Raw genomic sequence first — 57,099 nt, 5'->3', positions numbered from 1 at the left:
GTCGAGCCAGCCGATTACCGCGCTTTCGATGCTCGCCGCGCTCTGGCCCGCGAGTGTCGCGAAGCCGGCATCGACACCTTCGCGGCGCTCGGTGTGATTGCGCATCACGACGACCGGCACGCCGAAGGTCGGCGCTTCCTCCTGGATGCCGCCCGAATCGCTGACCACGACGGCGCTGCCGCTGATCAGGTAAAGGCTCGTCGGATAGTCGACCGGCTCGATCAGCGCGAGATTCGGAATGCCATCGAGCTCGCGATGCACGGGCTCGCGCACGGCCGGGTTCAGATGCACGGGGAAAACCCAGCGGTATTCGCTATAGCGCTGACACAAATCGCGCAGCACGCGGCAGATGTCCTGCAGCACATCGCCGAAATTCTCGCGCCGATGGCATGTCACGAGCACGTGCTGCTGCTGCGCGCCATGCCATGCGGGCAGCGGACTCGTCGGCGGCGTGACGCTCCAGCTCGCGCGCACTTCGCCGATCGCATCGACGACCGTGTTGCCGGTCACGACGATCTTCGCGGCCGCGACACCTTCGGCAAGCAGGCTGTCGCGCGCGCGCGAGGTCGGCGCGAAGTGCAGCGTCGCGATGCGGCCGAGCAGGCTGCGATTCGCTTCCTCTGGAAACGGACTCGTGAGATCGCCGGTGCGCAGCCCCGCCTCGACGTGGCCGACGCGGATGCCACGGTGGAACGCCGCGAAGCCCGCGCAAAACGCGGTCGTCGTGTCGCCCTGCACGATCACCCAGTCGGGACGCACTTCGTCGAGCGCGCGATCGAGCGCGGCGATCAGGCGCGACGCGAGCGCGTTCAGCGATTGCCCCGGGTGCATCGTTTCGAGCGAGATGTCGGGTTCGATGCCGAAGAATTCGAGCGCCTGCGCGGCCATGTCCCTGTGCTGCCCGCTCGCGCAGACGATCGTGTCGAACTCGCTGCGCAGCGCTCTCACGAGCGGTGCAAGCTTGATGACCTCGGGGCGCGTGCCCATCACCACCATGACTTTCATCGCAGTGCTTTCCCCGCCTCGACCTTGGTATGAGCGCCCCGGAACTCGACGCCGAGCGCGAGCGGCGTCGTGTCGGCGCATGGCGTGACGACGCTGAATACGCCGTCTTGTTCGACGATCTGCGCGAGCGAGCGAAAGCGCAGGAAATCGAGCGCGGCTTCCTCGTGCAGGAACAGAGGCCGTCGCGCCTTGCCGCGCATGTAGGCGATGAACTGCTCGTGCGCGTCGATGCGCGCCGCCTCGTCGGACCAGCCGTACGCGTAACGCTCGGAGAACGGATGGTCGAGATAGCCGAACAGCGTGTTGGTCGCGTATGCGGTGTCGAAAGCCTGCTTGAAGATCGCAAGCGGATCGCCCTGTTTCAGCATGCAATCGCCGTGCAGCATGCACTGCTGGCTATGACCGACGAAGCCCGCGGGCAAGCCGGCCAGGGCGCCGCCGCGCGCGGTCAGGAACTCGGGATCGTTGCGGATGATGCCGCCGATGCAGCCCGCGTAGCCCGCGTCGATCAGGCCGCGCATCGCGTACGGCGGCGACTGGTGAAACGGCGACACCGCGTAGCGCACCGGCACACCGGTCGCGCGTTCGAGCAGTTCGGCCGATTGCGCACCTTCCGCGATCGCGGTGTCGTAGCTACCGCCCCAGTTCGGCGAATGCGTCGCCGTGTGCGACAGCACCGCGCCCTGTTGCCGATCGGCGAGCAGTTCGCGCAGGATGTCGTGCTGGCCGCCGCGTTGCAGGTTCTGCGTATGCACGGCGAGCGTGAACGGCACGCCGAGACGCCGATACGCCTGCCACAACGGGCGCGCCGATTCGACGTCCTCGTCGCAATCGAGCCGCGACGTGATCGCCGCGTCATAGCCCCACGGCAGTTCGCTCAGCACCGGCTGACACGGCAGCGAATCGGAGCGGTAGCCGGACAGAAACTGCTCGACGAGGCGCCATTCGAACGAATCGCACGGGCCGACCGGCCGGTTGAACCACAGCACGCCCGATGCGCCCGCATCCCACAGCGCCGCATACGCGAACTGCCGCTCGCCGTTCACGACAACCGCGGCCAGCTCTGCCTCGGCCGGGACTTCAGGCGCTTCCGCGAGCGCCCAGATCGAACCGTCGGCGCGAATCGCGCCGTAGCCGAGGTTGTTCCATTCGTCGGTGAAATCGAAGCGCTCGAACGGGCGATGCCAGGCCGCGCCGCCGAGTGTCCGCGCGAGCGCGCCGTAGCGCACCGCCGCCGCGCTTTCGCGCGACTCGCCCGAAGGCGCCGATGCACTGCGGCTCGCTTGTGCCAGTTCGGTTGACAAGGCCGCGGGCCGATAGCGCAGATAGCCCGCGAGCGCGATCGGCATATGGCCGAATACGATCAGCTTGCGCGGCCGCGCATTCACGTAGGCGATCAGGTCGGCGCTCCACGCGTCGGGCGCGTCGACCGCGACCACGACGTCGGGCGCGATCTCGTGCAGCATGTTGCGCGTGATCGCCTGCGCCTGGGTCCCACTGACCGAGCGCCGCAGCGCCGCGAGCACATATTGGCCAGCGTCGGCGCGCGCATCGGGAAATGCGACGCCGATCATGCGCTCACCACGTGGCGGAATTTGGCGCGGCTGCCCACCCGCACGAAATCGTCGTGACCGACGTAAGCGATCGTGAATGCATCCTGCCAGAAGTGGCGCAGCTTCGCGGTCGTCTCTTCCGCGTTGGCGTGCGGTTCGAGCACGATGCGCAAGGTGGGCGGCGTCGTGCGCAGATCGATCTGGAATTCCTGGATGCCGCCGACGCGGTGATCGAGCATGTCCTGGATGTGGTGCGTGGGATGCGCGACGCCGTTGATCGGCACGACGTCGTGAATCCGTCCGACCACGTCGGTCAGGAAGAAACCTTTCCCGGTCTCCTGCACGCGGGCGAGGTCGCCGGTCGTGTAGCGGATCAGCGGCATCAGCCGGTTGCGGAAACCGGTGAACACGAGTTCGTGCGCGCCATCGGGGTTGTCGGGCGCGACGCGGCTTTCCGGCCAGCCTTCCGATTCGAGGATCTGGAAGCCGCCCTCATGACCGTCGAGCTCGTAGGCCATCACACCGAGCTCGGCGAGGCCGTAACGGTCGATCACGCGGCAGCGCAACGCCTTCGCGATCATCTCGCGCGCATGCGGCTCGAGCAGCTCGCCGCTCGACTCGAACACCTGGAACGCCTTGCCGCCGCCGTACTTGCGTTGCACGTAGCAGGCGAGCGCGTACATCGTCGATGGATGCGAGTGCGCAAGATACGGGCGGCGGCGCTTCAGCGTGCGCCACATTTCCTCGAGGCCTTGATCGTCGATGCGGTCGAAGAAGATGTTGCTGCGATTCATCGCGAAGCATTTGAAGTCTTCGCGCGATGGCCACTCGGGCACCGCCTGATCGGGGAAGCGGCACGCGAAGTGCAGCTCCGAACGATGGCGCAGCTTACCGATCCGCTCGCGGCAATAGTTGGTGACCGCCGACGAATAATCGGCGCCTTCCAGGTCGTAGTAGATCGTCGTGGACAGGCCGGTCGAGCCGCCGGTCTTGCACGCGTGGTGCTTGCCCGCCTCGAGCGGCCCCGACAACAGACGCGTCCCCTGCTCGCGGATTATGTCCTTGGTCAGATACGGCAGTTCTTCCAGGTAGCGCGGGTCGTCCTTGACCTTGGCGGGATCGAACTGCTTCGCATGGAACAGGTCGCGATAGTAAGGCACCTTCGCGCCGGCGAATTCGAGCGTGGCGACGAGCCGTTCGAGCGCGATGCGGCGGCGATGCGGCATCGGCAGCGAATAGTGCTCGCGCAGCTCGCGGATTTTCGGGCGCACGTTGCGCTTTTCGGCGTTCTCCGCAATCGGATACGCGATATAGCCGCCCGCGAAACCCTTCAGTGTGCGAAACGGCTGACGCACCAGCAGGGATTCGGAGTAGCGCAGAAATGGGTGATTAGCTCGCATCAAATTCGAACCTTGTTACGCCTCGGGCGACTGCCACGAGGGTGTTGCTGAACTGCGGGACTGGTCGGCGCCGAAGAGCCGGCAAGCCGCCAAGCCGTCGGATTCGCCTGCCGCCGGCGCATTCGCAGGGCGCACGTCGCGCTATGGGGCGCATAGCGCCGGCGCGCAACGCGCCGCGCCTGCCGCGCGCTCGTGTGCTCAGTGCGGCAGCTGCGCGGTGTGGCTGATGAGCGGCTCGTCGATCGGTTCCGGCGGCGGCAGCACGGGTTCGTCTGCGACCATCTTGCCGTGCTCCATCGAGATCTTGCGGTTGCACACGCGCGCGACCAGCGAGGGATCGTGCGACGCCACCACCAGCAGCGCCGCTTTTCCAACGAGGCCTTCCAGGCGCTCGGCCGCCTTCACGCTGAACTCGGCGTCGCCGACGCTGAGCCATTCGTCCATGATCAGGATGTCGGCTTCGACGCTCGTCGAGATCGCAAACGCGAGGCGCAGCATCATCCCGCTCGAATAGGTGCGCACCGGCAGATTCAGGTAGTCGCCGAGTTCGCTGAACTCGGCGATCTCGTCGATCTTGCTGCGGATGCGCGCGGGCTTCAGCCCGTCGAGAATGCCGCGCAGATAGATGTTTTCGAAGCCGGTCGCGTCGGGGTCGAGGCCCATCGACACGTCGAGCAGCGACGCGATCTTGCCCTGCACCTTCAACTCGCCGCGCACCGGCGCATAGACGCCCGACAGCGTGCGCAACAGCGTCGTCTTGCCCGAGCCGTTGTGGCCGATCAGGCCGATGCGCTCGCCTTCGCTGAACGTGAAGCTCAGGTCGTCGATCGCGCGCACGACCGCATGGCGACCCGCGTCCTGGCCGATCCGGCCGCCCGTCGTCAGATTGAGCACCGCCTTTTTCAGCGAGCGATGCGAGTTCTCGTAAATCGGAAATTCGACGGAGATGTTACGAGCGACAATCGATGAGGAACTCACAATATCAAAGCCAGTAAGGAACGCGATTACGGAAACGCTTCATCAGGATCTGCGCGAACGCGAATCCGACGATCAACAGACCAATCGACCACGCCCACGACTCCCAGTGGGTCGGGCGGCCGGTGAGCGGCGCGCGCACCGTTTCGATCAGGTGATACAGCGGGTTGTATTCGGCGACCCACGCGCGGTCCTTCAGGATTTCCGGCGACCACATGACCGGCGTGAAGAAGAACACGACCTGGATCAGGTTCGTGACGATCGGCGGAATATCGCGAAAGCGCGCGCACAGCACGCCGAGCGTGACGCCGAGCCACACGCCGTGCAGCAGCAGGATCACGAGCGAGAACGGCACCAGCAAGATTTCCCAGCCCTGCCAGTGGCCGAACACGAACAGCAGCACGACGACGACCGGCAGGCTATGCAGCAGGATCACGAAGTTGCGCCAGGCGATGCGGCATACGTGGACCGTCAGCGGCAGCCTGATCTGCTTGATCAGATAGGCCGAGCCGATGAAGGCCATGCAGCCTTCGTTGGCAACCGAGGCCAGATACGCCCACACGACGAGACCCACCGCCAGATACGGCAGGTAGTCCGAGATTTCCTGGTTCAGCAGCGTCGAATACAACGCGCCGAGCACGACCACCATGATGATCGTGCTGAGCGTGAACCAGAACGGCCCGAGCACCGAGCGGCGATAGCGCTGCCGGATGTCGTGCCAGCCGAGCGTGCCCCAGACCCGCACCGCTTTCATGCCGACCAGCAGGTCGTCGCGCTCGTTGTGACGTGTCAGGTCTTCGGAGTCGTTGGTAAAACTGATATCCATCTCAAGTACGTCCGTAAATGTCTTCGAAGCGAACGATATCGTCTTCGCCCAGGTATTCGCCGCTTTGCACTTCGATCATCACGAGCTCGACGACGCCCGGATTTTCGAGGCGATGTTTGTGACCCGCCGGGATATAGGTCGACTCGTTGGTCGACACGAAGAACTCCTTCTCGCCGTTGACGACCTTCGCCATACCGCTTACCACGACCCAATGCTCGTTGCGGTGATGATGCATCTGCAGGCTCAGGCTGGCGCCCGGCTTCACCTCGATGCGCTTGATCTTGAAACGCGGCCCCTCTTCGAGCACCGAGTACGTGCCCCACGGCCGATGCACGGTGCGATGCACCTTGTACGTCTCGTGGCCGCGCGACTTCAGCTCCGCGAAAATCTGCTTCACGTCCTGCGCGCGATCCCGGTGCGCGACGAGCAATGCATCCGGCGTGTCGATTACGATCAGGCTGTCGACGCCGACCGCGCCGATCAAACGTCCGGCACTGCGCAGATACGAGTTCTTCACGTCGACGAGCAGCGCCTCGCCTTCGACGCGGTTGCCGCTCGCATCGGCCGGCGACAGGTCGGACAGCGCGGTCCATGAACCGACGTCGGTCCAGCCGAGGTCGCAGCACACGACCGCCGCGTGCTCGCACTTCTCCATCACCGCGTAGTCGAACGACAACTCCGGCACCGCGCCGAAGCAGCCCGGCTCAAGACGCACCTGCGCGCCGCTCTTGCCTTCGGCGGACGGCGACTTGTCCATGCATTCGGCCGCGGCATCGAGAATGTCCGGACAATGCACGCGCATTTCCTTCAGGATCGTGCCCGCCGTGAAGCAGAACATGCCCGAGTTCCACACGAACCTGCCCGACGCCAGATACTCGCGGGCCTTTTCCAGCGATGGCTTCTCGACGAAGCGCACGACCCGCTCGCCATCGGCTTCGATATAGCCGTAGCCGGTTTCGGGCGCATCCGGATGCATGCCGAAGGTCACCACGTTGCCGGCCTGCGCAAGCGTCTGCGCACGCGCGACCGCCGCGGCGAAGGCGGTTTGATCCGCGATCAGGTGATCGGCCGCGAGCACCAGCATCACCGTGTCTTCGCCATGCGCCTTCGCCGTGTGCAAGGCCGCCGTGGCAACCGCGGCGGCCGTGTTGCGGCCGAACGGTTCGAGAATGAACGAGGTCGCGATGTTCTTGCGGTTCACCTCGCGGAAATCGTCCTCGGTCTTGAAGAACAGTTCACGGTTGGTTACCGTGAGCACTTCCTTCACGCCGGGCAACGCGACCGCCCGCAGGAAGGCTTTCTGCAGCAGGCTTTCGCCGTCCGCGAGACGGATGAACGGCTTCGGGTGCGATTCGCGCGAGACCGGCCAAAGCCGCGATCCCGCTCCGCCGCACAGAATGATCGGTAACAAACTCACAGATCCCTCTCAATACCGTATTTTTTACGCGGCCACACTGGTTTTGCGTACGGTTGAAACACGTTGGCAATCTACTGCGCATAGAACGCGAAATCCGCGCCTGGACCGCGCTCACGTCGAGCCACATTCTACCGCCGCCCCCTTTCACTATTGTCAGGGAACCATCGCTTCGATCGGTACAGGACCACGACGGCGTCATGGCGAGCGGCATGCGCGGCAGCTTCGCCGCATCGGCGCTTGGGAGCCCCCGCGTCGAAACCGCGACTCAGGTCCGCGCCGCCGGCGACTTCGGAAAACCGTCCGTCAAACACAGCTTCAGCGCGTCGCGCCAATGCGGCGCGGCCAGCCCGAACACGCGCGCCAGCTTGTCGTTCGACATTCTGGAATTGGCTGGGCGCTTGGCCGGCGTCGGGTAATCCGAGGCGGGAATCGGCAGCGTGTTCGGCTTGTTCGGCAAATCCGCGAGTTCGAAGATCGCCGACGCGAAGCCGTGCCACGACGTCGCGTCGCCCGCGCACAGGTGATAGATGCCCGAACGCTCGCTCCACCACTTCGCGCTGTCTTCTGCGGCGAAGGCTTGCGCGCACAGATGCGCGCTCAGCGTCGCGATCGTGTTGCACCAGGTGGGCGCGCCGATCTGGTCGGCGACCACCTTCAGCTCGGGGCGATCGGCGCCGAGCCGCAGCATCGTCAGCAGAAAGTTCTTGCCGCGCGTGCCGTATACCCAGCTCGTGCGCAATACCAGGTGATTCACGCCGCTCGCCGCGATCGCCTGCTCTCCCGCGAGCTTGCTGCGGCCGTAGACGTTCTGCGGATCGGTCGGATCGTCTTCGACGTATGCGCCTTCTTTCGTGCCGTTGAACACATAGTCGGTCGAATAGTGGATCAGCGCGGAGCCGAGCTTTTTCGCTTCCTCGGCGAGTACGCCCGGTGCTTCGCCGTTGATGCGCATCGCCAGATCGCGCTCTTCTTCGGCTTTGTCCACCGCGGTATAAGCGGCCGGATTGACGATCAGCGCGGGACGCACGTCGCGCACCACCGCGCGAATCTGATCGAGGTTCGACAGATCGAGCCTCGAGCGGTCGACCGCGACCACGTTGCCGAGCCCTTGCAGCGTGCGCGCGAGCTCATAGCCGACCTGGCCATTTACGCCGGTGACGAGAATCGTCCGTGTCGCGTCGTGTGCGCTCATCCGTTTCCCCTATGCGTAGACTTCGGCGTCGGCGAGACGCTTGCCCGCCGCATCCTTGGCCGCGAGCAGCGGCTCGAAGTCGATCGGCCATTCGATGCCGATCGACGGATCGTTCCATACGATGCTGCGCTCGTGCTCGGGAAACCAGTAATCCGTGGTCTTGTAGAGGAACTGCGCGGACTCCGACAGCACGACGAAGCCGTGCGCGAAACCGGGCGGCACCCACAGCTGCCGGTGGTTTTCGACCGACAGCGTCACGCCGACCCACTTGCCGAAGTTCGGCGAACTCTTGCGGATGTCGACGGCCACGTCGAATACCTCGCCCTCGACCACGCGCACGAGCTTGCCCTGCGCATGCTGGATCTGATAGTGCAGACCGCGCAGCACGCCGCGCGCCGAGCGCGAGTGATTGTCCTGCACGAACTCGACGCCCGGCTCGACCTTCTCGGCGAATTCGAGCGCATTGAAGCTTTCGAAGAAGAAGCCACGCGCATCGCCGAACACCTTCGGCTCGATGATCTTGACTTCGGGCAGTGAGGTTGCGCTTACCTGGATGGCCATGCGACGTGATCCGTGAGAATGTTTTGCAGGTATTGCCCGTAGGCATTCTTCGCGAGCGGTTTGGCGAGCGCGAGCAGCTGCTCGCCGTCAATCCACTGACGCCGGTAGGCAATCTCTTCCGGACACGCGACCACCAGACCCTGGCGCTTCTGCAGCGTCGCGATGAAGGTCGCGGCTTCGATCAGCGAATCGTGCGTGCCGGTGTCGAGCCACGCATAACCGCGGCCCATGATCTCGACGTTGAGCGCCGCGTTCGCGAGGTAGCGCGAGTTCACGTCGGTGATTTCGAGCTCGCCGCGCGCGGACGGCTTGATGTCCGCGGCGATGTCGCAGACCTGCTTGTCGTAGAAGTACAGACCCGTGACCGCGTAGTTCGAACGCGGCTTGGCGGGCTTTTCTTCGATCGACAGCGCGCGGAACTGCTTGTCGAATTCGACCACGCCGTAGCGCTCCGGGTCCTGCACGTGATATGCGAACACGGTGGCGCCTTCGGTCTGATCGTCGGCGCGTTCGAGCTGCTTCGCGAGATCGTGGCCGTAGAAGATGTTGTCGCCGAGAATCAGCGCCGACGGATCGTTGTTCACGAACTCGCGGCCGATGATGAACGCCTGCGCGAGCCCATCCGGCGACGGCTGCACCGCGTACTGGATATTCATGCCCCACTGGCTGCCGTCGCCGAGCATCGCCTCGAAGCGCGGCGTGTCCTGCGGCGTGGAGATGATCAGCACGTCGCGAATACCCGCCACCATCAGCGTGGACAGCGGGTAGTAGATCATCGGCTTGTCGTACACCGGCAGCAGTTGCTTGGAGACGACATGCGTGATCGGATACAGGCGGGTGCCCGAACCACCCGCGAGAATAATGCCTTTGCGCGCCATTGCCGTGCCTTTACGCGCGCTGCGCGTAGTTGGTCTCCACCCACTTCCGGTATTCGCCCGAAGCGACTTCGTCGACCCATTGCTGGTTGTCGAGATACCACTGGACCGTTTTGGCGAGTCCCGTCTCGAACGTTTCCGCCGGCTTCCAGCCGAGTTCGCGCTCGAGCTTGCGGGCGTCGATCGCGTAACGGCGGTCGTGGCCCGGACGATCCGTCACATAGGTGATCTGGTCGCGATAGGAGCCCGCCGCCTTCGGACGCTGCTGGTCGAGCAGGTCGCACAGCGTGTGCACGACCTCGAGATTCTTCTTCTCGTTCCAGCCCCCGACGTTGTACGTCTCGCCCGGGGTGCCCCGCGCGAGCACTTCGCGGATCGCGCTGCAGTGGTCGCCCACGTACAGCCAGTCGCGCACGTTCTGCCCGTCGCCATACACCGGCAGCGGCTTGCCGCCGAGCGCGTTGGCGATCATCAGCGGAATCAGTTTTTCGGGGAACTGGTACGGACCGTAGTTGTTCGAGCAGTTGGTGGTCAGCACCGGCAGGCCGTACGTGTGATGGTAGGCGCGCACGAGGTGATCCGAACCGGCCTTGGTCGCCGAATAGGGGCTATTCGGCGCATAAGGCGTCGTTTCGGAGAACTGCGGATCGGTTGCGGACAGCGAGCCGAACACTTCGTCGGTCGACACGTGCAGGAAGCGGAACGCGGCGCGCTCCGCTTCATCCAGCGTGTTCCAGTAGCTGCGCGTCGCTTCGAGCAACGTGAAGGTGCCGACCACGTTGGTCTGCACGAAATCGGCCGGACCGTGAATCGAGCGATCCACATGGCTCTCGGCCGCGAAATGCAGCACGGCGCGCGGCTTGTGTTCCGCCAATAGCGCGTCGAGCGCGGCGCGATCGCAGATGTCGACGCGCGCGAAAATGTGTTTGGAATTGCCCTGTAGCGACTTCAGCGTGCCCAGGTTGCCGGCGTAGGTCAGTTTGTCTACGTTGAGCACCGCTTCGTCCGACGCATTCAGCCAGTCGAGCACGAAATTAGCGCCGATGAAGCCGGCACCGCCCGTTACCAGGATCATTTAATTCCCTTGTCGATGTTAGTGACAGGCAGCGAAGAACTTGCGACCTGTTCACCCCGTGTGGTGTCTGTTTCTCTGGCCGACCGACGCGTCCCGCGGAGAGCGGACACTCAGACGCCTATTTTATGAAGCCACAATTATAAAGCTGCCCCGTGCAAAAACTAGAACCCTAACAACTTGAAACAGCTTGACAGAATTCGTTGCCGCTGGTCTGCAAAATGGAGCCTTTCGGTGCGGTTACGCGCATTTTGACGCTTGTAATGATCTGCACGACATACTATGCGGTCCGGCGCGCAAAGACCGGGAAACGGACAGGAAGAACGTGCGAAAGCCCTGCGAAACGCCGCGAATGCAGACCATCAGAAGGTTGCTCGCGCGAACGCGCTCAGGCCCCGAGCATCCAGCGCAGCGTATCGATGAACGGGATCGAGTCGACCGCCGGCACCAGCGACTGCAATTTGGCGGGCGATCCGGCAAGCATCTTGACGTCCGTTTGCCGGACAAAGGCGGGATTGACCTGGACTTCGATGTCGTGACCGGTGAGTTCGCTCGCGGTCGTCAGGATCTCACGCAACGAATACGGCTTGCCGGTGCAGACGTTGACGATCTCGGCGGCGACATCGGAGTCGAGCAGCGCCTCGTACGCACTCGCAACATAGCGCACGTCGGAGAAGTCGCGCGCGATGTCGATATTGCCGAGTTCGATCGACGCCGCGCGACGTGCGAAGTGGCTGACGATCTTCGGCACGAGGAAGTTCACCGCCTGGCCGCGGCCGGTGTAGTTGAACGGCCGCACGATCAGGATCGGCAGACGGTCGAACCATGTGCGCACCAGCGCTTCCATTGCGGCCTTGCTGGCCGCGTAATGATTGACCGGCGTCAGCGCAAAGCTCTCGTCGATCGCGGCACTGCTGACGTTGCCATACACGTTCGCGCTGCTTGCGATCAGCAGCTTGCGCGGCACGTGGCCGATCGCGGCGCAGGCTTCCAGCAGGTTCAGCGTGCCGATCACGTTGACGCGATAAAAGTCGAGCGGATCGTTGTGTCCCACGAAGCTGATCGCGGCCAGATGCACGATGTAATCGGGCCGCACGGCGTCGAGCACGCGCCGGCAGTCTTCCGGTGAGGTGATATCGAGCTTGACGCGTGTCGGCGTGTCGGGCTCGTCGCGGCCGGACACCGCTTCGATCACGGTGTGCCCACGCCCGATCAGCTTCTCGACCAGATAGCGGCCGGTAAAACCGTTCGCACCGGTGACGAGCGTGCGAAATGATTGCTTCGCGGCGGGAGACGACATGCTGGCTTCGTTCACGAGAGAGTCATCCTGTTGTTGTATTGGAGTAGCGCGCGGTCCATAGCGCGATATCCGAACCGCAAACGGGCTATTATGTCACGCTAGCTTGCTGCTCTGCCCAGCGTGGCACGCGTCGTGCAACACCGCGCGTATCGAATCGATCCGATTTCCTCGATGACACCCCACAACGCTTCCAGTACGTCCGCTCCTCTCGTTCCTCTTGCTTTCGGCGATCTGCAAGGCTGCCGTGCGCCGTTTCAGCAACTGCTCGCCAAGGCCGCGCCGCCGGACGGCACACCGCTGTGGTTCGCCGGCGATCTGATCAACCGCGGCCCCGACTCGCTCGACACTTTGCGGGACGTCATCGCGTTCGGCGAGCGCGCGGTGCCGGTGCTCGGCAATCACGATCTGCATCTGCTGTCGGTGTCGGCGGGGATTCGCAAGTCGAAGAAGGGCGACACGATCGAAGACATCCTCGCCGCGCCCGATGCCGCCGATCTGCTCGAGTGGATTCGCCACCGGCCGCTCGCGCATTTCGACAACGGCATGCTGATGGTGCACGCGGGCGTGCTGCCGCAATGGGATACGACGCTGACGCTGGAACTCGCCGACGAATTGCAGCGCGCGCTGCGTGCGCCGAACTGGAAAGAAACGCTTGCCGGCCTGTACGGCAACGAGCCGAACCGCTGGAAGCCGGGCCTGAAGGGAATCGAGCGTCTGCGCGTTACGTGCAGCGCGTTGACACGCATGCGCTTTTGCAGCGCCGATGGGGTGATGGATTTCAGCAGCAGCGGCACGCTCGCATCCACGCCGCGCGGTTGCATGCCCTGGTTCGACGCGCCGTCGCGCCAGACCGCCGACGTGACCGTCGTGTTCGGTCATTGGGCCGCGCTCGGCCTGATGCTGCGTGACAACCTGATCGGCCTCGACTCGGGTTGCGTGTGGGGGCAAAAGCTGTCGGCGGTACGGCTCGCGCGAAATCCTGCGGAGCGTACGTTGACGCAGGTCGATTGCGATTCGTGCGGTGTGCCGCGCGGGGGCAATTAAACAGAAGCCGGCGACGCTGCCCGGCAGCGCCGCCGCTCAGGCCGAGCGGCGCGGCTGATCGACGGGCTCGATCAGCGTTTCCGGCGTCTCGGCGGCGTCGCTCGACGACGCGGCAGCTACCACGTCGCCTTCTTGCGCGACCGTCCCCGCCACTGCGTTGCCGGCCTGCATGTCCCGCAACGCGTTCGCCACCACGTTCTGAGCCTGCGCCGCGAGCACCCGCCGGTCGGCGTTCGGTGCGAGCGGCGCGCCGACATAGACGTGAGCGGTCAGCGGACCGCCACGCAACAGCATGTCGAGCGAGTCGGACAACGAGACATCGTCGATATACGCGGGTGCGGTCGACTGCCGGCCCTGCGCATTCTCGTACATGATGCACAGCGGTTGCACAGGCACACCGGCCGACACCGCCGCCTGAAACATGTTCGCGTGAAACGGCAGGAGCTCGAGCCCGTTCGACGTCGTGCCTTCGGGGAACACGCACATCAGTTCACCCGCACTGAGGCGATCGGCGAGTTCGTGCATGATCCGCTTCGCGTCGCTGCGCTTCTCGCGCTGGATGAACACCGTGTCGAGCTGCTGCGCGAGCCAGCCGACCACCGGCCATCGACGGATCTCCGCCTTCGACACGAAAGGCGTCGGCCGCCACGCGTTGATCACGTAGATGTCGATCCACGAGATGTGATTGGCGACGACGAGCGCGCCACGATCGAGCCGCACCGCATCGTTATGCACGACAAGGCGCATGCCGCACAGCCGCAGCATCTTCAGCGACCACGCGCGATTGAGCGCGTGACGCCGCTCGGCGCTCGCGTTCGGAAAGCGCGTCGCGACGGTCCACATGCCGTGCAGCAGATGCGTGATGAGACGGATCTTGCGTAACGCGAGCTTCATGGGCGGGGCTTTCCTTGACTGGACCGAGACGATGCCGCTCAGCGCTGCTCATACGCGAGCTGACCCGACACGATGGTCGCGCGCACCTGCGCCGGCAGCTCGTAGCCGAGGAACGGCGTGTTGTGCCCCTGGCTCTTCAGCGCGCGCGGCTCGACGCGCCAGTGAGCATGACGGTCGAACACGCAGAGGTCGGCCACCGCGCCGACCGTGATACGGCCAGCCGCTTCGAGGCCGAGCACCTGCGCCGGCGCCGCGGTGATGCGATTGAGCGCGCTCGCGAGTGGCACGCCCGCTTCGTCGGCCCACTTGACCGTCAGCGACAGGAACAGTTCGAGGCCGGTTGCGCCGGGCGTCGCTTCGGCGAACGGCAGCAGCTTTTCGTCGTCGTCGACCGGCGTGTGCGCCGAGCAGATCGCGTCGATCGTGCCGTCGACGAGGCCTGCGCGGATCGCTTCGCGATCGCGCTGCTGACGCAGCGGCGGATCGAGCCGGAACTGCGCGTCGAAATAGCCGATGTCGAGATCGATCAGATGCACGTGGTTCACGGTGACGTCGCACGACACCGGCAGGCCTTCGGCCTTTGCCGCGCGCACGAGCGCGACGCCCGCCGCCGACGACACATGCGACACATGCACGCGCGCGCCGGTCACACGCACGAGTTCGAAGATCGTATGCAGCGCGATCGTTTCGGCAGACACCGGCACGCCCGACAAACCGAGCCGCGACGCCAGCGCTCCGCTCGCGGCGACGCCGCCCTTGCCGAGGTACGCATCGACGGGACGCAGCCACACGGTGAAGCCATAGGTCTTCGCGTATTGCAGCGCGCGCATCAGCACCTGGGTATCGACGATCGGCGTATCGGCCTGCGAGAAGCCGACGCAGCCCGCCTCGGTCAGCTGGACCATCTCGGTGATGACCTGCCCCTTCAGACCGACCGTCAGCGCGCCGAGCGGATACACGTGCGCCTTGTTCAGATTGCGCGCGCGGAACTTCAGCATTTCGACGAGGCCCGGTTCGTCGAGCGTCGGATCGGTGTCCGGCGGACATACGAGGCTCGTCACTCCGCCCGCGAGCGCCGCGGCCATTTCCGAGCCGAGCGTCGCCTTGTGCTCGTAGCCCGGCTCGCGCAAACGCGCGCACAGGTCGACGAGACCCGGCGCGATCGACAGACCCTGGGCGTTGAGCGTGCGCTCCGCCTGGAAGCCGGCCGGCGCCTGGCCGAGAGCGGCGATCTTGCCCGCCTCGATAAAAATGTCCTGCTGCTGTTCGGTGCCCGCTGCCGGATCGATCAGCGTGCCGCCTTGAATATGAATCTTCATGCGCTGCCTTTGTTAAACCTGTGGTTCAGCCTGTGCTTCGGCTTCCTGATGAGTCGCTGCTTAATCGTTGTTACCCGCGACGATCCCCATCACCGCCATGCGCACCGCGATACCGAACGTCACCTGATTCAGGATCACCGATTGCGGGCCGTCCGCGACCTGCGAGTCGATCTCGACGCCACGGTTCATCGGGCCGGGGTGCATCACGATCGCATCCGGGGCGGCGAGCGCGAGTCGCTCGGGTGTCAGCCCCCAGCTCTTGAAGTACTCCTGCGACGACGGCAGCAACGCGCCGCTCATGCGTTCGTTCTGCAGGCGCAGCATGATGATGACGTCGACGTCCTTCAGCCCTTCGTCGAGGTTGTGGAACACGCGCACGCCCATCTGTTCGAGGCCGCCCGGCAGCAGCGTGCGCGGACCGATCGCACGCACTTCGGGCACGCCGAGCGTGGTCAGCGCATGAATGTCCGAGCGCGCGACGCGCGAATGCAGGATGTCGCCGACGATCGCCACGCGCAGCTTCGTGAAGTCTTTCTTGTAGTGGCGGATCGTGTACATGTCGAGCAGACCCTGCGTCGGGTGCGCGTGACGGCCGTCGCCGGCGTTGATCACGTGCACGTGCGGCGCGCAATGCTGCGCGATCAGGAACGGCGCGCCGCTCGACGCATGACGCACGACGAACAGATCCGCGTGCATCGCCGACAGGTTGTTGATCGTGTCGAGCAGCGATTCGCCCTTGCTCGTCGACGACGCGTTGATGTTCAGATTCAGCACGTCGGCCGACAGGCGCGTGGCCGCGATCTCGAACGTGGTACGGGTGCGCGTCGAGTTTTCGAAGAACAGGTTGAACACCGACTTGCCGCGCAACAGCGGCACCTTCTTCACTTCACGGTCGGTCACGCTGACGAACTGGTCGGCGGTCTCGAAAATGTGATTGACGATGGCCTTCGGCAAGCCCTCGATCGACAGCAGATGCTTGAGCTCGCCGTTCTTCGTGAGCTGCGGGTTGCCCTTCAGGAAGCCGTAGCGGAAGCGCTCGGATGCGCTAGCGGGGGAATCTTGCGGAGCCTGGGTGGCGGTGTTCATGATGTACCTGCTTCAAATACGGGCTTCAACGTGATCGAGGTCGGCGCGCCGCGCGCGCGAGTTTCAATCGACGCGTGCTTCAGTGTGAAAAGAGAACCGCTGGCCGCCCGCGCCGTCGTCTTCATGGGCCAGCACGAGCGTCGCGTCGGCCGGCACGTCGACCACGCCGCCGACGAAGCGCGCCGCCACCGGCAACTCGCGTCCGCCGCGATCGGCGAGCACCGCGAGTTCGACCGATGCAGGCCGGCCATAGTCGTACAGCTCGTTTACCGCCGCGCGAATCGTGCGGCCGGTGTACAGCACGTCGTCGACCAGCACGATGCGGCTGCCATCGACCGCGAACGGCAGCGAGGTCGGGCTCGCCTGCGCGTGCAGCCCTTTCTTCGCGTAGTCGTCGCGATGCAGCGCGACGTTCACCACGCCGAAGCTCGGCAGGTTCAGGTCGCGCGCGAGCCGCTCGGCGAGCCATGCGCCGCCGCTATGGATACCCGCGAGCACCGCCGCCTGGGCGCCGTCGTGCGCTGCGGCGAGCTGGTCGCCATAGGCCGCGCGAATCTGGTCGAGCAACGCGCGATACAGCGCTTCGGCGTCAATGGAACTCATGATCGTCGGAAAGTCCGTCAAGATATTGCTGGAGGATGATGCTCGCGGCTTCGGCATCGAGCATGTCGGCTCGGGCGTTGCCGGCGCGAATTTGCGCCTCGGCCTCGACCGACGAGTAGCGCTCGTCGACCCACGTGACCGGCAGATTGAAGCGGCCGTTCAGCTGATTGCCGAAGCGCTTCGCGAGCTGCGTGCGCTCGTGCGGTGTGCCGTCGGGGTGCATCGGCAAACCGACCACCAGCGCATCGGGCTTCCATTCGGCGATCAGCTTGCCGAGCGCTTCCAAACGGTACTCCTTGCTGCGGTTCTGCACGACGACGAGCGGCCGCGCGCGGCGCGTCAGCGAATTGCCGACCGCCACGCCGATGCGTTTCACGCCGTAGTCGAACGCAAGCAGCGTCGCCTCACGTCCGGCCGGCAGATTCATGCGCGGCCCCTCATGCGTGCCCGGCCTCGCCCGACAGCATCGACAGCGACACGCCGAGCAGCGCGAGCGCCGCTTCGAGACGATCTTCGGCCGGCACGTCGAAGACGATCTTCGGATCGGCCTCGACCGTCAGCCAGCCGTTCTTCGAGATTTCGTCTTCGAGCTGACCGGCGCCCCAGCCGGCGTGCCCGAGCGTCAGCAGGAAACGCTCCGGACCGTTGCCGCTCGCGACGGCCTCGAGCACGTCTTTCGAGGTGGTCATTTCGAGCCCGCCCGGCACCGACATCGACGACGTGTACGCGCTGCCGCCTTTCGGATCGTGCAGCACGAAGCCGCGCTCGGTTTGCACCGGGCCGCCGAAATACACGGGAACATGGAGAAGAGGTTCGATCTCGAGCTTCAGATCGATGCGATTGAAGAGCGCTTCCAGGTCGATATCGGTCGGCCGGTTGATCACGAGGCCGAGCGCGCCGCGCTCACTGTGATCGCAAAGGTAGACCACCGTTCCTGAAAACGTCGGATCGGCCATGTTCGGCATGGCGATCAGGAATTGGTTGGTCAGATTGATGCGATCGGTACTCTTGGACATAGTTCGGATTTTAGCAAAGACGATGCGCGATGGCGGGCTGCTTTGAGCATTGCAACGCGTTGGGTTGCACGCTACGTGCGGCGTCATCGACGCCGGATCAAGTTCCACTCTATCACGCGCGCGACTCGCGCCATGCCGCGATCAGGCGCCGAAACACCGCGTAGAACGGCAGGTTCGACGCGTGTCGCGAAGTAGCGGGGTTGTGACTCGTCAAAATGGGTTTCAGCGGATTCGGCGCGCGTCGGTCGAGGCGTTGCGGACGCAATTCGCGCGCCACGTCGCGCGTTTGGTTCGGCCTGGCTTGCGCTTCACGCGCCGCCCTGCTCGATCGCGCGCGTGAGCGCGGTGAGCGCCGCCTGCGTGAAGCTGCCGCCGGCCGGCCCAACGCCCGCGGCGACCTTGTGCAGCGACGCGCGCAACGCCTCGGCGGCCTGCTCGAGCGTGTCGGCCGCCGGCGCGCCGACGATCACGTGTACGCGCACCGCCGGCGTCGCGACGGCCGCATGCGCACGACGCCGCCATGCGAGCCCGAGCGCATCGGCGAGCAGCGCCACGTGACCGAGGCCGAGCGCGCAGGCGGCCGAGCCGAGCCGGTAGGCGGCGTCGCCCGCCTGCAGTGCTTCGCTCGGGTCGGCTTTCTCTGGCTGATCGGCCGCGCGGGCATGCGCGGCGAGCGCCTCGATCGACGCTTCGGCGGTCTGCAGGAAATCTTCGTACGCGTTCGCGTTGACACTCAGCACGCCGAGATCGCGCGTGTGCGGCAGCGACTGCGCCTCGAGCGCGCGCGCCTCCCACAGGGCTTCCGACGACTGCGTGCCGGCGACGTGCCAGTCGACGGTCAAGCCGTAATCGTGCAGCACCTCGACCTGGTCGGCGTCCTGGGCGGCCGCGCCGAACAGCGCGTAGTCGCGCCACAGCAGCGCGAGCGTCGCGCGCACCAGCGAACGGGGCGAGCGCTCGATGCCGCGCGCGTGATCGGCGAGCGCCAGGTTGCAGCGCGCGTAAAAGCGCCGTGCCTCGATATCGCGAATTGCGTGGCCGCGCGCGCGCAGCACCTTCGCGCAGGCGCGCGCGAGCCGCCAGAAGTCGTAGGGATCGGGACCGGCGAGTTCGGTGAACACGGCGTCGAGTTCGTCGAGCGCGGCGTTCGTGACCGCAAGCGCCACCGCGCTACCCGTGTCGGCCTGCGAGCGCAGCACCGGCAGCAGAGCGCGCTCGTAGCGCGCCCGCAGATGTGCCAGCTGATCGGCCGATTGAGCGTGCAGCGACGCCGGGGGCACCGGCCGCGCGCACAGCGCGAGCTCTTCGAACGCGACGGCGGAGCCCGGCGCGGGTTCGACGAGTTGCGCGCACAGCTCGCGGTAATGGTTGAACAGCGTCGGCGAGCAGCTGAGCTCGCGCAGATTGTGACGTTCGAGCGCCGCGCGGAAGTCGCGCAGCGCCGCGCCGAACACCGGCCGGGCGCTTTGCGCTTCGGCCGACTCGTCGCTCGCGAGCGGCGAGAGCCGCACCAGCGCGTCGGCGAAACGCTGCGCGCTGAGCCAGCCCGCCGTGCGCAAGGCATGCGACGCACGCAGCAGCGCGGCACCGCTCTCGTGACGCTGCTCGAACGCGAGCGACGCCTCGGCGAGCGCCAGTTCCGCCGGGCGGACCGCGCCGCCGCGCGGGTTCGGCAGTGCATCGATGGAAACGGGTGCTGCGGATCGAAGAGTCATGGGCAGGCGACACGAAGCTGACGGCGCCGTCGCTTCGCGCCGCGTGCCGAGTGAGCGGCCACCGCGCGAACCGGCGACAGGACAATGACAGACTACCGTTGCGACACGACGCGTCCGGCGATGTTCCGCGCCAGCGCGCTCAGACAGGCGCCGGGCGCGCCGGACGCATCAAGCGATTGCAGCAATTGTGCGGTGGCGACACCGCTCACTTTCGGGATTGAAGCTCAGGGTTCAGGTTCGGGACCGAACCTCGGGACACCGTTTTGGGGCCGAAGCTTCCGGGGGCTTGCCGTGCTTCAGATCTGGACCATTTCGAAGTCTTCCTTGCGCGCTCCGCACTCGGGACACGTCCAGTTGATGGGCACGTCTTCCCAGCGCGTGCCCGGCGCAATGCCTTCGTCGGGCAAGCCGGCCTCTTCGTCGTAAATCCAGCCGCAAATCAGGCACATCCAGCTTTGATATTCCATTCTTTTGTCGCGTCGTTGAGTCCGTGGAAACGGGAGCCATGATGGTACCGTGTTGGCGCCCCCATGCCTAGCAATCGAAAACGCGCAACCGCAGCGTGGACCGGCCTTCGGCGGGGCGCCCGCGCGCCGTGCCAGCGCCGCTTGCGGCGTCTTGCCACGCGTTGGGCGGGCGCCAGCGAGACGGTAGAGTGGGCCCTCGGGCAAGCCGAGCGAAAAAACGCCCTGTCAACGGTTTAGGCCGCATAATTGAGCCAATTGCGCACTGTGCGCCGAAATCCTGCTTTTCTTATCCATTTTCATGCCCAGCGACACGCCTCCGATCGTCCTCACCTTCGGCCTCTCCGATCCCACTGGCGGCTCCGGCCTGCAGGCGGACCTGATGACACTTGCCAGCATGGGCTGCCACGGCGTATCCGTGCTCACGGGCTATACCGTGCGCGACTCGGCGAGCTGCGATGAAGTCACCGGCCTCGACCCTGACATCGTCGCGACGCAGGCGCGCATGCTGCTCGAGGACATGCCGATCGCCGCCTTCAAGGTCGGCGCGTGCACGCGCGCCGAGGTGGTCAGCGCGATCGCGGAAGTGGTTGCCGACTACGACGATGTCCCGCTGATCCTCGCCCCGGACTTCACGCTCGACGACGAACACGTGGTCGCCGCCGACGAACTGCGCGAAGCGATCGCTGATCTGCTCGCCCCGCAAACCACGCTGCTGGTCGCCGACTCGTCGACGCTGCTCGCGCTTGCGCAGCCCGACGGCGACGCGGAGGCGCCGAGCCTCGACGCCGCGATCTCACATCTGCTGTCGCAGGGCTGCGAGTACATTCTGTCGACCGAAACCGGCACGCACCGGCTCGTCAACACGCTCTTCAGCGAGGACGGCCAGTTGCGTCAGGACTTGTGGGACCGTGCGCCCCATCGGCTGACGGGCCTGACCGATACGCTTGGCGCGGCGATCGCCGCGCTGCTCGCCAACGGCCAGGAGCCCGCGGAAGCGGTGCGCGAAAGCCAGGAGTATCTGTATCAGGCGGTGCGCAATGCGTTCCGGCCCGGCATGGGGGCGTACATGCCCGATCGTTTCTTCTGGGCACGCAGCAGCGACGACGAGGAAACCCCGCCGGCCCAAGGCAAGGGCGCAGCGCCCGGGGAAGCGCGACACTGATCTCGTCATTCATCGGTAATCGACCAGAACCCGCTATTAGGCGGGTTTTTTCATTTGGTGCGTCTTTCGCGCCAATGTAACCAGACGTGTTCCTGCGTAATTAAACGTTACAACGTCAATGACACCTTTTGTCTAGACTTTACGCATCACTGACAGCCATATGTCCCCACATGTCTTTTCCGACCTTTTTTATCCATCCACCGAAATGCGGCGGTTCGACCGTTATTTCGTGCTTTGATTTGAACAAAGGTAATGATCAATTCATTAGCTTTGTTTGGGATCAGGATGGGTGGGGAAACTGTCGCGCGAAGCTTCTCGAGACGCAAGTCGGCGGTGGACATCATCCGTTTGGGATTCATCGGGTGATGAAACATCCGGTCAACTACTGCACGATCCTGCGCGATCCGCTCGCGCGCCACATCTCTCACTACCGGTATGCCGCGAACGGCAAGAACGGCCAAATCATGCGCGGGGTCAGCGTGTCGACGCCGGAGGCTATGGCGCTTCAAGGCGTGCTATCGCTCGACGAGTGGGTCAGCGAATCGCTCGGCGGCCGGAACCTGTTCGTGCAGATGCTGAGCGGCGAACCGGCGGTCAACGAAGCGTCCCTCGCCGTCGCGCAAATCCATTTGCGCGAACATATCGGTACCGTCGGCGTCTGCGAGGACATGAGCGAATTCTTACTGCGGTTGTGCGGTTCGACCGGAATGAAATTACCGTTCTGCTTCGAAGCGAACCGCATTAATGGCAAACCGAATGGCACAGCACTGTTAAGCGAAGCAGCAAGACAGAAATTTATCGATGACAACCGCCTTGATTACGAGCTGTTTCGCGATGCCAATCGCATCGTCGAAGCTTATGCGAAAGAATCGGGCAGCGTCTTTTCGAATGCGCTTGAATTGGTCCGCGTGATCCAGGCAGAAATAAATCAGCTCGAGAATCCGCACATTTATAGCGCAACGGTTCTGGGCATCGACGGCTCATTCCTGTCGCGCGTGCATGAGGTGATCCGCCGCTTCGATATGACGCCGATCGATACTTATCTGGAGTTCGCGCAAAGCCAGCGGCGTCCGCCGGCCGACCTGTTCGACGGCTTCGTCGACACGGTGGGGGACGGTGTAGTGCGCGGCTGGGCCGTCAACTTGAGCAGGCCAGAGCGGCAAGTGCCGCTCGAAGTGCGGATCGGCGCGCAGATCGTGGCAACCGGCCTCAGCGGCGAGCCGCGGCCCGATGTGGCAAGCGCAGGCTATCCGAGTTCGAACAGCGGATTTTCGATTGCGCTGCCAGACGGCATCCCAGAAGGCTTTTGCGTTACGATCGCGGATTCCACGGAACGCCTGCACAACGCTGGCACGTGGCGACAAGGCTGGCACTGCGAGTGAGCCAAAGGAGTCAGGAGAACTTATACATGAAAGAGCCGCCCATCTTCGTGCAACGCTTCACCGGCAAGATCGCGGCGCGGGACCGCATGCGCATATTCGATCAGACGCCCGCCACGCTATGGCTGACCGGCCTGTCCGGCGCCGGTAAATCCACACTGGCGTTTGCGCTCGAAGAGCGGCTAATCGCGCTCGGTCATGCCTGCTATGTGCTCGACGGCGATAACATCCGCCACGGTCTGGCGAGCGACCTGGGCTTCGAGCGCGACGACCGGCGCGAAAACATCCGCCGCGTCGCGCACGTCGCCCAGTTGATGAACGATGCGGGTTTGATCGTGATTACCGCGCTGATTTCACCGCTACGCGAAGACCGCGCAATGGCGCGCGAGATCATCGGAGCCGACAAGTTCGTCGAAACCTACGTGTCCGCCTCGCTCGCCACCTGCGCAAGCCGCGATCCCAAAGGTCTTTACGCGAAAGCGAGGTCTGGCGAGATAAGTTCGTTCACCGGCGTATCAGCGCCCTATGAAGCACCGATCGATCCTGACCTGCACGTCGAAACCGGAACGCTGAGCCCCGCGCAAAGCGTCGCGCAGATTTTCCACTACCTGCACGAAAAGTGTCTCGGAAGATCGGCTCAACGTACGGCTCACGTCGCGGGCGCCTGATCCGGACAAAGGGCGTCCGGAAGCGCTTGCTGGCCGCCACATCAACGCCGGCTCCAAACGAAAAACCCGCCTGAGCGGGTTTTTCGTTTGAGGAACGCCTCGCGGCGCACTCCCCACATGATCTTCCAAGCGGGCCTCGTCCGTGATCCAGACGCGCGGCCGTTCAACCACGCGGCCGGACCACGAGGCCCGAGCGGAATTACATGTCCATGCCCATGCCGCCCATGCCGCCGGGCATGCCGCCAGGCATCGGAGCTTCTTCCTTCGGCAGTTCGCAGACAGCTGCGTCGGTCGTCAGCAGCAGGCCAGCAACCGAAGCTGCGTTTTGCAGCGCCGTGCGCGTCACCTTCGTCGGGTCCACGACACCTGCGTCAACCAGGTCGACGTACTCGCCGGTCGCTGCGTTGTAGCCGTAGTTGCCCTTGCCCGCAGCAACCGCTGCCACGACGACGCTCGCTTCTTCGCCACCGTTGGTGACGATCTGGCGCAGCGGCTCTTCCATTGCACGCAGAACGATCTTGATACCTGCGTCCTGATCGGCGTTTGCGCCCTTCAGGCCAGCGATCGCCGTACGCGCACGGATCAGCGCGACGCCGCCGCCAGCGACGATGCCTTCTTCCACAGCTGCGCGCGTTGCGTGCAGTGCGTCTTCGACACGTGCCTTCTTTTCCTTCATTTCGACTTCGGTCGCAGCACCGACCTTGATCACTGCAACGCCGCCTGCCAGCTTGGCAACGCGTTCTTGCAGCTTTTCACGGTCATAGTCCGAGGTCGCTTCTTCGATCTGCTTGCGCACTTGCTTGACGCGAGCTTCGATGTTCGCTGCTTCGCCAGCGCCGTCGATGATCGTGGTGTTTTCCTTGCCCACTTCGATACGCTTCGCCTGGCCCAGTTCAGCCAGCGTTGCCTTCTCGAGCGTGAGGCCGGTTTCTTCTGCGATGACCTGGCCGCCGGTCAGGATCGCGATGTCTTCCAGCATCGCCTTACGACGATCGCCGAAGCCCGGTGCCTTGACAGCTACGGTCTTCAGGATGCCGCGGATGTTGTTGACGACCAGCGTTGCGAGCGCTTCGCCTTCGACGTCTTCAGCGATGATCAAGAGCGGACGGCCAGCCTTCGCGACTTGTTCCAGAACCGGCAGCAGATCACGGATGTTCGACACCTTCTTGTCGTGCAGCAGCACGAACGGGTTGTCGAGCACGGCAACTTGCTTGTCCGGGTTGTTGATGAAGTACGGCGACAGGTAGCCGCGGTCGAATTGCATACCTTCGACGACGTCCAGCTCGTCTTGCAGCGACTTGCCGTCTTCGACGGTGATCACGCCTTCCTTGCCGACCTTGTCCATTGCTTCAGCGATGCGCTCGCCGATCGACGAATCGCTGTTCGCCGAGATCGCGCCAACCTGGGCGATTTCCTTGTTGGTCGTGCACGGCTTGCTGATCTTGCGCAGTTCTTCGATTGCGGCTGCAACAGCCTTGTCGATGCCGCGCTTCAGGTCCATCGGGTTCATGCCCGATGCGACGTACTTCATGCCTTCGCGGACGATCGATTGCGCGAGAACCGTAGCGGTCGTCGTGCCGTCGCCTGCGTTGTCGCTGGTCTTGGAAGCGACTTCCTTGACCATTTGCGCGCCCATGTTCTGGAGCTTGTCTTTCAGTTCGATCTCTTTTGCGACCGACACACCGTCCTTGGTGACCGTCGGGCCGCCGAAGCTGCGCTCGAGAACCACGTTGCGGCCCTTCGGACCCAGCGTGACCTTCACGGCGTTGGCGAGAATGTTCACGCCTTCGACCATCTTGGCACGGGCGGAATCACCGAATACGACGTCTTTAGCTGCCATCTTCTAACTCCTTGAATACTTTGGATATAACCGGGGAAGTAGCGACTTTGCGCTTACTTCTGCACAACGGCCATGATGTCTTCTTCGCGCATCACCAGCAGTTCGTTGCCGTCGACCTTGACGGTCTGGCCTGCGTACTTGCCGAACAGGACGCGGTCGCCGACCTTCACGTCGAGGGCGATCGCTGCGCCCTTGTCGTCGCGCTTGCCCGGGCCGACTGCGAGGATTTCACCTTGATCCGGCTTTTCCGCTGCGGCTTCGGGAATCACGATGCCCGACGCGGTCTTGGTTTCCTGATCCAGACGCTTGACGATCACGCGATCATGCAAAGGACGAAGGTTCATACATACTCCTCTCTGATTGAGACTGAAGAACGCTGAGAAAACCCGGCTGGACGAGCCAACCGGAGATGTTGTTAGCACTCTCGTGCAGCGAGTGCTAATTATATGGACGGGTAGTGACAAATTCAAGAAGTAGGGAACAGCGGCGCTGCGGGCGAGGTTTTGCACGACCGGCGCGGTGCAGGCGCGCCGGCGCAATCATGCGTCTGAGCTGCGAACCCGAGCAAAAACAAATACTTGCGGCGAGATTTGCGGCTTGTCGCCGCACGACGAAGGGGCGCTATCGCAGACAAACAGCAGCCACGCACCGTACTCGATACCGTCGGATCTGCGATTTCCAGGGAAAACCCCCGTCCGATCGAGCATGGTTCGACTCACTTCTGCGCAGGCGGGCGCAACGCGTTACCTGCCATCCACTTGAGCCGTTCGCAATTGACCTTGATACGCGCCGCGAATTCCTTCGGGTCTCGCTCGCGTAGTGCGTTCATCTGGCTATTGGTGTCGTCGGTGCGATGCCAGCCCGCGTCCCAGTGCTGATCGAAATCGGTCGCTCCGGTCAGCACCTTTCGGAGCCGCTCCTTATAGTCACCGATGCGCTCGGGCGACACGCCGCAAAACGCCTGCGCGAAACTCGCCCGCTCGCCCGCCGTCTCCGCGCTCATGTTGGCGTCGCTCGCGCCGCTCGCGAGCGGCGCGAGCGACAGCATCGACAAACAAAGCGCAGCGCAAAGCGGTCGATAGGGATACGATGGATTCTTCATCTTCGACTCCTGACGATCCTTCGTGGCGACCAGGGATTGTCCCGATCTTCAACGCCGCCTCGCCGATTGTGTCCTGATTGCACTGCACGATGGCGTTTTCGCGCGCTATTCGATGCATCGCGCGGCCAAGCCGCGGTGCTACGCTCGTTAAAGCGGCATTTGCGACGTGCCCTTCCGGGGAGCCGTGGCACGAGCACCGCAACGCCACGGCCTATCGGCAGGCCGCGACAGAAGCACGAGCGCCAGGCATCGACAACAAGCTCGAACACGACACGAAATCAAACACAAAAAGGCGAGACATCGCTGCGGGAGTGACTGCGATGGCATTTAAAACATATACCGTACTGACGCTATTGGTGACGAGCACTGCCGCGTTCGCGTGGCGGCCAGTCACCTATCCGATCCGAAGTCAGAGCCCTTACGAGCGCAGCATCGATAACGCGATGTGCTACGCCGAGGCGAACCGCGTGACCGGGGTCAACATGGCCCACGAGTCGCAGATTCCGCCGCGTCATCCGCCGGCGGCCAAAGGTGCGTCGACCGGCGTACCGTCGAAACCCCCTCTTCCCCCCAGTTCCTTCTCGGCCACGCCGCTGCCGTGGAACGCGAGCGCGCCCGAAGCCGCGAGCGCGCCGCTCGCCGGCGCGCAAGCGCCTGGCGGCGCAGCGTCGGCGAAGCCCGTGAACGAAGCCCCGAACGGCGCCAGTGCGCGAGGGGCACCGGCCACCGCGACGGCGAACGCACCGCCGAGCGCATCGGCGGCGACACCGGGCGCGAGCGCGGCAGCCGGCGCGTCGGATGGAGCGGGCGCTCCGATGCAGGCCAACGCGGCGTCGAACGTGAAGCTGCCGCCGCTGCCCGCGCCCGAGCCTCCGATGACCCGCTATTGGGCCGCCTACGGCGCGTGCATGCAGGCGCGCGGTTACGTCGTCCAGTAGTTCGGCCGACGCCGCCTGCGAGCGTCGTCGCATTCATTCTTTTTAATGGCGCCGACCTTCGGCGCCAGCGGAGCGACACGGCCATGCCGCGCGACTCGACTTCCGACCAGCCATTTTTCCATCACTGCGCATACTGCGGCGTGCCGCTGCCGGGCCGCTTTTCGCCGTGTCCCGCATGCCATGCGCTGCCGATCGATTCGTTCGATACGGACGACAAGCCCGGCGAGCGCACCGCGCGATCCCGGGCGCTGAGTACATCGCACGCGCAACTCGACCCGCTGCCAGCGGCCGCGAGCTTGCCCGCGGACCGTGCGTCGCGGCGCTCCGCCCAAACGAAGATGAGCCCCTACGAATTGCTCGACGAGGCCACGTTCGAGCCGGGCGGACGTCGACGGCGGCACCCACTTGCGCTAACCGCGGCCGCGCTCGCGACGCTCGGCGCCGTGTATATCGGCTTCGTTCTTCTCGACGACGATGCGAGCGTCGACACGCCAGTGACGGTCTTCGGCACAGTGCATCCGGATAAGCCTGGGCAAGTCCCTGCGCAGAGCGTTGCGCGGAATGCGGCGCCGTCGGTTGCCGCGGCGCCGACGCCCGCGTCGATCGTCGCGCAAGCACCGCGTCCCGTGATCGTCGCGCGGCAGCAACCGGCGAACGTGAGCGCGCCCGTCGCGTCATCGGCGCCGCAGGTCGTGGCGACCGCGCCTGCCGGGGCGCGCTCGTCATCGCCCGTCGTCGCGTCCGCGCCCACCGTAGCGCGATCGTCACCGCCGGCCGTGGCGGCCACGCCGAACGTCGCGCCGTCCTCGTCGCCCGTCGTTGCGACCGCGCCCACCTTGGCGCGGTCGTCACCGGCAGTCGTGGCCACCACCTCGACCGTCGCACCATCCTCATCGCCCGTCGTGGCGACCACGCCAACCTTGGCGCGGTCGTCACCGGCAGTCGTGGCCACCACCTCGACCGTCGCACCATCCTCATCGCCCGTCGTGGCGACCGCGCCAACCGTAGCGCGCTCGGCGCCGATCGTCGTGGCGACCACGCCGACCGCAGCTCGCGCAGCACCGCCCGTCGTCGCGTCCGCGCCAACCGTGACGCGCTCGTCACCGCCGGTCGTGGCGACCACGCCGACCGTAGCTCGCGCAGCACCGCCCGTCGTCGCGTCCGCGCCAACCGTGACGCGCTCGTCACCGCCGGTCGTGGCGACCACACCGACCGAAGCTCGCGCAGCACCGCCCGTCGTCGCGTCCGCGCCAACCGTAGCGCATTCGTCACCGCCAGTCTTGGCGACCGCACCCGTCCCGGCCCGACCGTCAACGTCAGTCGTTGCGACCACGCCGGCCGTCGTGCCATCGTCTCCACTCGTCGTCACGACCGCACCCACCGCAGCGCCGACCACGAAATCGGGCGCGGGCGTCGCCGCACCCACGCCGCGCGGCACGGTGGTCGCGTCGGTCAACTCCAACCCCAGCAGCAACACCGACACGTTGGCCGCCCCGCTCACGCTGGCCGACAAACAGCGCGCCGACGCCGAGCGCAATCTGAAAGCCGCGCGCGGCTATCTGCAACGAGGCAATCTGTCGGCGACCAAAACGCGCCTCGCCGCGGCCATCACCGCGCAGCCCAACAATCGCGACGCGCGCGGCATGCGCGCCCAGGTCAGCACGCTGGAGCAGCAACGGGACGCGTTGCTGAGTCTCGCGCGCGGCTGTAGCAACGTCGGACGTTGGGAGTGCGCGTCGCACAACGCCCACGAAGCGTTGCGGATCGATTCGAGCAGCAAGGACGCGCAGCGCCTCGTCTCGCTCGCGTCGCACGAATCGGCGTGGCAGACCATCCCGCCGTTGGCGTGGCAGACCGTGGAGCCGCCGGCGGAAGAGTCGCACGCATTGCGCGATCTGCTGCGGCACCACTGAGCTAAGGATTGCGAGGGATCTCGCGAGATGGCGGCACGAGCATGCCGCCAATCACGCCTGCCCGCGCGGCGCTCCCCAAAGACGCGCCGCGCGGGCAGCCGGTGTCAACCGACGATGCTGTCGTAGCCGTAATAGCCGCCCTGATACCCCGAGCCGAGGAACGCGGCTTCCTGCGGCACGTCGGTGAGCAGCACGCCGCGCAGGCCGACACCACCGTTACGCAGGCGTTTGGCGGTTTCGATGATCTCGTGCAGCGGCTGACGCCCATGCCGCACGACCAGCAGCGACGTCGCCGCGTATTTGCCGATCAGCGTCGAATCGGTCACGGCGAGCACCGGCGGCGTATCGATGATCACGACGTCGTATTGCGGCTTCAGCACCTCGAGCATAGCCTCGAAGCGTCGGCTCATCAGCAGTTCGGCCGGGTGCGAGGGGAGCGTGCCTTTCGCGAGCACGTCGAGGCCCGGCAGCACGTCGCGCTGGATCATCGCGTTGAGATCGCCACCGCACAGCACGTCGGACAGTCCCGGCCGATGACTGACGCCGAAATGCGAATGCACGTCGCCGCGCCGCATGTCACCGTCGATGATCAGCACGCGCTTGTTTGCCGACGCGACCAGCGTCGCCAGATTCACCGACAGAAACGACTTGCCCGCATCGGGCCGCGACCCGGTGATCATCACGACGTTGTTGGCCGCATGATCGAGCGACAACTGCAGCGACGTGCGCAGATTGCGCACGCCCTCCACCGCGAGATCCTCGGGCGCCTGCTGCGCGAGCACATGCTGCCCGCGCTGGCGCAATGACACCTTTTCCTGCAGACGCAATTGCGTCTGGCTGCGCGGCACCACCGCGAATACCGGCACGCCGAGCATCCCCTCGAGTTCGTCCGGGCGCTCCACGCCGCCGCGCATCGCGCGCTTCAGGAACACCAGCAGCAAGCCGAGCACGAGGCCGCCGCCGAGCGACATCAAAATCACCAGCATCCGCTTGGGCCGCACCGGATCGTCGGGCGTTTCGGCGAAGTCCACCACGCGCACGCCGCCCACCTGCCCGGCCTGCGCCACCCGCAGCCGCTGCACGCTGTTGAGCAGGTTCGTGTAGAGATCGGTGTTCACGTGCACGTCGCGCTGCAGACGCAACGCGGTCTGCTCGGTGTCGGGCATCGTCGAGACGCTGCGGTTCATCGTGCTCTGCGCGCCCTGCAATGCGGCGATCTGCGCATCGAGCGCGGCGACCGTCGGATGGTTCGGCGTGAACTTCTGCAATAGCTCCGCGCGCTGCTGCTGCAGATCGAGCAGCTTCGTCTTGTTGTCGACGATCTGCTGCAGCAGCAGCTTGCTTTCTTCGCCGAGATCGACGGTGCCATGGGTATTGCGGAACTTGCCGTAGCGTTCTTCCGCATCGTCGAGCGCCTTGCGCGCGGCGGGCAGCTGCTGCTCCAGATACGCGAGCGTGTGATCGGACTCGCTCGAACGGCTCGCCAGATCCTGGCGCACGAACTGGCGCGCCACGTTGTTGACGATCGCCGCGGTCAGCGCCGGGTCGGCGCCTTCGAGGCTCACGCGGATCACGCCGGAGTCCTCGGCCGTCTCCTGCACGACCATCGTCTTCGCCAGACGCTCCACCGTGCCGAGCGTCGAAGCGCGCGTCAGTTCGAAACGCGAGCCCGGCGCGCCGACCAGTGTGTCGACGTGCAGCGTGATCGGCCCGACCGCGGTATCGGTCTGCACGGTCTCGCCGACGCGCCCTGACAGAATCGCGCTGCCGTGAGGATCGCGCAGCATGAAGGTGTTGCCGGCGCCCGCAATAAGCGTGAAGGTCTCGCCATACAGGTCCTTCGACACGTCGAAGCGCGACACCGCGATGCTCTCGTTGCCCCACGCGAATCCGCGCAGGTTGATGAACGACGGCAGCCGGAACCACCAGTGCCCGTTCACGAGTCCCGCGATCCTGCTGCCGATCACCGGCAGATAACGCGGCTTCGCCGTGATGTCGAGGTGCAGCGCGCGGACCGCTTCCTCTGTGACGAGACGCGACTTCAAAAGCTCGATCTGCGCCGCGGTCGACGGCTTCGAATCGTACGCGCCGGGAAGCGGCGATGCCGCATCCCGGCCGTTCGCATTGACGTTCGCCGCGTTCGCCGTCCTGTCCTGAACGTGAAACAGCACGTCCGAACGATAGACCGGCGGCGTGAGGAACGCGTACGCGCTACCGAGCGCGAGCGCGATCAGCGTCACGATGAGGATCGTGCGCCAACCGCGCACGATCGTGCGCAGGTAGTCCGACAGATGCAACTGCCCCGGTTCATACACGCCGGCGTAGCGATTTTCGTAATTGATTGCCATGTTTTCACCCAACAAGGCCTGCCGGTTCAGATATCGCGTCACGCCTGCGTTACTTCGACACGACGACTCCCGTCACCGCCGCGTTGATCGCCGGCAACAGCAGGTTCAGCACGCGGTTGAAGCGAACCAGACCGCCCTGGCCGACGTACACGATGTCCTTCGGCTGCAGCTCGAACTGGTTCGCGAGCAGCATCGCCACCGGCGAAGTCGCATCGAGGTGATAGATCTGCGGCGACTCGCTGGTCGAATTGCGGATCACGAACAGTTGCTGCCCCGAGGCCGTGTTCGAGTCGAAGCTGCCGCCATCGGAGATCGCCTGCGACAGTGTCAGCGAGCCGTTGCGCAGCGGCAGCACCGTGGCCGGCTTGTTGACTTCGCCCATCACGTAGACGCCGCTGTCTTCGCGCGCGTTCACGCGCACGGTATCGCCCGGCTGCAGATAGATTTCCGACGGATTGCGGCCGCGTTTGACGAGGTCGTCGATGTTCAGCCTATAGGTCGTGCCGTTGCGGATCAGATCGACGCGGCTGCGATCCGCGGTCGTGGTGAAGCCGCCGCCCAGGCCGATCGCGTTCGTCAGCGACATCGGGACGTCGTTGATCGATTGCGTGCCCGGCGTGCGCACTTCGCCATCGACATACACCGTCGCATTGCGGAACGACGCGACGCGCACCGTCACCTCAGGCTTCTGGTACACCTTGCTCAAACGCTGATTCAGTTCGCGCTGAATCTGCGTGACGGTCTTGCCGACGACGTGCAGCGTGCCGGCATACGGAAACTGGATGTCGCCGGTTTCATCGATCAGGAAGCCCGGCATCGCATCGCTAGGACGCGAATTGCTCGGCGGCTGGCCAAGAGCGGCCGCGAGTTCCGGGTGATCCCACACGACGATCTGCAGCACGTCGCCCGGGCCCAGCTTGTACGGCGCCGGCTTGCCGAACAGCCCCGCCGTCTCCGGCGACAGTTGCGAAGCCTTCTGATCGGCACCAATCTTCCTCAGCAGTTCCAGATTGATATCGGTGATCGGAATCTGCTTCTGCTGCGAAGCTTCGGTACTGAATTCGCCACCCGTGTCCTGAATCCCGGCCGGCGTGATCATCCGTTGTCCCGGCACGATCTGGCATCCGGAAAGCAATACTGCTGCACTAGCGAAAACCACAAGACTTCCTGTGCGAAAACCAAGTGAGCTCATGATCTTTACTCCTTCGCCCCGAGGCGTTGTTATGACTTTCTAATAAGCGTTTCGATGCACCAGTCCGGCGACAATCGTCGCGCCGATGATCCGCATATCGAGTGCGAACGACCAGTGACCCAGGTAGTACAGGTCGTGTTCGACGCGACGCTCCATCTTCTCGATGCGGTCGGTTTCGCCACGGAAGCCGTTGATCTGCGCCCAGCCCGTGATTCCCGGTTTGATCCGGTAGCGATGGATATAGCCCGCGACCACCTTCTGATAGAGGTCGTCGTGCTCGAGCGCATGGGGACGCGGTCCTACGACCGACATGTCGCCACGCAACACGTTGAAAAATTGCGGCAGCTCGTCGAGGCTCGTGCGGCGCAAAAACGCGCCCACTTTCGTCACGCGCTTGTCGTTGCGCGTCGCCTGGCTCAAGGTGCCCTTCGCTTCGGTATGCACGCGCATCGAGCGGAACTTGTAGATCGTAAACACGCGGCCGTCCGCGCCCTTGCGCTTCTGTTTGAACAACACCGGTCCGCGCGACGAGAGCTTCACCGCGATCGCGATGCAAACGAGCAGCGGCGCGAGGGCCACGATCGCGGTGGCCGCGAACAGCCGGTCGAAAATTTCCTTCTTCAGCATCGCGTTGGCCGACAGCGGCGAGGCGACCAGATTGATCGCCGGCATGCCGAGCAGATCGACCACGCCGCTGCCTTCGAACAGCGCATGGCTGCGCACGTCCGGCATGAAGCGGATATTCACGAGGTCGTCGCGGAACTCGTCGATCAGCGCGCAGATCAGCGGCTCTTCGGACAGCGACAGCATCAGCCATAGCTCGTGCACGTCGTTGCTGCGGATGTAGTCGGCCAGCAGATCGACGCGATCGAACACCGGCACGCGCGGATTCGTCACGCCAGAGTCGTCCGGGCGCCTGTTGTAGACGGCGGTCGCGCGAAAGCCCGCGCTCGGCGCCGACTCGATGCGGCGCAGGATCGCATCGCACTGCGAGCCGCTGCCGACGATCGCGACCTGATGCAGGTTCATGCCCGCGCCGCGCGCCCGCGCGAGCACCGCGTGCGTAATCAGCCGATTCGCGATCAGCAGGCCGCCCGTCGTCGCCGTCCAATACGAGAACCACAGCCGCGACACGATATCGATGCGATGCAGCGAGTACATCAGCACCAGCGCGCAGGCCTGCACGATCAGCCACGCGAGCGACACCTGCCCGGCGAGCCCGAGCTTCGAGCGTCCGCGCCATGATTCATAGACCCCGAACGCGGGGAAGATCGCGAGCGCGAACGCAGCCGAAAACATCACCAGCGCCCAGTAGAAACCCGACTGGCCGAGATAGTCGAAGCGAATCCGTGACGCCACGGTCGCGCCTACCAATACCAAAGCGACATCGAAAATCTGCGCGAGCAGATCCTGAAACTTGCGCATTTTCCTTACCTCGTTCTGCCTTCCGGTACGCAAAAAGGGTGTGCATGGGCTGCCTACGGGCAGCGGCCGTAGTTGTCGTCAAACCTCACGATGTCGTCTTCGCCGAGATAGGTACCCGACTGAATTTCGATGATTTCAAGCGGCACCCTGCCCGGGTTTTCGAGCCGGTGACGCGTGCCGAGCGGAATATAGGTCGATTCGTTTTCGCTGAGCAGGAACTGCTCTTCGCCGCGCGTGACGAGCGCGGTGCCGCGCACGACTACCCAATGCTCGGCGCGGTGATGATGCAGTTGCAATGACAGCTTCGCGCCGGGCGTCACGACGATGCGCTTGACCTGGAAGCGCTCGCCGCGATCGATCGAATCGTAGAAGCCCCACGGGCGCCGCACCTTGCGATGCGCGTCGGCCTCCGGCGCGTGCTGCGCCTTGATGCGCGACACGAGCCCCTTGACGTCCTGCACATGCGAGCGGTCCACCACGAGCACCGCGTCGGCGGTCTCGACCACGACGACGTTGGCGGTGCCGACGCACGCGACGAGCCGCCCTTCCGAATGCGCATAGCAGGACACCGCGCCTTCGAACGTCACGCGCCCGCGCCCGGCGTTGCCGTTCGGGTCCTTCTCCATCGCGGCCCAGACCGCGTCCCACGAGCCGAGGTCGGACCAGCCGGCTTCGAGCGGGATCACGACGCCGGGCGGCATGTCCGCGGCCGGGTTTCGAGCTTGTGTCTCGCTCGGCGCCGCGCCCTGCGTTTCAGCGTTGCTCGCGCTGTCGCCTGCTGCCGGCGGTGGTTCGGTCAGACGCTCCATCACCGCGTAGTCGATCGAATCGGCGGGAACGTCGAGGAACGTGTCGTGCGACGGCCGGAACACGTCGCCGTCCTGCTTGCCGCTCGCGAACGCGCTCGTGCACGGCGCGTGCATGTCGGGCCGCAGCGACGCGAGCGTGTCGAGCCACACGCGCGCACGCACGATGAAGATGCCGCTATTCCACCAATAGGTGCCCGCGCTCAGGTATTGCCGCGCGATTTCCTCGGCGGGCTTCTCGACGAAACCGTCGATCGCATGGCCGCCGGCGGCCAATGCCGCGCCGATGCGGATATAGCCGAAGCCGGTGTCGGGACGCGTCGGCGGCACGCCGAGCGTCGCGATCGCGCCCTCGCTCGCGTGGTGCGCCGCGCACGCCAGCGCGCGCTGCAGCGCGGGCACGTCCGCGATCGCGTGATCGGCCGGCATCACGATCAGGATCGCGTCGTCGCCGGCGGCGCACGCGAGCGATGCCGCGAGTGTCAGCGCCGGCGCCGTGTCGCGGCGCGCAGGTTCGACGATCAGACGCGCGTCGACGCCGTTTTCATGCAACTGTTCGGCGATCACGAAGCGATGCTCCTCGCCGCACACGACGATCGGCGATGCGTCGACGCTCCAGCCCGCCGGGAAGCCCTCGAGCCGCCGCGCGGTCGCCTGCAGCAGCGAGTCGGAGCCGACCACGTCGATCAGCTGCTTCGGAAAGTTTTCGCGCGACACCGGCCAAAGCCGCGTGCCCGAGCCACCCGCGAGAATGACCGGGACGATGTGCGCGCAGCGCGCGCCAGCAACCCCGGCGCTTGCGCCGTTCGGCTCGACGGATCGGGCGCTCACACCTGCCTGCGTCAACATATCGGGAATCCTCATCGGTCTGCAAGGTACAACGAACAACGGACCCGTCCCCGCCTGCACTGCGCGGTGACCGGGTTGGCTCCGTCGGTGCTACTCGCCCGCCATGCGGCGGCTTTGAATCCTGAACTCGGTCGGCGAAATCCTCATCCGCTTGCGAAACACTTTCGCGAGCCGATCGCCGTTGCCCATCCCGGTTCGACGGGCGATCTTGTCGACCGGCAATTCCGATTCGGTCAACAGGCTGCACGTCACCGCGAGGCGCTCGTGCAACAGGAAACTCGACGGCGTAATACCCATTTCCATCTTGAAGCGGCGCAGAAAGTTGCGCTCGCTCATCGCCGCGAACTGCGCGGCATCCGCAATCGAAATCGCCTGCTGGCAGTTTTCCTGCAGCCAGCGCGCCGCCGCGCGAACCTTGTCGCCGGGACTCATGCCGCCGTCCTCGCCGAGCAGCGGCGCGAGGTTCGTGCACGAGTCCGACAGCAGCCGTTCGGCTGCCGAGCGTGCGGTCGCGTTGCCCAGATCGCGCTTGATCATCGCGAGCGCGCTGCGCATCGATTCCAGCCGGTCGCTCAGTTCGACGGCACCCTGCTCTGCCGAGCCCGTCCCATTTCTGGGCATAGTTGGCTGGCGCAGGTCGCTCGCATCCTTGTCCTCGGGCAGCGCCGCCGCGTCGAGCACCGCGCGCCCTTCGGCGATCGAGCGGATCATCGCGGTGTTGCGTCGCACCCGCCGCAGCCATCCGAGCACACGCTCATCGTGCGCTGCGGACGCCGCGCCCTTGCCGCCCGCCACATAGAGCGCATCGAAGCCGACGTAATGGCGCGCATCGAGTCCGTCGGTCCATACGCGCAACCCCGACGACGAACTCACCATGCCGCCGTCGGCGGATAAAAACGATACGTCGTACAGCCACGCGCCCGAACCGGAAGTGGAGAGTTCGTTGGCAGCCTGGAACACCTCGGCGATAACTCCCGCTCCTTGCAGCGAGCAGTCGTTGAACAACAGAATCGCGACACGACGCACGCCCTTGTTCGGCGCATGCACCCAGCGCAGCATTGCAGACTCGAGACTCGCGCAGGTCATAGTCATCCTCTCGACAGAAAACGATCAACTACACCTTTGACGATCACGCGCAGTGCGAACTCCGCGCAGTGCATCATAGCGACGACCTCCGGCGCTCTGCCGCCATGTCCGAAAGTGCGGACATATTGGCGCTATGACTACATGATCGGCCAGTGCAATTCGGCTCAATACCGAAGCGACCGTCTTTTCAATGGATTAATCATCTATCCGCATATGGTTGAATATGCACTCGTGAAGCTTAAAGCAATTTGAAAAATGAATGCGTACGCCAGCGCACACTGTCGGGCTACTCGAAAAACGGCGCACTTTCGCTTTACTCACCCACTAGCGCGTATTTTAAAAGCGATTTTTTGCTTGGATTCGCCTACAATGAGTGGAACGTACCCCACCCTCCCTGGCGAGCCCGGCTTCACCGGCAAGCTCCGCTGACCATCGGCGCAAGCGCCGCGCGACCGCCGATTCACCGTCCAATACGAGCACTCAACGCGCCAGAAAAGATTATTTAAATCATTTTTATTGACGGCTGGAATATAAACATGGCGATTAACGTTTCAGACCTGAAACATGGATATCGGACAACTTTAGCGTCACCGCAATAGGCGGGCCAATGGCGGAATACATCGGGTGCGACCGGGTGCATTTCCGCCAACCGATTGCGGAAAGGCACTATGAGGTTCTTCGCAAGGATGGTCGCGGACAGCGAACTAAGCCCGCTTCCCCGGTACGCAACGAAGGTGACATCCATCCAGAACGCGCCGCGTAATGGCACGCTGCGACGATAGTTCGGCGTCGCCTGACAGGCTTACGGCGGGCAAGCGCACATAGAAATGATGTTGAACGGGCTACGATGCCCCCGACAAACGCGCTGGAACCGCACACACATGAACGGCATTTCATGGATCACGCTGATACTTGCCACGATGATCGGCGGGTTCCTGTTCGCCATGATCGGCGTCGTGCTGCTCGCGCTCTTGCTCGGCAACGTGTCGGACCGGCTGTCGAGCAACGACGAGACTCGCCAGGACTCCTAGCTACTTCGAAATATCCTCGAGCGCGACATCGCGCGTCTTCGGCCCCAGCGTACCGATCGCGACCATGACGATCGCCATCGCCCCCGAGATGAACACGAACACGCCGTTCACGCCGAAGCGGCCGAGGCAGGCGGCGATCACGAACGCCGAGAACATCGCCGAAATCCGGCTCCACGAATAAACGAAGCCGACCGCGCGCGCCCGGATGCCGGTCGGAAACAGCTCGGCCTGATACGCGTGATAGCTGTACGAAATGATGTTGCCCGCGAGCACGAGGCACACGCCGAGACTCACGAGCAGCACCGTCTCGCGCGCCTGGCTGAACGCGAGTCCGCACACGACGTTGACCGCCGCCATGCAGATGATGACGCTCTTACGCTCGAAGCGATCGGCGATCAGCAAGCCCAGCAACGGACCGAGCGGCGCCGCGATCGCGATGATGCTCGCGTACATCAGACTCGTCGTCACCGTGACGCCCTGCTTGTTCAGCAGCGTCGGAATCCAGTTCGCGAAGCCGTAGTAGCCCATCGTCTGGAACACGTGAAAGATGACCAGCATCAGCGTGCGCTTGCGATATGGCGGCACCAGCAGATCGCGAAACGCCGCCCGCGCGCGCACCGGTTCGGGCAGCGCGGGCTCGGGCAACGGCAGCCCGCATTGGCGCTGGTACTCGCGCGCGACGCGTGCTTCGAGACGGGTCATCACCGCGTCGGCTTCTTCGAGGCGGCCCTTTTGCGCGAGCCAGCGCGGGCTCTCCGGCAAACCTCTGCGAATCCACCACACGACGATCGCGCCAATCGCGCCGATCAGCACGACCACGCGCCAGCCATCGAAACCGAACACCCGTTGCGGCACCAGCAGATACGACAGGAACGCGACGATCGGCACCGCGCAGAAGCCGACCGCCTGCGAACACGCCGAAGCGCGCCCGCGAATGTGCTTCGGCACGAGCTCGGAGATATACGTGCCGATCGTGACGATCTCGACGCCGATGCCGATCCCCGCGATAAAGCGCCAGCAGTTCAAGCCGAGCGCCGTGTGCTGGAACGCCATCACGACGTTGGCCGCCGTATACCACAGCAGCGACCACGTGAAGATTGCGCGGCGGCCGAAGCGGTCGGCGAGAAAGCCGCACGCCGCCGTACCGATGAACAGGCCCGCGAACAGCGCGGCGATGAAACTCGCGACGCCGCTCGTGCCGAACAGCCCGCGCGTCGTGGCGGTGAGCAGCCCGCTATGCACGAGCCCCGGCGCGATATAGCCGGAGTACATCAGGTCGTAGAGTTCGAAGAACATGCCGAAGCTCAGCAGCATCACGAGCTGCCAGATCGTGCGGGTCGCGGGCAGCCGGTCGAGCCGCGCGGAAATCCGCGCGCCATCGAGCGCGATCGCGCCGGCGCGGCCCGCCGCTGCCGCACCGGCGCCCGCGTCCGTGGGTGAGCCATCGAGCGCGCCGGCCGCTTCGCCGAGCGCAGTGGCGTACATCGCCTGATTCGACGATTTCATCGTCTGTCTCCAGAGTTTTTGGTCTATTGCCCGTTGCAACGGGTGCGGCGCGGCACGGCGCTCGTGCAGCCGCTCATGCAGCCGCTCGTGCAGCCGCTCGTGCAGCCGCTCGTGCAGCCGCTCAGGCAGCCGCGCGCGGCTTCCGCGATTGCACGGTACCGCTCAGCTCCGCGATCCGCGCGTCGTCGAAGCCGAGTTCGCGCAGCACGTCGACGGTGTGCTCGCCGATCTTCGCGATCGGCTGGCGCGGCCCGAGACGCGCACCGTCGAGCGAAATCGGCAGCAACGGCATCGCGGTTTCGCTGCCGTCGTCGAGCGTCAGCGGCACGAGACCGCCGCTCGCGTTCAGGTGCGGATCGTCGAACAGTTCTTCGGGCTTCGTGATCGACGCGAACGGAATGTGATTGCGCTCGAACAGCGGCACGAGCGTCGCGCCGTCGAAACGGCTCAGGCTTTCGCCGAGCGTCGGCAGCAGCCAGCCGCGCGCGAGCACGCGGTCGTTGTTGGTGGCGAGGCGCGCATCGGCGAGCAGATCGTCGCGCTCGAGAATCGCGCACAGCGCGCGCCACTGCGCGTCGCCGGTCGCGGCGATGAACATCTGCTCGCCGTGCGCGAGCGTGAACACGTCGTAGACGGCCCAGGCGCTGATGCGCTCGGGCATTGGCGCTGCGGCCACGCCGGTGGCCGCGAACTGCTGCATGTGCTGCGCACTCAGCAGCACGCAGTTCTCGAACAGCGCGCTCTGCACCTCCTTGCCGCGGCCGCTCGCGTGCCGCTCGTGCAGCGCGGCCAGCACGCCGATCGCGCCGAACATGCCGCCCATGATGTCGTTGACCGAGCTGCCCGCGCGCAGCGGACGGCCCACCGGCCCGGTCATGTACGCGAGGCCCGCCATCATCTGCACGACTTCGTCGAGCGCCAGACGATGTTCGTACGGACCACTGAGAAAGCCCTTGTGCGACACGTAGATCAGCTTCGGATTGCGCTCGCGCAGCGTCGCGTAGTCGAGGCCGAGATTCGCCATGCGGCCGGGTTTGAAGTTTTCGACGAAGACGTCGGCGCTATCGACCAGTTGCTTCAGCGCGGCGAGACCGGCTTCGCTGTCGAGATCGAGCACGACGCTCTTCTTGTTGCGATTGAAGGTGCGGAAAAATCCCGCGCCGGTGCCGAGCAGCCGGCGTGTGCTGTCGCCACGCGGCGGCTCGACCTTGATTACTTCGGCGCCGAGGTCGCCGAGGATCATGCCGCAGGTCGGGCCCATCACCATGTGCGACAGCTCGATCACGCGGATGCCTGCGAGCGGCAGCGTGCCAGGCTGCGGCGAAGACGCCGAAGACGTCGAAGACGGAGCTGAGGTAGCGGAGGAAAGCGGAGTCATTGCGGCACCTGCGGAGCGGAAGAATGGGAATAACGCAAATATTCGGAGGGCTCAGCGGATTCGCGCACGGCCGGTTGCCCATGCGCGAACTGCTTCGGCAATCCCGCTCGCGCGAGATAGCCATACAGCGGCTCGCCCGGCAGCGCTTGCGCGAGCACCGCGCGCGAGGCGAGCAGCCGCGTGATGTCGATGCCGGTGTCGTAGCCCATGCTGTCGAGCATGAACACGAGGTCTTCGGTATTGACGTTGCCGGTCGCGCCCGGCGCATGCGGACAGCCGCCGAGACCGGCCAGCGACGCATCGAATTCGCGAATCCCGTGCTGCAGCGCGACCAGCGTGTTGGCAAGACCGAGGCCGCGCGTGTCGTGGAAGTGCAGCGAGCGGAGCCTGTCGCCCGCGACGTCGCGCACCAGCTCGATCACCTTGCCGACCTGGCGCGGCGTCGCCTCGCCGGTCGTGTCACCGAGCGCGATCACGTCGGCGCCGGCCTGCACCGCGGCGCGCGCGATCGCGGCGATATCCGCGTACGGCACCGCGCCTTGCAGCGTGCAGCCGAACACCGTCGACAAACCGGCGATCAACTCGACGCGGCGCCCACCCGCCGCAGTCGCGCGGTCGATCAGTTCACGCATCGCGGCGAACGCGTCGATCATCTCGGCGGGCGTCTTGCGCACGTTCGCGACGCTATGCGCGACGCTCACCGAAATCGGCGCGACGATGCGCTCTACGCCGGCATCGAGCGCGTGCTGCGCGCCCTTCAGGTTCGGCACGAGCGCGGTGACGCTCAGATCGTCATAGCTACGGGCGTGGGCGACTACTGCGGCGGCGTCGGCCATTTGCGGCAGCAGCTTCGCCGGCACGAATGACGCGACTTCCATATGACGCACGCCGGCCGCGTAGGCGGCGTCGATCCAGCGGCGCTTGTCGTCGGTGGACATGATGCGGGCAATGCTTTGCAGACCGTCGCGCAGACCGACTTCGGTCACGACGACGCGCTCGCGGGTGTCATTCATCGGTTTGAATCCTGATCGTGGATGCGGGCTTCGGACGCCCGTTGCATAGAAGTGATGCGCTAACTGGATCACAGCGTGCTCGCGCGCAGACGCGCGGCAAAGTCTGCATTGACGACGTCCGCCATCGCCGCTCGCGATGGCCGCTCAGGCTGAGAGGGCGGGCTTTGGCGCTCGCCTGGGTGAAATGCTTAGGGGTTTGTTTGGAGAAGTGGCGAAGGGCGTCGCCCGGGGAGCTGCCAGGGACTGCCGGTGCGAGAGACCAGGTGCGTCTCCCGTCTTACCTGGCGTCCAACAGATGCTCGAGCAAGCGCGCGGCCGCCAGCGTCAACGCCGCGCGACCGCGCATGCAAATAACGAAGCGCCGCTCGGCCCACGCGTCGCGCAATGGCACGGCGACGATGCCGTACTCGTTGGCGGCATGGCGCGGCAATGCCTCGCGCGGCAGGATCGCGACCGCGAGACCCGCCTGGATGAAGCGGTAGGCGGCATCGAACGTCGAGACATAGGTGCGGTAGTTCAACTCACTGCCTCTCTCCAGCGCAATGCGCTGCATCAGCGCGTTGACCGACGCATTGGAGGCGAGTCCCAGATGATCGAATCCGAGCGTCTGTTCGAAGCCGACCTGCGTCTCGCTCGCGAGCGGATGCGCGCGCGGCACGATCAGCGCCAGATGATCGGCGCGATACGGCAGCGTGTCGAGACTGCCGAGCGGCACCGTGTCGCGACAGATGCCCAGATCGGCGACGCCCTCTTCGAGCCCGCGCACGATGTCCGCGCTGACGCGCTCCTCGACATCGACCCGAATCGCCGGATTCGCCTGCAAAAACTCGGACAACGCCTCGGGCAAGAACTCCACCATCGACGACACGTTCGCCAGCACCCGCACATGGCCGCGCGCGCCGGCCGCGTATTCACTGAGCTCGGCCTGCAAGCGTTCGTGGCCGCGCATGATGAGCCGCGCGTGGCGCAACAGCGCTTCGCCCGCGGCGGTCGCGCGCACGCCGCGCTGGCTGCGCGACAGCAGTGCAACATCGACGAGCGCTTCGAGATCGGCGAGCCGCTTGCTGACCGCCGACGGTGCGATGAACTCGCGCTCGGCCGCGCGCGCGATCGTGCCTTCCTCGCACACGGCGATGAACAAGCGCAGCGTGACCTGATCGATTTGCCACATCGGCGAAGCGGATTTGGGAGTTGGGAGTGGGGAATTATGCCCTGACGACGGCGGGCGCTGACGAGCAGTCACCCAGCCACGCGTTTCGCCCTTGCCCGAGCTTGCCCGCGATTTGCGGTCTGGCTATGCTGGCGGGTGCGTTGGCTACCCGCGGACGGCCGGGCCGCGCCTGCACCGCACACTCCAACCAGAACAGCCGCTCGAGAACCTGTTCATGTCCACCACCAGTCTGTTTTTCACCGCCGCCGGCGTCGGCCTCGCGATCGCCGCGCCGGTCGGCCCGATGGGCATGCTGTGCATCCGCCGCACGCTGACGGGCGGCCCGCGCGCGGGACTCGCGATCGGCTTCGGCATCGCGAGCGGCGACGCGGCCTACGGGCTGATCGCCGCGCTCGGCCTCGTCGGCATTTCGCAGTTCATGCTCGCGTACGACCGCCCGCTGCATCTGTTCGCCGGCCTGTTCCTGCTGTATCTCGGCGTGCGCGCGCTGCTGCAGAAGCCGCCCGCTGAAAGCGCCGACGGCAATGGCAACGGCAAGCTCGCGCAGATCGGCCGCGCCGGCGCGCTGCGCGCGTACGCGAGCGCGCTGCTGCTGACGCTGACCAATCCGCAGACCATCATCATGTTCGCGGCGCTGTTCACGACGCTCGCACCGCGCGGCGCGTTCTCGCCGGCCATCGCGCTGACGACGGTCGGCGGCGTGTTCGCCGGCTCGATCGCGTGGTGGTGCTGTCTGGTGACGATCGTGTCGCTCGCGCGTCATGCGATCGGCAGCAGGCTGCGCCACGTGATCGATCGCGTGGTCGGCCTGATGCTCGCGGCGTTCGGCGTCGTCGAAATCCGCCGCGCGCTCTGAGCGGCGCCTCGCACGCGATGCGGCGCACCCGCGCCGCACCCGCCGAACGCAGCGCACCGCCAGCCGCGACGCACTCCCCCTGAGTAAGTGCCGCACGCGGGCGCGGCAGTTTTGCGACAATAGCGCCTTTCGCCGCTCAGGCGCCGGCCGACGCGGCCGTGCAGCACACCGCACACCGCCGCCGCCAGCCGCCCCGGCGCGTCCGCCGGCCTTGCCGCCCAACCTTTCACCCGCGCTGCGTCAGCTGTCCGTTCAATGGCACTCCCCCACATCGATCTGCTGTACTCCGTCTCCGGCCTGTTCGTCGGCTTTCTGGTCGGGCTGACGGGCGTCGGCGGCGGCTCGCTGATGACGCCGATCCTCGTCCTGCTATTCAACGTGCACCCTGCCACCGCGGTCGGCACCGACCTGCTGTACGCGGCCGCCACCAAGGCGACCGGCACGCTATTGCACAGCCTGAAGGGCTCGGTCGACTGGCAGATCATGCTGCGCCTCGCGGCCGGCAGCGTACCCGCGGCCACCATCACGCTGATCCTGCTGCATCGCTACGGGATGGACACGCCGGGCGCGGGCCGGCTGATCCAGGTCGTGCTCGGCGCGGCGCTGCTGATTACCGCGATCGCGCTGGTGTTCCGTCCGCAGCTTGCGGCGCTCGGCGCGCGCAAGCTGCGCGCGCCGAGCCAGGGGCGCACGCTCGCGCTGACGATGCTGACTGGCGCGATCCTCGGTACGCTGGTGTCGCTGACGTCGGTGGGTGCGGGCGCGATCGGCGTGACGGTGTTGCTGCTGCTGTATCCGCTGCTGCCGACGACACGCATCGTCGGCTCCGACATCGCGCACGCGGTGCCGCTGACCTTGCTCGCGGGCGCCGGACATTGGCTGCTCGGCTCGATCGACTGGTCGATGCTGCTGTCGCTGCTGGTGGGATCGCTGCCGGGCATCGCAATCGGCAGCTATCTGGCGTCGCGCGCGCCGGAAGTACTGCTGCGCAATCTGCTCGCGGCGACGCTGACGCTGGTCGGCGTGCGGCTGGTGTTGTCGTGAGCCGCCCGCTGAAGACGCGTCAAGCGCACACGCCGTGACCGCTGTCTATTTGAAAAACCGGCTGGTCAGATCCGCCTCGAACTGCCGGACCCACTGACCGTGGCCGTCGCGATACGACCGTGACCAGTCGACACGCCGCACGGTGACGACGCGTTCGTGCGCCGGCTCACCGGGTGCCGCGCTCGCGCTGATCTCGAAATGCGCGGGCGCGAAACCGTGTCTTGCGCACACCAGTTCGAATGCCGCGCGATCGCCGATCGGCAGATCGATGTAGCGAAACTGCGTGGTTTGCATGAGCTTGGCTCCCCGTTCCCTCTTCGTCACAGTACCCCGCGCGATGCATCGGTAATGTGCCGCAGCGCACGAAGCAGGGACAGCCGCGCCTCGATCAGCACCTGTGCGTGCGGCAAGCCTCATTGCTGCGGTCCCGCAAACCTCGCCCGTCTCGCGCCCAAAACCGGCGACGAAAAAAAAGCTCCGGCGAAAATGCCGGAGCCTCCGAATCGATTGATAGACCTCGCGACGCGGGCCTTGCGGCGCCGCGCGCACGCGCACCGCTTACTGTTGCTTCGCCGTCAGCTTGTTGGTCACCGACGTCACGCCCTCGACGCCCTTGGCGGCTTCGCCAGCCTTATCGGCCTGGCCCTGGTCCGGCACCGTGCCGGTCAGCGTCACGGCACCGCCACGCGCGCGCACGGCGATGTGCGACACGTCGAGACCCTGGGTCTTGGTCAGCGCGTGGCGCACCTTACGGCCAAGTTCGTGATTCGCTGCCTTGCCGGCCTTGACGGTGGCTGCCGCCGACGCCGTATCTGGAGCGTTCTGGGCGTAGACGCTGCACGCCGCCACCATCGCCACGACCGCACCCAGTGTTTTCAGAAAACCGACCGTTTTCATAGCTCTCTTCTCCTTGGTTTCACATTGGACCGCATCAACAAGCGGCTTCGTTACGACTACGGGCGGCCGTCATCGCGCGAACGCGCGCGTGCGCGACGGCCATCAACGTCTGACACGATGTGCAAGAGGCGAGAGAGGCTGATTACCGGTAATCGGTAACCTGCAAACCGCGAAGTCCGCCGACGTGCCCGGTTCTTGTCCGTCTTGCCGGGATATCGCCGCAAACGTTGGATCGCGGTAGCGATGCACAATTTAATCTAGCCGGCACAGAAGCGCAAAGGGTTTAGCGCGCGGCGTGGCGCACCGACAGCGGCTGCGTCATGCTTGCCGGATAAATACGGACACGCTCCGTGGTCGCGCAAAAATTGCCTGGGCGTCGTGCTGGCGGGCACCCGCGACGCTCACCATTTGTTACGCGTTTGTCGGCGCGACGGGCGGCTACGCGATTCGCGGCCGTGCCAATCTCAGGTACCATCGGCGCGACGCGTGCTGGCGCGCCGCCCAAGCCGCCTGCGCGCATTCGAGCCCGACCGACCGCCGTTTTCAGAAGATCCGATGAAGCCTGACACCGGCCGCAGCCGCCCTACCCGTCTCGTCGCCCGTTTTGTCGCGATCTCGTGGCGCGACCTGGCGGTCTCGTTCGGCCCGCTCGTGCTGCTCGTGATCGTCGCGATCTGGGCCGCCGTGCGGCTGATCCAGCCCGCCCCGCCAAATACGCTGACGATTAGCGCCGGCCCGGTCGGCAGCACTTTCTGGATCGCCGCGCAGAAGTACAAGGCGATCCTCGCGCGCAACCGCATCACGCTGAACGTGCTGGCCTCGCAGGGCTCGCAGGAAAATCTGAAGCGGCTGTTGGACCCCAACGCCAACGTCGATGTCGGCTTTGTGCAGAGCGGCATCGCGCCCGCCGCGGCCGACAAGGACAAAAGCCTGATGTCGCTCGGCAGCGTCGCTTACGTGCCGCTCGCGATCTTCTATCGCGGCGCGCCGGTCGACTGGCTGTCCGGCTTCAAGGGCGAGCGCCTCGCGATCGGCCCCGAGGGCAGCGGCACGCGCGAACTCGCTCTCGCGCTGCTGAAGGCCAACGGCATCGTGCCGGGCGGCCCGACCCAACTGTTGCCGCTGACGGGCGACGCAGCCGCCGACGCGCTGATCGACGGCACGATCGACGCGACCTTCCTCGCCGGCGACTCGGCGCAGCCGGCCGTGATGGGCAAGCTCTACCGCACGCAGAACGTGCGCTTCTACGATTTCTCGCAGGCCGACGCGTACACGCGTCGCTTTCCGTACCTGACGCAGCTGAAGGTGCCGATGGGCGCGTTCGACCTCGGCAAGAACCTGCCGGCGAACTCGATCAGCATCGTCGCGCCGACCGCCGAGCTGATCGCGCGCGATTCGCTGCATCCGGCGCTGTCGGATCTGCTGATCGAAGCCGCGCGCGAGGTGCACGGCGGCGCGACGACGATGCAGCGCGCCGGTGAATTTCCGGCGCCGCTCGCGCACGACTTCCCGCTGTCCGACGATGCCGCGCGCTACTACAAGTCGGGCAAGAGCTTCCTGTACCGGACCCTGCCGTTCTGGATCGCGAGCCTCGCGGACCGCCTGCTGGTGATCGTCGTGCCCCTGATCGTGCTGCTGGTGCCGGCGCTGCGCGTCGTGCCGGGCTTGTACGCGTGGCGCGTCAAGTCGCGCATCTATCGCTGGTACGGCGCGCTGATCGCGATCGAGCGCAGCGCGCTCAGCGAACACTCGTCGGCCGAACGCGCGTCGCTGATCGAGCGGCTCGACACGATCGAAGACTCGGTCAACGGCATGAAGATGCCGCTCGCGTACGCGGACCAGTTCTACGTGCTGCGCGAGCACATCGGCTTCGTGCGGCGGCGGCTCATGACAAGCCGCGACACGCCGGGCGGGCTGGACGAAGCCGACGAGCAGGCGGCCGATCAAGTCAAAGGCTGAGCGCGCGCCGGCGACACCGCCTGACCCCGCACCCGCCGCCCTCCACCAGGGGATATCGACCGGTGCAAGCCGGGAGCGCACCGCGTAAGATCGCTACAATTTTGATGAGATAACGGACGCACCCTCCGCTCCGTCCGACCCAGGCAAACCGGGAGACCTTTATGACCGTTGGCATCGACGCCCAACAGCCGCTGTGGTTTTACGATTTCGTCTCGCCGTTCACCTACCTGTTGCTCGAGCAACACGACAAATGGCCCGGCATGGACTTCGCATTCACGCCGGTCGTGCTGAACGATCTGTATCGCCACTGGGGCCAGCGCTCCGCGTACAGCGTGCCCGCCAAGCGCACCTTCATGTACCGGCATGCGCTGTTTCGCGCGGAGCAGCTCGGCATTCCGTACAAGATGCCGCCCGCTCATCCGTTCGATTCGATGAAACCGCTGCTGCTCGCGACCGCCGCGAACGGCGACGTGCAATTCGTGCGCGAGATTTTCCGCTTCATCTGGCGCGACGGGCGCGACCCGTCGAGCGACGAAGCGTTCGCCGAACTGTGCGAACGCGTCGGCAAGCCGGACGGCCCCGAGCTGATCCAGGACGAAGCGGTGAAGGCGCAACTGCGGCGCAATACCGCCGATGCGATCGACCTCGGCGTCTATGGCGTGCCGACGTTTCGTCTGAACGACCAGCTGTTCTGGGGCGAGGACGCGCTGCCGATGGTGCTCTACTGCGCGCGCACGCCGAACTGGCTCGAATCGCGCGAAGTGAAGCGGATCAGTTCGTTGCCGTGGGGCCTCGCGGACGAGCCGGCACCGGCGCCATAACACGGCGGCGGCAGCGCGCCGCGCCGCGGCTGCGGCTTCCGCCCGAACGAAGCGCCGCCGGCACGCGCCGCGCTGATGCCGGCCATACCGCGCCCGCTATGCCGCCGACGCGCAAACGGGCCTAAGGTTATAAGCTTTCGCACCCCACGCGCTCGCCGCGCGGCGAGCCGATCGGCTGCGCCCGCGTCACCACGCTTCGACCATGGACGACACCGCCGCTTCACTCGATATCTGGCTCGTGCGCGTGCTGCGCACGCTTCTCGTCGAGCGCAGCGTCACGCAGACCGCGATGCGGCTGAACCAGACCCAGCCCGCGATCAGCACCGCACTGCGCAAGCTGCGCGAAACGCTCGGTGATCCGATTCTGGTGCGCGGCAAGTCGGGCATGGTGCCGACCGAATACGGCGAGTCGCTGCTCGCGGCCGCGCAGCGCGTGCTGCGCGATGTCGATTTCGTCGCGACGCCGCACGGCGATTTCGACCCGGGCCGCTCACGCCGCACGTTTCGCGTCGCCGCGCCCGACTATCTGAACGACTTCTTCATGCCGACCGTGATCGCGCGATTTCGCGAAGCGGCGCCGCATGCGCGGCTGGAAATCGAATCGCTGGGGCCGCTGCTCGATCATTCGGCCGCGCTCGACGCCGGCGAACTCGATCTCGTGATCGGCAACTGGCCGAAGCCCGATCCGCGCTTCGAGCGCAGCGACCTGTTCGCCGATACCGTCGTGTGCATGATGCGCGCGGACCATCCGCTCGCGCGCGAGCCGCTCACGCGCGACGCCTATCTGGCCGCGCCGCATCTGGCGCCGACACCGTACAGCGGCACGCGCGGCGGCGCGATCGATACCGGCTTCGCGCGCGCGAAGGCGAGCCGGCGCATCGTCGCTACGCTGCCCTACTTCGGGCTCGTCGCGCAGACGCTTCTGCAATCTGATCTGATCTTCACGACCACGCGGCGCTTCGCGATGCACTACGCGAGCATGCTGCCGCTCGCGGTCGTCGATGTGCCGATCGCGTTTCCGCGCATCCGCTGCTATCAGTTGTGGCATCCGCAGCCGGATCGGCCGAGCGATATCGGCTGGCTGAGGACGTTGATGTCCGAGGTGTCGAGTGAGCTGGTCGCGCGCAAGACGCCGCGCGTGAAGACGCGACAGCGGGGCCAACAACAACCGTCCAGCGGCAAATAAAGAAGGGGGACGGCGCGTGAGCCCGTCCCCTTTCGAACCCTCGCGCAAACCGCTGCGCCGGGTGGCCTAAGCCATGATCTGCTCCGTTGCGCGGATCTGGCTCGCGGCCCGCTGTGTCCTCACCCGCAGCAGTTGCGCGCACACCGCGATCGCGATCGCCGCGGGCGCCTTGTCGACGATGCCTTCGACGCCGATCGGACAGGTCATCTCCGCGAGCCGCTCCAGCTCCACGCCGCGTTCGAGCAGACGCCGCTCGAACTTCACGCGCTTCGTCTTCGAGCCGATCATGCCGAAGTAGCTGAAATCGCGCCGTCGCATGATGCGCGCGGCCAGCGAAAAATCGAGCGCATGGTTGTGCGTCATCACCAGAAACCACGCGCCGGGCGGCGCCGCGTCGACGATCGCATCGGGTGTGTCGGTCGCTTCGACCTGCACGTTGGGCGGCGTTTCGTCAGGGAACAGCTCGTCGCGTTCGTCGACCCACTGGACCACGCACGGCAGGCTGCCAAGCAGTTGCACGAGCGCATGGCCGACATGCCCCGCGCCGAACAGCACGATGTGCATCGGCGCGGGCCGCGGTGCCAGTTCGGACGCGACGCTACGCCGGCCGATCCGCACCGGTGCGGCATTGTCGATGGCGCCGGTGCCGTTCAGATAATTGTTCAGGCGTGCTTCCATCTCGCGCTCCCGTTCGTCCGCCATCGCATCAAGCCTGCCGCGCGGCCGCGGTCGCGGCGCGCACCGCTCCGACCGCCTTCAGGATTTCCTCGCTGGTCGCGGGCGCATTAAGCGGCGGATTGACCTGGTGCCCGCCCACCGCCGACACCGCGTCGCGCACCGCGAAGAACACCGAGAACGGCAGCAGCAGCGGCGGTTCGCCGGTCGCCTTCGAACGATGGATGCTGTCCTCCACGTTGCGGTTCTTGAACAGCTTCACGTTGAAGACCGGCGGCACGTCGTTGACGGTCGGGATCTTGTACGTCGACGGCGCGTGCGTCATCAGCTTGCCGCCCGCGTTCCACCACAGCTCCTCGGTGGTGAGCCAGCCCATGCCCTGAATGAACGCGCCCTCCACCTGGCCCACGTCGAGCGCCGGATTCAGCGAGGCGCCCACGTCGTGCAACGCATCGGCGCGCAGCACGCGCATTTCGCCGGTCAGCGTGTCGATCACGACTTCCGATACCGCCGCGCCGTACGAGTAGTAATAGAACGGCCGGCCTTGCAGCTTCGACTGATTCCAGTAGAGCTTCGGTGTCGCGTAGAAACCGTCGGACCATAGCTGGATACGCGCGAGATAAGCCTTCGCGATCACTTCCTCGAACGGCACGGCGAGCTCGCCGACCACCACGCGATCATGCGCGAAGCGCACGTCGCGCGCGGTCACGCTGCCCGCGCCGTAGCGCTCGGCCGCAAAAGCGGCGAGCCGCTCGCGCAACTGGCGCGCGGCGTCCTGCGCGGCTTTGCCGTTCAGATCGGAGCCGGTCGAAGCAGCCGTCGCCGACGTATTGGCGACCTTGCTCGTATCGGTCGCGGTCACGCGAATGCGCTTGAAGCCGACGCCGAGTTCATGCGCGACGACCTGCGCGACCTTGGTGTTCAGCCCCTGGCCCATTTCGGTGCCGCCGTGATTCACGAGCACCGAGCCGTCGGTGTAGATATGGACGAGCGCGCCGGCCTGATTGAAGTGCGTGACGTTGAACGCGATGCCGAACTTCACCGGCGTCAGCGCGAGGCCCTTCTTGAGGATCTCGTTGTTCGCGTTGAATGCGTCGATCTCCTTGCGGCGCGCGCGATAGTCGCTGGTCGCTTCCAGTTCGTCGATCAGTTCGTGAATCACGTTGTCTTCGACCATCTGGCCGTACGGCGTCTCGTTGCGCTCGGTCTTGCCGTACAGATTGCGGCGGCGCACGTCGAGCGCATCGATGCCGCACGAGCGCGCGACGTTGTCGAGGATGTACTCGATCGCGAATGCGCCTTGCGGACCGCCGAAGCCGCGAAACGCCGTGTTCGACTGCGTGTTGGTCTTGCCGCAGAAGCCGTCGATCGATACATCCGACAGCCAGTACGCGTTGTCGAAGTGGCACAGCGCGCGCGTCATCACCGGGCCCGACAGGTCCGCGGAAAAACCGCAGCGCGAGGTCATGTCGACCGCGACGCCTTCGATCACGCCGTCTTCGTCGTAACCGACTTCGTACGTGTAGTGGAAATCGTGGCGCTTGCCGGTCACCATCATGTCGTCGTCGCGATCGGGGCGCAGCTTGACCGGGCACAGCAGCTTCCATGCGGCGAGCGCGGCGCAGCAGGCGAACAGCGCCGACTGCGATTCCTTGCCGCCGAACCCGCCGCCCATGCGCCGGCATTCGATCAACACGTTATGCGATGCAACGCCCAACGTGTGCGCGACGAGGTGCTGCATTTCGCTCGGATGCTGGGTCGAGCAGTAGACGTGCATGCCGTCGTCATCTTTCGGCACCGCGTACGAGATCTGCCCTTCCAGATAGAACTGCTCCTGGCCGCCGAGCAGCATCTCGCCGGCCTCGCGATGCGCGGCGCGCGCGATCTTCGTGCCGGCGTCGCCGCGCGCAAGCTTCATCGGCGGCAGCACGAACTGGTTCGCGGCGCGCGCCTGCTGCGCGGTCAGTACCGCCGGCAGTTCCTCGTAGACCACCTCGGCGCGCCGCGCGCCGAGCCGCGCGGCCTCATGCGAGCTGGCGACCACGATGAACATCGGCTGGCCGACGTATTGCACGACGCCGTCGGCGAGGATCGGATCGTCGCCATGAACGATCGGGCCGACGTCGTTGGCGCCGGGGATGTCGTCGGCGGTGAAGACCGCGACCACGCCGGGCGTCGCGCGCACCCGGTCGAATGCGATCGACACGATCTTCGCGTGCGCCTTCGCCGACAGCCCAAGCGCCGCGTGCAGCGTGCCGGCCACTTCGGGGATGTCGTCGGTGTAGGTCGCGCGGCCGCTCACGTGCAGATGCGCGGACTCGTGCGGACGCGACACATGCACCTGGGTGAACTCGTCGAGATCCTGAAGCTCTTTCAGGAACGGTTCGGCTTGCTGGTTCATTGTTAGGTTCTCCGTATCCGTGGACGCGCGGCGCTCAAACGCTCGCGCCGGCCGGCGCGACCGCGCGCACATCGAGCGCGCTCTTCGGCAGCGGCTCGTGCGCGCGCGTTTCGAGCCAGAAGCGGTACAGCGTGTTCTTCGCCGCTTCGAGGCGGTAGTCGCTGGTCGCGCGCATGTCGGTGAGCGGCGCATAGTCGTTGCCGAGCGCGAGCATTGCGGCTTGTGCGGTCGCCTCGTGCCAAGCGGCGTCGCGCAGCACGGCTTCGGCATTGAGCGCGCGCTTCGGCGTCGCGGCCATACCGCCGAACGCGATGCGCGGCTCGCGGATCACGTCGCCGTCGGCGATGAACGAAAACGCCGCGCACACGGCCGAGATATCCGAATCGAAGCGCTTCGACAGCTTGTAGGTGCGAAAGCGCAGATTCTTGCGCGCGCCGCCGCGCGCGGGCACCTTCAGGCCGACGACGAACTCGTGCTCGGCCATGTCCTTCTTCTGATACGCGAGGTACAGGTCTTCGAGCGGCATCTCGCGCTCGATGTCGCCGCCGCGCACGATCACGCGCGCGCCGAGCGCGATCAGCCCCGGCATCGAATCGCCGATCGGCGAGCCGTTCGCGATGTTGCCGCCGAGCGTGCCGGCGTTGCGGATCGGCAGCGACGCGAAGCGCTGCCACATTTCGGTCAGCTCCGGATACTGCTTCGCGATCTCGGCATACGCACCTTCGACGCTGACGCCGGCACCGATCTCGATCCACTCGTCATTGGTTTCGAGCTTTTGCAGCTCGGCGATCTGCCCGACGTAGACGAGGTTGCCGAGTTCGCGCATCTGCTTGGTGACCCACAGGCCGATATCGGTGCTGCCCGCGAGGATGCGCGCGGCCGGTTCCCGCTCCTTGAGCTGCGCGAGCGCCGCGACCGTGCGCGGCGCGGCGAAGCGCTGGCCCGCGTGCTCGTACTGGAACGTGTCGTCGCGTTCGAGCGTCGCGAGCGTGTCGGCGAGCGCCTTCACGTCGAGCGGCGCTTGCGGCGCGGGCGCGTCGAACATGCGCTCGGCCGCATCGAGGATCGGCCGGTAGCCGGTGCAGCGGCACAGGTTGCCGGTCAGCGCATTGCCGATCGCCTCGCGCGATGGCACCGTGCGGTTCGCGCAGCCGTGCTCGTGGCCGTGCTTCTCGTAGAGCGCCCACATCGACATGATGAAGCCCGGCGTGCAGAAGCCGCACTGCGAGCCGTGGCAATCGACCATCGCCTGCTGCACCGGATGGAGCGATCCGTCCGGCTGGCGCAGGTCTTCGACCGTGAACAGCGCGCGGCCGTCGAGCGTCGGCACGAACTGGATGCAGGCGTTGACCGCCTTGAAGTCGACGCCGCCCGCCGCGTTGCGCTCGCCGATCACGACGGTGCAGGCGCCGCAGTCGCCTTCGGCGCAGCCTTCCTTGGTGCCGGTGCAATGCGCGTCTTCGCGCAGATACTGCAGCACCGTACGGGTGACGGGCGCGTCCTGGATTTCGCGGATCGCGTTGCGGTGATAGAAGCGAATCGGCTCGGTCATGTCTCGGTGCTCTCGTCTGTTCGGTGTTCGCGCGGACACGCCGCGTCGATGGTTTGAAAGCTATCACCGTCAATAAACGCAACCCATAGCCTGAATCGCATGGGGGACATATTCGTGGCGCGATATAGAACTGGATTTGCGCGCGGCAACGCTTATGTTGCTCATGATATTTTTCCGTATTTTTATAGTTTTTGCGGATCAAACGACATGCTCTAGCGCGGCAAGCCAGCCGTCTCGCCAGAAAATCACGTGGCCACCGCGCGAAAACGGACCTTTATCGAGTCTCCACCCGCCATCAGTTCGTCCCATTTTTTAGGCAAGCCCTGCAAAGGAATCGGTTCCATGGGACAATCACGCCTCCTCGCCGATTTCAAGTCTCGTTTTCCCGATGTCCACCGACTCCGCGCCCGCCCGCAGCGAATTTGCGACGACCCTGCAAATCATTCCAGTCGTCTTTTTCACCTTTCTTTGCTACCTCGCGATCGGAATTCCGCTCGCGGTGCTGCCCGGCTACGTGCACGGCGACCTCGGCTACAGCGCGGTGCTGGCCGGCGCGGCGATCAGCGTGCAGTACCTCGCGACGCTCGCGTCTCGGCCGCTCGCGGGCCGCTCCGCCGATACGCTCGGGCCGAAGCGCACGGTATCGATCGGTCTGCTCGGCTGCGGCGCGAGTGGCGTGCTGCTGCTGCTCGCAGCGCTGGCCGGTTCCTGGCCGGTGCTGAGCCTCACGCTGCTGGTGTGCAGCCGCCTCGTGCTCGGTTTCGGCGAGAGTCTGTGCGGCACCGGCGCGATCCTGTGGGGGATCGGCCGGGTCGGCACGTCGAACAACGCCCGGGTCATTTCGTGGAACGGCATCGCAACCTACGGCGCGCTCGCAATCGGCGCGCCGCTCGGCGTGATGATCTCGCGCTCGATCGGCTTCACCGCGCTCGGCATCCTGGTGATCGCGCTGGCAGGGCTCGGCTATTACCTCGCGCGTCTGCTCGCGCCGGTGCCGGTCGTGCACGGCGAGCGGATGTCGTATCGCAGCGTGTTCACGCGCGTGCTGCCGCACGGTATGGGTCTCGCGCTCGGCTCGGCCGGCTTCGGTTCGATCGCCACCTTCATCACGCTGTTCTATGCGGCGAAGCACTGGCCGAACGCGGCGCTGTCGCTGACGCTGTTCGGCACGCTGTTCATCGGCGCGCGCCTGCTGTTCGCGAACACGATCAAGACCTACGGCGGCTTTCGCGTCGCGATCGCATCGTTTTCGTTCGAATGCGCGGGTCTGTTGATGCTGTGGCTCGCGCCCGAGCCGCATATCGCGCTCGCGGGCGCCGCGCTGACCGGCTTCGGCTTCGCACTGGTATTTCCGGCGCTCGGCGTCGAGGCGGTCGGGCTGGTGCCGCCGGCGAGCCGCGGCGCGGCACTGTCCGCGTACTCGGTGTTTCTCGATCTGTCGCTCGGCATCACCGGGCCGCTGGCGGGGTATATCGCCGGCGAGTTCGGTTATGGCTCCGTGTTCCTGTTCGCCGCGCTCGCGGCTGCCGCGGCGGTCGTGCTGTCGACGGTGCTGTATCTGCGCAACGCGAAAGTGACCAATCTGTCCACCGCGCAGTGAACACCGTCCGTCCCGGCGGCTAATCCCTCTCCGCGGCCATCTCCTGCTTGATCGCCGTCTGCGAGCGCACCGCGATCTGGCCGTGATTGATCCGGCTCGACACGTTGTACACGCCGATCAGCATGAACAGCTCGGTCGCGGCCACCGAGCACGCGGTGCCGACGCCGCCCCAGAAGTAGATGCTGATCGGCGCCTGCACCAGATGGAACAGCGCGCCGTAGAGATAGATCCGCTTCAGCAACGACTGATTGCCCGACGCGATCACCGTCAACATGACCTGGGTCGTCGTCATGCCTACAATTGCCGGCACGAACACGAGGACGCGCAAAATGCGGAACGTCTCGCCGAACGCCTCGCCGAGAAAACGTCCGACAAACCATTCGCCGAGCACCGTAAAGCCGACCAGAATCAGCACCGCCGACGCCGCGAACGCGAGCATGAAGCCGCGGTTGACCTTGTGGATATAGCCGAAGTCGTTGCGCTCGTACGCGACGCAGATCTTCGGAAAGAACGCCTGGATGGCCGGCGCCGTGCACGCGCGCAGCGCGTTGGTGAGTCGCTCGGCCGCCACGTAATAGCCGACCGCACCCGGGCCGCTGATCATGCGCAGCATGATCACGTTCGCGTACATGTACACGGACGTCAGCGCCGAGCCGAGAAAGATGTGATACGCCTCTTTCGCCTCGGCCATCACGTCGGCCCAACCGACCCGCACGGTCAGCAGAATCTCGCGCTTCCAGATCAGCGCGCCCATCAGGATCAAGCCGCACACGAAGGTCGGCGCATATTGCAGCGCGGCCGCGAGCATCACGTCGTCGCGAGTCTTCACGAACAGGAACAGCGGAATCAGCAGACCCACGCGTGTGGCGAGCAGCGTGCCCGCGAGCACCGGCAGGCGCTGCGTGCCTTCGTAGAAGCAGCCGGGCGTCAGCACGCCGCCCCAGATCACGAGCGAGCCGAGCAGCGTCGCACCGCGCTCCT

Annotated in this window: 51 protein-coding genes (2 of these 51 only partly in view); 13 read left to right on the top strand and 38 right to left on the bottom strand. The window is 65.5% G+C overall.

Annotated features, from left to right (window positions below):
• From wecB to AB3X95_RS34030, 11 genes are all read right to left on the bottom strand, one after another.
• On the bottom strand, nt 1–1,005 hold the 5' portion of the coding sequence (gene wecB / locus AB3X95_RS34080) for a non-hydrolyzing UDP-N-acetylglucosamine 2-epimerase (protein ID WP_176367685.1). Its footprint begins 117 nt before the window's first position; only the first 1,005 of its 1,122 coding nucleotides appear in the window; it begins with the start codon at nt 1,003–1,005; the stop codon falls past the left edge of the window.
• Complete coding sequence (locus tag AB3X95_RS34075) at nt 1,002–2,579, bottom strand: polysaccharide deacetylase (protein ID WP_176367684.1); 1,578 nt, start codon at nt 2,577–2,579, stop codon at nt 1,002–1,004. Before AB3X95_RS34075 ends, wecB begins: the two co-directional genes overlap by 4 nt.
• Entirely contained in the window at nt 2,576–3,958 is a 1,383-nt protein-coding gene (locus AB3X95_RS34070; RefSeq protein WP_368623574.1) for a phenylacetate--CoA ligase family protein, read from the bottom strand. Before AB3X95_RS34070 ends, AB3X95_RS34075 begins: the two co-directional genes overlap by 4 nt.
• 198 nt (nt 3,959–4,156) lie before the next feature.
• Nucleotides 4,157–4,936 (bottom strand): ABC transporter ATP-binding protein, encoded by a 780-nt coding sequence (locus AB3X95_RS34065; RefSeq protein ID WP_176109394.1) that lies wholly within the window; start codon nt 4,934–4,936, stop codon nt 4,157–4,159.
• Between the two features lie 4 nt (nt 4,937–4,940).
• Nucleotides 4,941–5,759: an ABC transporter permease gene (locus AB3X95_RS34060; protein WP_176109395.1), complete on the bottom strand. Its 819-nt coding sequence runs from the start codon at nt 5,757–5,759 to the stop codon at nt 4,941–4,943.
• Nucleotide 5,760: 1 nt separating this feature from the next.
• Nucleotides 5,761–7,176 carry a mannose-1-phosphate guanylyltransferase/mannose-6-phosphate isomerase gene (locus AB3X95_RS34055; protein ID WP_176122583.1) on the bottom strand — a complete coding sequence of 472 codons (1,416 nt, stop codon included), beginning with the start codon at nt 7,174–7,176 and terminating at the stop codon, nt 5,761–5,763.
• A 265-nt stretch (nt 7,177–7,441) separates the two neighbouring features.
• Nucleotides 7,442–8,368, bottom strand: a complete 927-nt coding sequence (rfbD, locus tag AB3X95_RS34050) for a dTDP-4-dehydrorhamnose reductase (protein ID WP_184225944.1) — start codon at nt 8,366–8,368, stop codon at nt 7,442–7,444.
• Nucleotides 8,369–8,377: 9 nt separating this feature from the next.
• Nucleotides 8,378–8,929: a dTDP-4-dehydrorhamnose 3,5-epimerase gene (gene rfbC / locus AB3X95_RS34045; RefSeq protein WP_176122581.1), complete on the bottom strand. Its 552-nt coding sequence runs from the start codon at nt 8,927–8,929 to the stop codon at nt 8,378–8,380.
• Nucleotides 8,914–9,807 carry a glucose-1-phosphate thymidylyltransferase RfbA gene (gene rfbA / locus AB3X95_RS34040; protein WP_013088602.1) on the bottom strand — a complete coding sequence of 298 codons (894 nt, stop codon included), beginning with the start codon at nt 9,805–9,807 and terminating at the stop codon, nt 8,914–8,916. Before rfbA ends, rfbC begins: the two co-directional genes overlap by 16 nt.
• A 10-nt stretch (nt 9,808–9,817) precedes the next feature.
• The gene (gene rfbB / locus AB3X95_RS34035; RefSeq protein WP_176367679.1) at nt 9,818–10,879 is read right to left on the bottom strand and encodes a dTDP-glucose 4,6-dehydratase; all 1,062 of its coding nucleotides are present in this window, start codon (nt 10,877–10,879) and stop codon (nt 9,818–9,820) included.
• Between the two features lie 385 nt (nt 10,880–11,264).
• Nucleotides 11,265–12,176, bottom strand: coding sequence for a GDP-mannose 4,6-dehydratase (locus AB3X95_RS34030; protein ID WP_368623592.1), 912 nt, complete (start codon nt 12,174–12,176; stop codon nt 11,265–11,267).
• A 171-nt stretch (nt 12,177–12,347) separates the two neighbouring features.
• Between AB3X95_RS34030 and AB3X95_RS34025 the strand changes: the two genes are divergently transcribed.
• The gene (locus AB3X95_RS34025) at nt 12,348–13,220 is read left to right on the top strand and encodes a symmetrical bis(5'-nucleosyl)-tetraphosphatase (RefSeq protein WP_368623573.1); all 873 of its coding nucleotides are present in this window, start codon (nt 12,348–12,350) and stop codon (nt 13,218–13,220) included.
• Nucleotides 13,221–13,256: 36 nt separating this feature from the next.
• Here AB3X95_RS34025 and AB3X95_RS34020 read toward each other — a convergent pair whose 3' ends face one another.
• The 8 genes from AB3X95_RS34020 to AB3X95_RS33985 form a co-directional block, all read right to left on the bottom strand.
• Complete coding sequence (locus AB3X95_RS34020) at nt 13,257–14,114, bottom strand: 1-acyl-sn-glycerol-3-phosphate acyltransferase (protein WP_184225946.1); 858 nt, start codon at nt 14,112–14,114, stop codon at nt 13,257–13,259.
• 38 nt (nt 14,115–14,152) lie between these two features.
• Nucleotides 14,153–15,433: a dihydroorotase gene (locus AB3X95_RS34015; protein WP_368623572.1), complete on the bottom strand. Its 1,281-nt coding sequence runs from the start codon at nt 15,431–15,433 to the stop codon at nt 14,153–14,155.
• A gap of 60 nt (nt 15,434–15,493) precedes the next feature.
• On the bottom strand, nt 15,494–16,519 hold the full coding sequence (locus AB3X95_RS34010) for an aspartate carbamoyltransferase catalytic subunit (protein WP_368623571.1): 1,026 nt from the start codon (nt 16,517–16,519) through the stop codon (nt 15,494–15,496).
• A 63-nt stretch (nt 16,520–16,582) separates the two neighbouring features.
• Nucleotides 16,583–17,122: a bifunctional pyr operon transcriptional regulator/uracil phosphoribosyltransferase PyrR gene (gene pyrR / locus AB3X95_RS34005; protein ID WP_368590163.1), complete on the bottom strand. Its 540-nt coding sequence runs from the start codon at nt 17,120–17,122 to the stop codon at nt 16,583–16,585.
• Nucleotides 17,109–17,549, bottom strand: a complete 441-nt coding sequence (ruvX, locus tag AB3X95_RS34000) for a Holliday junction resolvase RuvX (protein WP_176122574.1) — start codon at nt 17,547–17,549, stop codon at nt 17,109–17,111. The genes pyrR and ruvX overlap by 14 nt, the downstream gene beginning before the upstream one ends.
• Before the next feature lie 10 nt (nt 17,550–17,559).
• Nucleotides 17,560–18,138: a YqgE/AlgH family protein gene (locus AB3X95_RS33995; protein WP_013088593.1), complete on the bottom strand. Its 579-nt coding sequence runs from the start codon at nt 18,136–18,138 to the stop codon at nt 17,560–17,562.
• 308 nt (nt 18,139–18,446) lie between these two features.
• On the bottom strand, nt 18,447–19,853 hold the full coding sequence (locus AB3X95_RS33990; RefSeq protein WP_368623570.1) for a hypothetical protein: 1,407 nt from the start codon (nt 19,851–19,853) through the stop codon (nt 18,447–18,449).
• 296 nt (nt 19,854–20,149) lie between these two features.
• Complete coding sequence (locus AB3X95_RS33985) at nt 20,150–20,320, bottom strand: rubredoxin (protein WP_006047743.1); 171 nt, start codon at nt 20,318–20,320, stop codon at nt 20,150–20,152.
• A 298-nt stretch (nt 20,321–20,618) separates the two neighbouring features.
• Here AB3X95_RS33985 and AB3X95_RS33980 point away from each other — a divergent pair, with 298 nt between their 5' ends.
• From AB3X95_RS33980 to cysC, 3 genes are all read left to right on the top strand, one after another.
• On the top strand, nt 20,619–21,482 hold the full coding sequence (locus AB3X95_RS33980) for a hydroxymethylpyrimidine/phosphomethylpyrimidine kinase (RefSeq protein ID WP_368623569.1): 864 nt from the start codon (nt 20,619–20,621) through the stop codon (nt 21,480–21,482).
• A 170-nt stretch (nt 21,483–21,652) separates the two neighbouring features.
• The gene (locus AB3X95_RS33975) at nt 21,653–22,864 is read left to right on the top strand and encodes a chondroitin 4-O-sulfotransferase (RefSeq protein ID WP_184226282.1); all 1,212 of its coding nucleotides are present in this window, start codon (nt 21,653–21,655) and stop codon (nt 22,862–22,864) included.
• 26 nt (nt 22,865–22,890) lie between these two features.
• Entirely contained in the window at nt 22,891–23,529 is a 639-nt protein-coding gene (cysC, locus tag AB3X95_RS33970) for an adenylyl-sulfate kinase (RefSeq protein ID WP_368623568.1), read from the top strand.
• Between the two features lie 199 nt (nt 23,530–23,728).
• On the opposite strand, the gene groL is transcribed toward cysC, so the two are convergent.
• The 3 genes from groL to AB3X95_RS33955 all read right to left on the bottom strand — a co-directional run bounded on the left by groL (nt 23,729) and on the right by AB3X95_RS33955 (nt 26,471).
• On the bottom strand, nt 23,729–25,369 hold the full coding sequence (gene groL, locus AB3X95_RS33965; protein WP_176109409.1) for a chaperonin GroEL: 1,641 nt from the start codon (nt 25,367–25,369) through the stop codon (nt 23,729–23,731).
• 53 nt (nt 25,370–25,422) lie between these two features.
• Nucleotides 25,423–25,713 carry a co-chaperone GroES gene (gene groES / locus AB3X95_RS33960; protein WP_008923887.1) on the bottom strand — a complete coding sequence of 97 codons (291 nt, stop codon included), beginning with the start codon at nt 25,711–25,713 and terminating at the stop codon, nt 25,423–25,425.
• 371 nt (nt 25,714–26,084) lie between these two features.
• Nucleotides 26,085–26,471 (bottom strand): hypothetical protein, encoded by a 387-nt coding sequence (locus tag AB3X95_RS33955; RefSeq protein WP_368623567.1) that lies wholly within the window; start codon nt 26,469–26,471, stop codon nt 26,085–26,087.
• Between the two features lie 320 nt (nt 26,472–26,791).
• Here AB3X95_RS33955 and AB3X95_RS33950 point away from each other — a divergent pair, with 320 nt between their 5' ends.
• Nucleotides 26,792–27,409 carry a hypothetical protein gene (locus AB3X95_RS33950; protein ID WP_368623566.1) on the top strand — a complete coding sequence of 206 codons (618 nt, stop codon included), beginning with the start codon at nt 26,792–26,794 and terminating at the stop codon, nt 27,407–27,409.
• A 346-nt stretch (nt 27,410–27,755) separates the two neighbouring features.
• Here AB3X95_RS33950 and AB3X95_RS33945 read toward each other — a convergent pair whose 3' ends face one another.
• A complete protein-coding gene (locus tag AB3X95_RS33945; RefSeq protein WP_368623565.1) occupies nt 27,756–28,922 on the bottom strand; it encodes a hypothetical protein in 1,167 nt (388 codons plus the stop codon).
• Here AB3X95_RS33945 and AB3X95_RS33940 point away from each other — a divergent pair.
• A complete protein-coding gene (locus tag AB3X95_RS33940) occupies nt 28,894–29,322 on the top strand; it encodes a hypothetical protein (RefSeq protein WP_368623564.1) in 429 nt (142 codons plus the stop codon). The two genes, AB3X95_RS33945 and AB3X95_RS33940, sit on opposite strands and share 29 nt — an antisense overlap.
• 104 nt (nt 29,323–29,426) lie before the next feature.
• On the opposite strand, the gene AB3X95_RS33935 is transcribed toward AB3X95_RS33940, so the two are convergent.
• The 5 genes from AB3X95_RS33935 to AB3X95_RS33915 form a co-directional block, all read right to left on the bottom strand.
• Complete coding sequence (locus tag AB3X95_RS33935; protein ID WP_368623563.1) at nt 29,427–31,670, bottom strand: polysaccharide biosynthesis tyrosine autokinase; 2,244 nt, start codon at nt 31,668–31,670, stop codon at nt 29,427–29,429.
• 49 nt (nt 31,671–31,719) lie between these two features.
• Nucleotides 31,720–32,862 (bottom strand): polysaccharide biosynthesis/export family protein, encoded by a 1,143-nt coding sequence (locus AB3X95_RS33930; RefSeq protein WP_368623562.1) that lies wholly within the window; start codon nt 32,860–32,862, stop codon nt 31,720–31,722.
• A 39-nt stretch (nt 32,863–32,901) separates the two neighbouring features.
• Nucleotides 32,902–34,287 (bottom strand): undecaprenyl-phosphate glucose phosphotransferase, encoded by a 1,386-nt coding sequence (locus AB3X95_RS33925; RefSeq protein WP_368623561.1) that lies wholly within the window; start codon nt 34,285–34,287, stop codon nt 32,902–32,904.
• 53 nt (nt 34,288–34,340) lie between these two features.
• Complete coding sequence (locus tag AB3X95_RS33920) at nt 34,341–35,942, bottom strand: sugar phosphate nucleotidyltransferase (protein WP_368623560.1); 1,602 nt, start codon at nt 35,940–35,942, stop codon at nt 34,341–34,343.
• 90 nt (nt 35,943–36,032) lie between these two features.
• Nucleotides 36,033–37,028 carry a GlxA family transcriptional regulator gene (locus tag AB3X95_RS33915; protein WP_368623591.1) on the bottom strand — a complete coding sequence of 332 codons (996 nt, stop codon included), beginning with the start codon at nt 37,026–37,028 and terminating at the stop codon, nt 36,033–36,035.
• Between the two features lie 881 nt (nt 37,029–37,909).
• On the opposite strand from AB3X95_RS33915, the gene AB3X95_RS33910 reads away from it, so the two are divergent.
• Nucleotides 37,910–38,059, top strand: a complete 150-nt coding sequence (locus AB3X95_RS33910; RefSeq protein WP_176109418.1) for a hypothetical protein — start codon at nt 37,910–37,912, stop codon at nt 38,057–38,059.
• Here the strand turns inward: AB3X95_RS33910 and AB3X95_RS33905 are convergent, their stop codons facing one another.
• From AB3X95_RS33905 to AB3X95_RS33890, 4 genes are all read right to left on the bottom strand, one after another.
• Nucleotides 38,060–39,565, bottom strand: coding sequence for an MFS transporter (locus AB3X95_RS33905; protein WP_368623559.1), 1,506 nt, complete (start codon nt 39,563–39,565; stop codon nt 38,060–38,062).
• A 121-nt stretch (nt 39,566–39,686) separates the two neighbouring features.
• Nucleotides 39,687–40,943 (bottom strand): CaiB/BaiF CoA transferase family protein, encoded by a 1,257-nt coding sequence (locus AB3X95_RS33900; RefSeq protein WP_368623558.1) that lies wholly within the window; start codon nt 40,941–40,943, stop codon nt 39,687–39,689.
• On the bottom strand, nt 40,940–41,956 hold the full coding sequence (locus tag AB3X95_RS33895; RefSeq protein ID WP_176122559.1) for a hydroxymethylglutaryl-CoA lyase: 1,017 nt from the start codon (nt 41,954–41,956) through the stop codon (nt 40,940–40,942). The genes AB3X95_RS33900 and AB3X95_RS33895 overlap by 4 nt, the downstream gene beginning before the upstream one ends.
• A 277-nt stretch (nt 41,957–42,233) precedes the next feature.
• Nucleotides 42,234–43,127, bottom strand: a complete 894-nt coding sequence (locus AB3X95_RS33890; protein WP_368623557.1) for a LysR family transcriptional regulator — start codon at nt 43,125–43,127, stop codon at nt 42,234–42,236.
• 214 nt (nt 43,128–43,341) lie between these two features.
• Between AB3X95_RS33890 and AB3X95_RS33885 the strand changes: the two genes are divergently transcribed.
• Complete coding sequence (locus tag AB3X95_RS33885; protein ID WP_176122557.1) at nt 43,342–43,983, top strand: LysE family translocator; 642 nt, start codon at nt 43,342–43,344, stop codon at nt 43,981–43,983.
• 255 nt (nt 43,984–44,238) lie between these two features.
• On the top strand, nt 44,239–45,027 hold the full coding sequence (locus AB3X95_RS33880; protein WP_368623556.1) for a sulfite exporter TauE/SafE family protein: 789 nt from the start codon (nt 44,239–44,241) through the stop codon (nt 45,025–45,027).
• Nucleotides 45,028–45,072: 45 nt separating this feature from the next.
• Here AB3X95_RS33880 and AB3X95_RS33875 read toward each other — a convergent pair whose 3' ends face one another.
• Together AB3X95_RS33875 and AB3X95_RS33870 are read right to left on the bottom strand one after the other, a co-directional pair.
• Nucleotides 45,073–45,321 carry a hypothetical protein gene (locus AB3X95_RS33875; RefSeq protein WP_176122555.1) on the bottom strand — a complete coding sequence of 83 codons (249 nt, stop codon included), beginning with the start codon at nt 45,319–45,321 and terminating at the stop codon, nt 45,073–45,075.
• A gap of 264 nt (nt 45,322–45,585) precedes the next feature.
• Nucleotides 45,586–45,924, bottom strand: a complete 339-nt coding sequence (locus tag AB3X95_RS33870; protein WP_176122554.1) for a BON domain-containing protein — start codon at nt 45,922–45,924, stop codon at nt 45,586–45,588.
• Nucleotides 45,925–46,479: 555 nt separating this feature from the next.
• Here AB3X95_RS33870 and AB3X95_RS33865 point away from each other — a divergent pair.
• The 3 genes from AB3X95_RS33865 (at nt 46,480) to AB3X95_RS33855 (ending at nt 49,890) form a co-directional block, all read left to right on the top strand.
• Nucleotides 46,480–47,883: a TAXI family TRAP transporter solute-binding subunit gene (locus AB3X95_RS33865; protein WP_176367662.1), complete on the top strand. Its 1,404-nt coding sequence runs from the start codon at nt 46,480–46,482 to the stop codon at nt 47,881–47,883.
• Nucleotides 47,884–48,044: 161 nt separating this feature from the next.
• Nucleotides 48,045–48,704, top strand: a complete 660-nt coding sequence (locus AB3X95_RS33860) for a 2-hydroxychromene-2-carboxylate isomerase (RefSeq protein ID WP_176122552.1) — start codon at nt 48,045–48,047, stop codon at nt 48,702–48,704.
• Between the two features lie 202 nt (nt 48,705–48,906).
• The gene (locus AB3X95_RS33855) at nt 48,907–49,890 is read left to right on the top strand and encodes a LysR substrate-binding domain-containing protein (protein ID WP_368623555.1); all 984 of its coding nucleotides are present in this window, start codon (nt 48,907–48,909) and stop codon (nt 49,888–49,890) included.
• 66 nt (nt 49,891–49,956) lie between these two features.
• Here AB3X95_RS33855 and xdhC read toward each other — a convergent pair whose 3' ends face one another.
• Genes xdhC through xdhA form a run of 3 tightly spaced genes read right to left on the bottom strand, consistent with a single transcriptional unit; the run spans nt 49,957 to nt 54,518 of the window.
• Nucleotides 49,957–50,568: a xanthine dehydrogenase accessory protein XdhC gene (xdhC, locus tag AB3X95_RS33850; RefSeq protein WP_368623590.1), complete on the bottom strand. Its 612-nt coding sequence runs from the start codon at nt 50,566–50,568 to the stop codon at nt 49,957–49,959.
• Nucleotides 50,569–50,596: 28 nt separating this feature from the next.
• Nucleotides 50,597–52,966, bottom strand: coding sequence for a xanthine dehydrogenase molybdopterin binding subunit (xdhB, locus tag AB3X95_RS33845; protein WP_368623554.1), 2,370 nt, complete (start codon nt 52,964–52,966; stop codon nt 50,597–50,599).
• Nucleotides 52,967–53,000: 34 nt separating this feature from the next.
• The gene (xdhA, locus tag AB3X95_RS33840) at nt 53,001–54,518 is read right to left on the bottom strand and encodes a xanthine dehydrogenase small subunit (protein WP_368623553.1); all 1,518 of its coding nucleotides are present in this window, start codon (nt 54,516–54,518) and stop codon (nt 53,001–53,003) included.
• A gap of 388 nt (nt 54,519–54,906) precedes the next feature.
• Here xdhA and AB3X95_RS33835 point away from each other — a divergent pair, with 388 nt between their 5' ends.
• Nucleotides 54,907–56,118, top strand: a complete 1,212-nt coding sequence (locus AB3X95_RS33835; protein WP_176122610.1) for an MFS transporter — start codon at nt 54,907–54,909, stop codon at nt 56,116–56,118.
• A gap of 19 nt (nt 56,119–56,137) precedes the next feature.
• On the opposite strand, the gene AB3X95_RS33830 is transcribed toward AB3X95_RS33835, so the two are convergent.
• On the bottom strand, nt 56,138–57,099 hold the 3' portion of the coding sequence (locus tag AB3X95_RS33830) for an oligosaccharide flippase family protein (protein WP_176122547.1). Its footprint extends 328 nt past the window's final position; 962 of the gene's 1,290 nt are visible here — the last part of the coding sequence; its start codon lies beyond the right edge, outside the window — the gene reads right to left on this strand; the stop codon is at nt 56,138–56,140.

Source organism: Paraburkholderia sp. BR13444 (genome assembly GCF_040948755.1).
Lineage (GTDB): Bacteria > Pseudomonadota > Gammaproteobacteria > Burkholderiales > Burkholderiaceae > Paraburkholderia > Paraburkholderia youngii.
This window is presented reverse-complemented; position numbering and strand designations above follow the sequence as displayed.

Coding starts and splice junctions, on each gene's coding strand:
- AB3X95_RS33905 (WP_368623559.1), bottom strand. CDS start 39,565: ATGAAATCGTCGAATCAGGCGATGTACGCCACTGCGCTCGGCGAAGCG.
- AB3X95_RS34025 (WP_368623573.1), top strand. CDS start 12,348: ATGACACCCCACAACGCTTCCAGTACGTCCGCTCCTCTCGTTCCTCTT.
- groL (WP_176109409.1), bottom strand. CDS start 25,369: ATGGCAGCTAAAGACGTCGTATTCGGTGATTCCGCCCGTGCCAAGATG.
- rfbD (WP_184225944.1), bottom strand. CDS start 8,368: ATGAGCGCACACGACGCGACACGGACGATTCTCGTCACCGGCGTAAAT.
- AB3X95_RS33925 (WP_368623561.1), bottom strand. CDS start 34,287: ATGCGCAAGTTTCAGGATCTGCTCGCGCAGATTTTCGATGTCGCTTTG.
- AB3X95_RS33955 (WP_368623567.1), bottom strand. CDS start 26,471: ATGAAGAATCCATCGTATCCCTATCGACCGCTTTGCGCTGCGCTTTGT.
- cysC (WP_368623568.1), top strand. CDS start 22,891: ATGAAAGAGCCGCCCATCTTCGTGCAACGCTTCACCGGCAAGATCGCG.
- rfbC (WP_176122581.1), bottom strand. CDS start 8,929: ATGGCCATCCAGGTAAGCGCAACCTCACTGCCCGAAGTCAAGATCATC.
- AB3X95_RS34020 (WP_184225946.1), bottom strand. CDS start 14,114: ATGAAGCTCGCGTTACGCAAGATCCGTCTCATCACGCATCTGCTGCAC.
- AB3X95_RS33900 (WP_368623558.1), bottom strand. CDS start 40,943: ATGACTCCGCTTTCCTCCGCTACCTCAGCTCCGTCTTCGACGTCTTCG.
- AB3X95_RS33895 (WP_176122559.1), bottom strand. CDS start 41,956: ATGAATGACACCCGCGAGCGCGTCGTCGTGACCGAAGTCGGTCTGCGC.
- AB3X95_RS33875 (WP_176122555.1), bottom strand. CDS start 45,321: ATGCAAACCACGCAGTTTCGCTACATCGATCTGCCGATCGGCGATCGC.
- pyrR (WP_368590163.1), bottom strand. CDS start 17,122: ATGAGTTCCATTGACGCCGAAGCGCTGTATCGCGCGTTGCTCGACCAG.
- AB3X95_RS33860 (WP_176122552.1), top strand. CDS start 48,045: ATGACCGTTGGCATCGACGCCCAACAGCCGCTGTGGTTTTACGATTTC.
- AB3X95_RS33910 (WP_176109418.1), top strand. CDS start 37,910: ATGAACGGCATTTCATGGATCACGCTGATACTTGCCACGATGATCGGC.
- ruvX (WP_176122574.1), bottom strand. CDS start 17,549: ATGAATCTGCCGGCCGGACGTGAGGCGACGCTGCTTGCGTTCGACTAC.
- AB3X95_RS33870 (WP_176122554.1), bottom strand. CDS start 45,924: ATGAAAACGGTCGGTTTTCTGAAAACACTGGGTGCGGTCGTGGCGATG.
- AB3X95_RS33835 (WP_176122610.1), top strand. CDS start 54,907: ATGTCCACCGACTCCGCGCCCGCCCGCAGCGAATTTGCGACGACCCTG.
- AB3X95_RS33980 (WP_368623569.1), top strand. CDS start 20,619: ATGCCCAGCGACACGCCTCCGATCGTCCTCACCTTCGGCCTCTCCGAT.
- AB3X95_RS33890 (WP_368623557.1), bottom strand. CDS start 43,127: ATGTGGCAAATCGATCAGGTCACGCTGCGCTTGTTCATCGCCGTGTGC.
- AB3X95_RS33935 (WP_368623563.1), bottom strand. CDS start 31,670: ATGGCAATCAATTACGAAAATCGCTACGCCGGCGTGTATGAACCGGGG.
- AB3X95_RS33995 (WP_013088593.1), bottom strand. CDS start 18,138: ATGTCCAAGAGTACCGATCGCATCAATCTGACCAACCAATTCCTGATC.
- xdhA (WP_368623553.1), bottom strand. CDS start 54,518: ATGACCGAGCCGATTCGCTTCTATCACCGCAACGCGATCCGCGAAATC.
- AB3X95_RS33950 (WP_368623566.1), top strand. CDS start 26,792: ATGGCATTTAAAACATATACCGTACTGACGCTATTGGTGACGAGCACT.
- AB3X95_RS33865 (WP_176367662.1), top strand. CDS start 46,480: ATGAAGCCTGACACCGGCCGCAGCCGCCCTACCCGTCTCGTCGCCCGT.
- rfbB (WP_176367679.1), bottom strand. CDS start 10,879: ATGATCCTGGTAACGGGCGGTGCCGGCTTCATCGGCGCTAATTTCGTG.
- AB3X95_RS34070 (WP_368623574.1), bottom strand. CDS start 3,958: ATGCGAGCTAATCACCCATTTCTGCGCTACTCCGAATCCCTGCTGGTG.
- AB3X95_RS33885 (WP_176122557.1), top strand. CDS start 43,342: ATGTCCACCACCAGTCTGTTTTTCACCGCCGCCGGCGTCGGCCTCGCG.
- AB3X95_RS34060 (WP_176109395.1), bottom strand. CDS start 5,759: ATGGATATCAGTTTTACCAACGACTCCGAAGACCTGACACGTCACAAC.
- AB3X95_RS33985 (WP_006047743.1), bottom strand. CDS start 20,320: ATGGAATATCAAAGCTGGATGTGCCTGATTTGCGGCTGGATTTACGAC.
- groES (WP_008923887.1), bottom strand. CDS start 25,713: ATGAACCTTCGTCCTTTGCATGATCGCGTGATCGTCAAGCGTCTGGAT.
- AB3X95_RS33855 (WP_368623555.1), top strand. CDS start 48,907: ATGGACGACACCGCCGCTTCACTCGATATCTGGCTCGTGCGCGTGCTG.
- rfbA (WP_013088602.1), bottom strand. CDS start 9,807: ATGGCGCGCAAAGGCATTATTCTCGCGGGTGGTTCGGGCACCCGCCTG.
- xdhC (WP_368623590.1), bottom strand. CDS start 50,568: ATGGAAGCACGCCTGAACAATTATCTGAACGGCACCGGCGCCATCGAC.
- AB3X95_RS33975 (WP_184226282.1), top strand. CDS start 21,653: ATGTCTTTTCCGACCTTTTTTATCCATCCACCGAAATGCGGCGGTTCG.
- AB3X95_RS34030 (WP_368623592.1), bottom strand. CDS start 12,176: ATGTCGTCTCCCGCCGCGAAGCAATCATTTCGCACGCTCGTCACCGGT.
- AB3X95_RS34075 (WP_176367684.1), bottom strand. CDS start 2,579: ATGATCGGCGTCGCATTTCCCGATGCGCGCGCCGACGCTGGCCAATAT.
- AB3X95_RS34015 (WP_368623572.1), bottom strand. CDS start 15,433: ATGAAGATTCATATTCAAGGCGGCACGCTGATCGATCCGGCAGCGGGC.
- xdhB (WP_368623554.1), bottom strand. CDS start 52,966: ATGAACCAGCAAGCCGAACCGTTCCTGAAAGAGCTTCAGGATCTCGAC.
- AB3X95_RS33920 (WP_368623560.1), bottom strand. CDS start 35,942: ATGTTGACGCAGGCAGGTGTGAGCGCCCGATCCGTCGAGCCGAACGGC.
- AB3X95_RS33915 (WP_368623591.1), bottom strand. CDS start 37,028: ATGACCTGCGCGAGTCTCGAGTCTGCAATGCTGCGCTGGGTGCATGCG.
- AB3X95_RS33930 (WP_368623562.1), bottom strand. CDS start 32,862: ATGAGCTCACTTGGTTTTCGCACAGGAAGTCTTGTGGTTTTCGCTAGT.
- AB3X95_RS33990 (WP_368623570.1), bottom strand. CDS start 19,853: ATGACTCTTCGATCCGCAGCACCCGTTTCCATCGATGCACTGCCGAAC.
- AB3X95_RS33880 (WP_368623556.1), top strand. CDS start 44,239: ATGGCACTCCCCCACATCGATCTGCTGTACTCCGTCTCCGGCCTGTTC.
- AB3X95_RS34010 (WP_368623571.1), bottom strand. CDS start 16,519: ATGAACACCGCCACCCAGGCTCCGCAAGATTCCCCCGCTAGCGCATCC.